Annotated in this window: 58 protein-coding genes and 1 pseudogene; 43 read left to right on the forward strand and 16 right to left on the reverse strand. The window is 67.1% G+C overall.

Features of this window, described 5'->3' with window-relative positions; translation table 11 throughout:
- From MK313_RS06825 to MK313_RS06845, 5 genes are all read left to right on the forward strand, one after another.
- Positions 1-445: creatininase family protein (locus tag MK313_RS06825; protein ID WP_287780587.1), on the forward strand; the 445-nt coding region annotated here is incomplete at its 5' end.
- 257 nt (positions 446-702) lie between these two features.
- Complete coding sequence (locus MK313_RS06830) at positions 703-1494, forward strand: LuxR family transcriptional regulator (RefSeq protein WP_287780588.1); 792 nt, start codon at positions 703-705, stop codon at positions 1492-1494.
- Between the two features lie 105 nt (positions 1495-1599).
- Complete coding sequence (locus tag MK313_RS06835; protein ID WP_287780589.1) at positions 1600-2277, forward strand: acyl-homoserine-lactone synthase; 678 nt, start codon at positions 1600-1602, stop codon at positions 2275-2277.
- A gap of 34 nt (positions 2278-2311) precedes the next feature.
- Entirely contained in the window at positions 2312-2524 is a 213-nt protein-coding gene (locus MK313_RS06840) for a hypothetical protein (RefSeq protein ID WP_008944959.1), read from the forward strand.
- A complete protein-coding gene (locus MK313_RS06845; RefSeq protein ID WP_287780590.1) occupies positions 2514-3965 on the forward strand; it encodes a cytochrome P450 in 1452 nt (483 codons plus the stop codon). Before MK313_RS06840 ends, MK313_RS06845 begins: the two co-directional genes overlap by 11 nt.
- 80 nt (positions 3966-4045) lie before the next feature.
- Here MK313_RS06845 and MK313_RS06850 read toward each other — a convergent pair whose 3' ends face one another.
- Positions 4046-4498, reverse strand: a complete 453-nt coding sequence (locus tag MK313_RS06850; RefSeq protein ID WP_287780591.1) for a helix-turn-helix domain-containing protein — start codon at positions 4496-4498, stop codon at positions 4046-4048.
- 154 nt (positions 4499-4652) lie between these two features.
- On the opposite strand from MK313_RS06850, the gene MK313_RS06855 reads away from it, so the two are divergent.
- Entirely contained in the window at positions 4653-4859 is a 207-nt protein-coding gene (locus tag MK313_RS06855) for a hypothetical protein (RefSeq protein ID WP_008944962.1), read from the forward strand.
- A gap of 57 nt (positions 4860-4916) precedes the next feature.
- On the opposite strand, the gene MK313_RS06860 is transcribed toward MK313_RS06855, so the two are convergent.
- Complete coding sequence (locus tag MK313_RS06860) at positions 4917-5585, reverse strand: tetratricopeptide repeat protein (protein WP_287780592.1); 669 nt, start codon at positions 5583-5585, stop codon at positions 4917-4919.
- Positions 5586-5638: 53 nt separating this feature from the next.
- Positions 5639-5896 carry a hypothetical protein gene (locus MK313_RS06865; RefSeq protein WP_121219930.1) on the reverse strand — a complete coding sequence of 86 codons (258 nt, stop codon included), beginning with the start codon at positions 5894-5896 and terminating at the stop codon, positions 5639-5641.
- A 183-nt stretch (positions 5897-6079) separates the two neighbouring features.
- Here MK313_RS06865 and MK313_RS06870 point away from each other — a divergent pair, with 183 nt between their 5' ends.
- Complete coding sequence (locus tag MK313_RS06870) at positions 6080-7327, forward strand: DUF4157 domain-containing protein (protein ID WP_287780593.1); 1248 nt, start codon at positions 6080-6082, stop codon at positions 7325-7327.
- A gap of 257 nt (positions 7328-7584) precedes the next feature.
- A complete protein-coding gene (gene argE, locus MK313_RS06875; protein WP_287780594.1) occupies positions 7585-8757 on the forward strand; it encodes an acetylornithine deacetylase in 1173 nt (390 codons plus the stop codon).
- Positions 8758-8906: 149 nt separating this feature from the next.
- Here the strand turns inward: argE and proC are convergent, their stop codons facing one another.
- A complete protein-coding gene (gene proC / locus MK313_RS06880) occupies positions 8907-9725 on the reverse strand; it encodes a pyrroline-5-carboxylate reductase (RefSeq protein WP_287780595.1) in 819 nt (272 codons plus the stop codon).
- A 179-nt stretch (positions 9726-9904) separates the two neighbouring features.
- Between proC and MK313_RS06885 the strand changes: the two genes are divergently transcribed.
- The 4 genes from MK313_RS06885 to MK313_RS06900 all read left to right on the forward strand — a co-directional run bounded on the left by MK313_RS06885 (position 9905) and on the right by MK313_RS06900 (position 14628).
- Positions 9905-10912, forward strand: coding sequence for an NADP-dependent oxidoreductase (locus MK313_RS06885; RefSeq protein ID WP_287780596.1), 1008 nt, complete (start codon positions 9905-9907; stop codon positions 10910-10912).
- Positions 10909-11556 carry a DNA-3-methyladenine glycosylase family protein gene (locus MK313_RS06890; RefSeq protein WP_287780597.1) on the forward strand — a complete coding sequence of 216 codons (648 nt, stop codon included), beginning with the start codon at positions 10909-10911 and terminating at the stop codon, positions 11554-11556. Before MK313_RS06885 ends, MK313_RS06890 begins: the two co-directional genes overlap by 4 nt.
- 164 nt (positions 11557-11720) lie before the next feature.
- Positions 11721-14216 (forward strand): EAL domain-containing protein, encoded by a 2496-nt coding sequence (locus MK313_RS06895; RefSeq protein ID WP_008944970.1) that lies wholly within the window; start codon positions 11721-11723, stop codon positions 14214-14216.
- Positions 14217-14253: 37 nt separating this feature from the next.
- Positions 14254-14628, forward strand: a complete 375-nt coding sequence (locus MK313_RS06900) for a hypothetical protein (protein WP_287780598.1) — start codon at positions 14254-14256, stop codon at positions 14626-14628.
- Positions 14629-14640: 12 nt separating this feature from the next.
- On the opposite strand, the gene MK313_RS06905 is transcribed toward MK313_RS06900, so the two are convergent.
- The 3 genes from MK313_RS06905 to MK313_RS06915 form a co-directional block, all read right to left on the reverse strand.
- Positions 14641-14961, reverse strand: a complete 321-nt coding sequence (locus MK313_RS06905; RefSeq protein WP_121219921.1) for a hypothetical protein — start codon at positions 14959-14961, stop codon at positions 14641-14643.
- A gap of 99 nt (positions 14962-15060) precedes the next feature.
- A complete protein-coding gene (gene mobA, locus MK313_RS06910; RefSeq protein WP_287780599.1) occupies positions 15061-15705 on the reverse strand; it encodes a molybdenum cofactor guanylyltransferase MobA in 645 nt (214 codons plus the stop codon).
- On the reverse strand, positions 15695-16576 hold the full coding sequence (locus MK313_RS06915) for a formate dehydrogenase accessory sulfurtransferase FdhD (RefSeq protein WP_287780633.1): 882 nt from the start codon (positions 16574-16576) through the stop codon (positions 15695-15697). Before MK313_RS06915 ends, mobA begins: the two co-directional genes overlap by 11 nt.
- A 217-nt stretch (positions 16577-16793) precedes the next feature.
- Here MK313_RS06915 and moaA point away from each other — a divergent pair, with 217 nt between their 5' ends.
- From moaA to MK313_RS06930, 3 genes are all read left to right on the forward strand, one after another.
- Positions 16794-17786 (forward strand): GTP 3',8-cyclase MoaA, encoded by a 993-nt coding sequence (gene moaA / locus MK313_RS06920; RefSeq protein WP_287780600.1) that lies wholly within the window; start codon positions 16794-16796, stop codon positions 17784-17786.
- A gap of 20 nt (positions 17787-17806) precedes the next feature.
- Entirely contained in the window at positions 17807-18679 is an 873-nt protein-coding gene (locus MK313_RS06925; RefSeq protein WP_287780601.1) for an AraC family transcriptional regulator, read from the forward strand.
- Between the two features lie 81 nt (positions 18680-18760).
- Entirely contained in the window at positions 18761-19177 is a 417-nt protein-coding gene (locus MK313_RS06930; protein ID WP_287780602.1) for a VOC family protein, read from the forward strand.
- Here MK313_RS06930 and MK313_RS06935 read toward each other — a convergent pair.
- Entirely contained in the window at positions 19174-20208 is a 1035-nt protein-coding gene (locus MK313_RS06935; protein WP_287780603.1) for an isopenicillin N synthase family dioxygenase, read from the reverse strand. The genes MK313_RS06930 and MK313_RS06935 overlap by 4 nt on opposite strands.
- 136 nt (positions 20209-20344) lie before the next feature.
- Here MK313_RS06935 and MK313_RS06940 point away from each other — a divergent pair, with 136 nt between their 5' ends.
- From MK313_RS06940 to MK313_RS06960, 5 genes are all read left to right on the forward strand, one after another.
- Positions 20345-21160, forward strand: a complete 816-nt coding sequence (locus MK313_RS06940) for an NAD kinase (RefSeq protein ID WP_244922253.1) — start codon at positions 20345-20347, stop codon at positions 21158-21160.
- Positions 21161-21174: 14 nt separating this feature from the next.
- A complete protein-coding gene (locus MK313_RS06945; RefSeq protein WP_287780604.1) occupies positions 21175-21543 on the forward strand; it encodes a VOC family protein in 369 nt (122 codons plus the stop codon).
- Between the two features lie 85 nt (positions 21544-21628).
- Positions 21629-22684: a hypothetical protein gene (locus MK313_RS06950; protein WP_287780605.1), complete on the forward strand. Its 1056-nt coding sequence runs from the start codon at positions 21629-21631 to the stop codon at positions 22682-22684.
- Positions 22685-22789: 105 nt separating this feature from the next.
- Positions 22790-24388, forward strand: coding sequence for a citramalate synthase (cimA, locus tag MK313_RS06955; RefSeq protein ID WP_287780606.1), 1599 nt, complete (start codon positions 22790-22792; stop codon positions 24386-24388).
- A gap of 185 nt (positions 24389-24573) precedes the next feature.
- Positions 24574-25323, forward strand: a complete 750-nt coding sequence (locus MK313_RS06960; RefSeq protein WP_287780607.1) for an RNA methyltransferase — start codon at positions 24574-24576, stop codon at positions 25321-25323.
- Between the two features lie 228 nt (positions 25324-25551).
- Here the strand turns inward: MK313_RS06960 and MK313_RS06965 are convergent, their stop codons facing one another.
- From MK313_RS06965 to MK313_RS06975, 3 genes are all read right to left on the reverse strand, one after another.
- Positions 25552-27321: a hydantoinase B/oxoprolinase family protein gene (locus MK313_RS06965; RefSeq protein ID WP_287780608.1), complete on the reverse strand. Its 1770-nt coding sequence runs from the start codon at positions 27319-27321 to the stop codon at positions 25552-25554.
- A 165-nt stretch (positions 27322-27486) separates the two neighbouring features.
- Positions 27487-27855 carry a hypothetical protein gene (locus MK313_RS06970; RefSeq protein ID WP_287780609.1) on the reverse strand — a complete coding sequence of 123 codons (369 nt, stop codon included), beginning with the start codon at positions 27853-27855 and terminating at the stop codon, positions 27487-27489.
- A complete protein-coding gene (locus tag MK313_RS06975; protein WP_287780610.1) occupies positions 27852-29960 on the reverse strand; it encodes a hydantoinase/oxoprolinase family protein in 2109 nt (702 codons plus the stop codon). Before MK313_RS06975 ends, MK313_RS06970 begins: the two co-directional genes overlap by 4 nt.
- Positions 29961-30119: 159 nt before the next feature.
- Here MK313_RS06975 and MK313_RS06980 point away from each other — a divergent pair, with 159 nt between their 5' ends.
- Complete coding sequence (locus MK313_RS06980) at positions 30120-30470, forward strand: endonuclease domain-containing protein (RefSeq protein ID WP_192813244.1); 351 nt, start codon at positions 30120-30122, stop codon at positions 30468-30470.
- A 286-nt stretch (positions 30471-30756) separates the two neighbouring features.
- Here the strand turns inward: MK313_RS06980 and MK313_RS06985 are convergent, their stop codons facing one another.
- Positions 30757-31455 (reverse strand): helix-turn-helix transcriptional regulator, encoded by a 699-nt coding sequence (locus tag MK313_RS06985; RefSeq protein WP_008944989.1) that lies wholly within the window; start codon positions 31453-31455, stop codon positions 30757-30759.
- Between the two features lie 120 nt (positions 31456-31575).
- Here MK313_RS06985 and MK313_RS06990 point away from each other — a divergent pair, with 120 nt between their 5' ends.
- From MK313_RS06990 to MK313_RS07025, 8 genes are all read left to right on the forward strand, one after another.
- The gene (locus tag MK313_RS06990; RefSeq protein WP_008944990.1) at positions 31576-32064 is read left to right on the forward strand and encodes a hypothetical protein; all 489 of its coding nucleotides are present in this window, start codon (positions 31576-31578) and stop codon (positions 32062-32064) included.
- 10 nt (positions 32065-32074) lie between these two features.
- On the forward strand, positions 32075-32473 hold the full coding sequence (locus MK313_RS06995) for a DUF6362 family protein (RefSeq protein ID WP_287780611.1): 399 nt from the start codon (positions 32075-32077) through the stop codon (positions 32471-32473).
- Positions 32474-32644: 171 nt separating this feature from the next.
- Positions 32645-33550 (forward strand): GNAT family N-acetyltransferase, encoded by a 906-nt coding sequence (locus MK313_RS07000; RefSeq protein ID WP_287780612.1) that lies wholly within the window; start codon positions 32645-32647, stop codon positions 33548-33550.
- Between the two features lie 319 nt (positions 33551-33869).
- Positions 33870-34370: a hypothetical protein gene (locus MK313_RS07005; RefSeq protein WP_287780613.1), complete on the forward strand. Its 501-nt coding sequence runs from the start codon at positions 33870-33872 to the stop codon at positions 34368-34370.
- The gene (locus MK313_RS07010) at positions 34300-35580 is read left to right on the forward strand and encodes a DNA-packaging protein (protein WP_287780634.1); all 1281 of its coding nucleotides are present in this window, start codon (positions 34300-34302) and stop codon (positions 35578-35580) included. Before MK313_RS07005 ends, MK313_RS07010 begins: the two co-directional genes overlap by 71 nt.
- A gap of 146 nt (positions 35581-35726) precedes the next feature.
- The gene (locus tag MK313_RS07015; protein WP_287780614.1) at positions 35727-37037 is read left to right on the forward strand and encodes a DUF4055 domain-containing protein; all 1311 of its coding nucleotides are present in this window, start codon (positions 35727-35729) and stop codon (positions 37035-37037) included.
- Between the two features lie 80 nt (positions 37038-37117).
- A complete protein-coding gene (locus MK313_RS07020) occupies positions 37118-38140 on the forward strand; it encodes a hypothetical protein (protein ID WP_287780615.1) in 1023 nt (340 codons plus the stop codon).
- A gap of 76 nt (positions 38141-38216) precedes the next feature.
- On the forward strand, positions 38217-38660 hold the full coding sequence (locus MK313_RS07025; RefSeq protein ID WP_287780616.1) for a hypothetical protein: 444 nt from the start codon (positions 38217-38219) through the stop codon (positions 38658-38660).
- Positions 38661-38723: 63 nt separating this feature from the next.
- Here MK313_RS07025 and MK313_RS07030 read toward each other — a convergent pair whose 3' ends face one another.
- Positions 38724-39011: a GIY-YIG nuclease family protein gene (locus MK313_RS07030; protein ID WP_287780617.1), complete on the reverse strand. Its 288-nt coding sequence runs from the start codon at positions 39009-39011 to the stop codon at positions 38724-38726.
- Positions 39012-39209: 198 nt separating this feature from the next.
- Here MK313_RS07030 and MK313_RS07035 point away from each other — a divergent pair, with 198 nt between their 5' ends.
- From MK313_RS07035 to MK313_RS07050, 4 genes are read left to right on the forward strand one after another with little or no spacing between them, the layout of a single operon-like run.
- Entirely contained in the window at positions 39210-40400 is a 1191-nt protein-coding gene (locus MK313_RS07035; RefSeq protein ID WP_287780618.1) for a P22 phage major capsid protein family protein, read from the forward strand.
- Between the two features lie 3 nt (positions 40401-40403).
- Entirely contained in the window at positions 40404-40892 is a 489-nt protein-coding gene (locus MK313_RS07040) for a DnaT-like ssDNA-binding protein (protein ID WP_287780619.1), read from the forward strand.
- A gap of 12 nt (positions 40893-40904) precedes the next feature.
- A complete protein-coding gene (locus MK313_RS07045; RefSeq protein ID WP_287780620.1) occupies positions 40905-41261 on the forward strand; it encodes a hypothetical protein in 357 nt (118 codons plus the stop codon).
- Positions 41258-41671 carry a phage tail terminator-like protein gene (locus MK313_RS07050; protein ID WP_287780621.1) on the forward strand — a complete coding sequence of 138 codons (414 nt, stop codon included), beginning with the start codon at positions 41258-41260 and terminating at the stop codon, positions 41669-41671. Before MK313_RS07045 ends, MK313_RS07050 begins: the two co-directional genes overlap by 4 nt.
- 274 nt (positions 41672-41945) lie before the next feature.
- Here MK313_RS07050 and MK313_RS07055 read toward each other — a convergent pair whose 3' ends face one another.
- On the reverse strand, positions 41946-42641 hold the full coding sequence (locus MK313_RS07055; RefSeq protein ID WP_287780622.1) for an aspartate/glutamate racemase family protein: 696 nt from the start codon (positions 42639-42641) through the stop codon (positions 41946-41948).
- A gap of 143 nt (positions 42642-42784) precedes the next feature.
- Here MK313_RS07055 and MK313_RS07060 point away from each other — a divergent pair, with 143 nt between their 5' ends.
- The 7 genes from MK313_RS07060 to MK313_RS07090 all read left to right on the forward strand — a co-directional run bounded on the left by MK313_RS07060 (position 42785) and on the right by MK313_RS07090 (position 52345).
- The gene (locus tag MK313_RS07060; RefSeq protein ID WP_287780623.1) at positions 42785-43948 is read left to right on the forward strand and encodes a phage tail tube protein; all 1164 of its coding nucleotides are present in this window, start codon (positions 42785-42787) and stop codon (positions 43946-43948) included.
- 158 nt (positions 43949-44106) lie between these two features.
- Positions 44107-44517, forward strand: a complete 411-nt coding sequence (locus MK313_RS07065; protein WP_287780624.1) for a hypothetical protein — start codon at positions 44107-44109, stop codon at positions 44515-44517.
- A gap of 92 nt (positions 44518-44609) precedes the next feature.
- The gene (locus MK313_RS07070; protein ID WP_287780625.1) at positions 44610-44843 is read left to right on the forward strand and encodes a hypothetical protein; all 234 of its coding nucleotides are present in this window, start codon (positions 44610-44612) and stop codon (positions 44841-44843) included.
- Positions 44840-45121, forward strand: a complete 282-nt coding sequence (locus MK313_RS07075; RefSeq protein ID WP_287780626.1) for a hypothetical protein — start codon at positions 44840-44842, stop codon at positions 45119-45121. The genes MK313_RS07070 and MK313_RS07075 overlap by 4 nt, the downstream gene beginning before the upstream one ends.
- A 2-nt stretch (positions 45122-45123) precedes the next feature.
- Complete coding sequence (locus MK313_RS07080) at positions 45124-47625, forward strand: hypothetical protein (RefSeq protein WP_287780627.1); 2502 nt, start codon at positions 45124-45126, stop codon at positions 47623-47625.
- Positions 47626-47842: 217 nt separating this feature from the next.
- The gene (locus MK313_RS07085; protein ID WP_287780628.1) at positions 47843-49813 is read left to right on the forward strand and encodes a phage head spike fiber domain-containing protein; all 1971 of its coding nucleotides are present in this window, start codon (positions 47843-47845) and stop codon (positions 49811-49813) included.
- Between the two features lie 261 nt (positions 49814-50074).
- Complete coding sequence (locus tag MK313_RS07090; RefSeq protein WP_287780629.1) at positions 50075-52345, forward strand: phage head spike fiber domain-containing protein; 2271 nt, start codon at positions 50075-50077, stop codon at positions 52343-52345.
- A gap of 205 nt (positions 52346-52550) precedes the next feature.
- Here MK313_RS07090 and MK313_RS07095 read toward each other — a convergent pair whose 3' ends face one another.
- Positions 52551-52844, reverse strand: a complete 294-nt coding sequence (locus tag MK313_RS07095; RefSeq protein ID WP_287780630.1) for a hypothetical protein — start codon at positions 52842-52844, stop codon at positions 52551-52553.
- Positions 52845-52922: 78 nt separating this feature from the next.
- Between MK313_RS07095 and MK313_RS07100 the strand changes: the two genes are divergently transcribed.
- Genes MK313_RS07100 through MK313_RS07110 form a run of 3 tightly spaced genes read left to right on the forward strand, consistent with a single transcriptional unit; the run spans position 52923 to position 53982 of the window.
- Positions 52923-53135 carry a hypothetical protein gene (locus tag MK313_RS07100; protein WP_008945376.1) on the forward strand — a complete coding sequence of 71 codons (213 nt, stop codon included), beginning with the start codon at positions 52923-52925 and terminating at the stop codon, positions 53133-53135.
- Positions 53132-53530 carry a D-Ala-D-Ala carboxypeptidase family metallohydrolase gene (locus MK313_RS07105; RefSeq protein WP_287780631.1) on the forward strand — a complete coding sequence of 133 codons (399 nt, stop codon included), beginning with the start codon at positions 53132-53134 and terminating at the stop codon, positions 53528-53530. Before MK313_RS07100 ends, MK313_RS07105 begins: the two co-directional genes overlap by 4 nt.
- Complete coding sequence (locus tag MK313_RS07110; RefSeq protein WP_287780632.1) at positions 53518-53982, forward strand: hypothetical protein; 465 nt, start codon at positions 53518-53520, stop codon at positions 53980-53982. Before MK313_RS07105 ends, MK313_RS07110 begins: the two co-directional genes overlap by 13 nt.
- 161 nt (positions 53983-54143) lie before the next feature.
- Here the strand turns inward: MK313_RS07110 and MK313_RS07115 are convergent.
- Positions 54144-55064, reverse strand: a pseudogene (locus tag MK313_RS07115) (TRAP transporter large permease); the annotation flags it as partial.
- Positions 55065-55158: the final 94 nt, after the last annotated feature.

Consider the following 55158-nt stretch of genomic DNA (forward strand, 5'->3'; position numbering starts at 1 on the left):
GCGTATATATTTCCTTATTGGCCATGGCGCAAATAGCGCCACGGTGGGGGCCGCCTTCGCGGAGATCTACGCCGATTACAGCATGGCCATGCCCGGCTCGAACCGGCCGCAGGTGCGCTGCGCGCTGAAGAACTGGTGGGACACGCCGGGCGTGCAGGCGCTGTCCAAGGAACTCTATGGCGACAAGGACGGCTCGCACGCCACCGCCAGCGAGGTTTCGGTGACGCAGGCCGCCTATCCCGAGGCGATCAAGCGCAAGGAGATGAAGCAGGCCGGCCGCGCGCCGCGCCCCTTCGCCGATGCCGACGATTACCGCAAGCTCTACCCCGACGGGCGCATCGGCTCCGACCCGACGCTGGCGACGCCGGAGCATGGCAAGCGGCTGATCGAGGCCTCGGCCAGCGACGTGATCGAGGATTACCGCCGCTTCCTGGCGCTCGACTGAGGGCACCCGCCGGACGTGCCCTAGGAACGTGCCCTGGGAAATCGCCTTATGGCATACCCCTCATGCAGTTGCATGTTAGGCATTTCCGGCGGAGCCGCCTATACTCGTTCCAAATAAAGGAACAATGAGCCGGTGCCGAAGAGGCGTCTCGCGGAATGCGAAATCGGGCGTTCCGCCAAGCCTCCAAAGCAAGCTGTCCTCGATGTCTCCAGGATCATTGAGGAAAGACTTGCATGGCCGGCCGGAAGGGGCGGCGCATGGACCATTTACTGCAGCAGCGGCTGATCGATCTGCATGGGTTGAGCGAGGCGGGGGAATTCAAGGCCCACCTCCAGAATATCGCGCGGACCATGGGGTTCGCCCGAATTTTCTATGTCAGTGCCCGGCTGGTGCCGGCCAGCCTGCCGGGACCGGGCGGTTTCGCCGAAATCCCGCTGATCCTCTGCGATTATCCCGAGGATTGGGTATCCCATTATCAGGGCCGCCAGCTGGCGCGCATCGACCCGGTGATCGCGGCCTGCAACGCGACGCGCCGGCCGCTGAGCTGGGACGTGCGCGGCTTTGCGCCCGAGGCGGATGAGCCGGTCCGCCGGCTGCTGGACGATGCCATCGATGCCGGCATCGACCGGGGCATCTCGGTGCCGATCTACGGCGTGGGCGGCGAGTACGGCATGGTCACCTTCGTCGCCGACCGCGCGGAGCCTGCCCGGCCGCTCGACGATACCGGCCTGCTCAGCGACTGCACGCTGGTCGCCAACCATTTCCACATGACGCTGCGCCAGCGCATCGGCAACGACCCGGCCCAGATCGAGGCGCTGCGGCTGACCGCCCGCGAGCTGGAGGTGATGAAATGGGCCGCCGCTGGCAAGACGCGGGAAGAGATCGCCGACATCCTGAAGGTCACGCCGCATACGGTGAAGTTCCACATCTACAACACCCACGCCAAGCTGGATGTCTTCTCCACCCCGCATGCCATCGCCAAGCTGGTCTATCTCGGCCTGCTGGAGCCGCCGGGCCTTTCCGGCAGCCGGGGCTACCGCATGGTCTAAACCACCGGTTTAGGGCCCTTCCCCACCACCCCTAGACAATTGTCCAGCTAGTCCGGACCGGTCCCGCGCCGCCACCTTTCCCACAACAGGGAAAGGGGAACGAACGTGCGGATTCTGGTCAACCAGCCGACAGGTGGCGAGCGTTTCGGGGACGGTCTTCTGGATGCCATGTTCCGGCTCCGCGCCCGTTATTTCAACGGCATGCGCGGCTGGAACCTGCCGCTGGAAAGCGGCTGCGAGATCGACCGCTTCGATGGCGCCGGCACGCTCTATGCCGCCGCGCTGGAGGATAATGGCACGCTGGTCGGCTGCTTCCGGTTGCTGCCGACCGAACGGCCGCATTTGCTGGACAGCTGCTTCCCCGACCTGATGGCGGCGGCGTCCGGGCGCACCCTTATGCGCGGCCCCGGCCTGTGGGAGATCAGCCGGCTGGCGGTCATCCCGACGGAACCCGACTCCCCTTTTCGCACCGAGACCGTGCGCATCACCGCGGCCCTGCTGGATTGCCTGTTCGCGCTGTGCGCGGAAGGCGGCATCCGCCGGGTGACCTGCGTGACCGACCTGCAGTTCGAGCGGCTGCTGCAGGTGCTGGGCTTCGACTGCCACCGCACCGCCGGGCCGGTGCGCATCGGCGTCGAGGATTGCGTCGCCGGCTATCTGGACACGCATGCGGAAAACCATGCCGCGGCGCGGCGGGCCGCCGCACGCTGGGCCCGCCCGGCAGTGGCGCTGCCGGCAGCACCCCAGCACCCCGCCGCCTCAGCCCGCAGCGCCGTCGGTTGAGTAGAGCAAAACCACCAAACCCAGGGAGACGATCATGCATATCAGCGACCAGCTTCTGACCCATTCCGCCGCCGACATCGACAGTCTGGGCGGCATCGCCAACTGCCTGCTGTTCCTGGCCGAGGAGGCCGAGGCCAACAAGGAGATCGTGCTGCGCGACCTGCTGAAGGCGGCGGCAATCTACGCCAAGGAGCGGTCCGACAGCATCTCCCCCTATGCCGTGCTGAGTGCGACCGATGGCGACTGATATCCAGTTCGCGCCGGCAGACGTTGCGGCGCGCCCGCGCAAGGCCGCGAGACGCATCCTCACCAGCCGGGAGGAGTTCCGGGCCGCGAAGCGCGTGCCGAAGGCGAAGCTGCTGCCCTTCGTCGGCGTGCTGTTCGCCTCGAAGCCGCATCCGCCCAGCTTCTTCGTGCGGATGGCGAACGAGTATGGCGAAATCGTCGGCTTCGACATCGCCGGCAAGCCGCTCTATCTGGTGAACCATCCGGACTACATCCAGCATGTGATGCAGACCAATGCCGGCAATTACCGCAAGAGCGATTTCTATTATCGGCTGAAGGCGATGTTCGGCGACGGCATGCTGGTCACCGAGAACGAGCTGTGGCGCTCCAAGCGCACGCTGGCGCAGCCTTCCTTCCGGCGCCACCGCTTCGACCATTACTGCAATGTGATGGCGGAATGCGGCACCAACCTGTGCGATGTGGTGGAAGCCGAGACGCGCGATGGCCAGCCGATCAACATCGTGCCCAAGGTCATGGCCGCCGCCCTGAACGTGGCGACCCGCACGCTGATGAACTGCGACCTCGCCGAGGATAAGGACCGCTTCACCGAGATCATCACCACCATCATGGTGCAGAGCGAGAAGCGCGTCTGGTCGCTGTTCGAACTGCTGCACGATCTGCCGACCAAGGCACGGGCCGAACGGCTGCAGGCGATCGCCGATTTCGACGCGCTGCTCTACAAGGTCATCAAGGACCGGATGGAGGGCCGCTCCACGCCCGATCCGGCCGGGCCCGACATGCTGCAGATGCTGCTCGAATCGGCCTGCCCGGTGACCGGGGAGCCCCTGTCCCTGTCCCGGCTGCGCGATGATTTCCTGACCATGGTGCTGGCCGGGCACGAGACCACGGCAGTCTCCATCGCCTGGTGCCTCTACATGCTGTGCCGCCATCCCGAACATATGGCGACCGCGCGGGAGGAGGTGGACCGCGTGCTGGGCGGCCGGCAGCCGACCTATGAGGATCTGTCCGAGCTGAAATTCGTGAAGATGGTGGCGCAGGAGACGATGCGGCTCTACCCGCCCTTCTGGACGATGAGCCGGGCGGCACTGGCGGATGACGAGGTGCGCGGCTACCGCATCCCGAAGGGGGCGACGATCATGCTGTGCCCCTATGTGATGCACCGGAACCCGGAATACTGGCCGGAGCCGGAGAAGTTCGACCCCTACCGCTTCACGCCGGAAGCCGGGGCCGACCGGCCGAAGCATGCCTACTTCCCGTTCGGCACCGGGCCGCGCCAGTGCATCGCCAACCATTTCGCGATGTTCGAGGCACAGATCATGGTGGCGCAGATGCTGCAGCGTTTCGATCTGTCACTGCTGACCAGCAAGGAAGTGGAGTCGGAGCCGATGATCTCGCTCCGGCCCAAGCAGGGCATCCATTTCACCGCTCGGCCCCGCCTCTAGTGCCCCCAGCCTCTACGCTGAGAGCCGATGCGTTGCGGGCCGGTACGCGGCGAGCCGGTAGGCTGGGCCGGTGCGGTGCCCTACTTCGCTGCCTTGGCCGACCTGGCCGACCGGCCACCGCTCGCGGCGCCCTTGGGGATGTCTGGCCCGCCGGTGCTGGTGCTGCTGAGATGCGCCACCATGGCCCGAAGCTGCTCGCGCAGGGTGCGATCCTCGATCCGCTGGAGCCAGTAGAGGAAGGCCATCGCCTCGGACAGCGCCTCCTTGGTGATGTCCGGGAAGGCCTCGCGGACCTCATCCTCCAGCGTGCGGGTGAAGAAGTAGTTGGGCGAGATGTTCAGCGCCTTGGAGATGCTGAACAGGATACTGGCCGGAATACGGTCCTGCCCGCTCTCGTATTTCTGCACCTGCTGGTAGGAAACGCCGACCTGGGCCGACAATTCCTGAAGGCTCTGCTTCAGAAATTTGCGGCGGTCACGCAGGCGCCGTCCGATCAGCAGATCCTGGGCGGTCCGTCTGGGTTTGCGTGGCATCGGCGAAGGCTTTGCGGTTCGGTCCATTTTCATCGGATTAAACTTGTATGATCCATACTACACGAGGTTGTCGAGAAGTGCATCAACCCTTCTCGGAAGTTGCATCCACCGCCTGCTGCCCCACCGCCTGTCTCTGGCGACCGGAAGCGTGCCGATGCTGACCCATCCCAGCGAACAGCTGCTGCAATGCGCCGAAAAACTGAGTGCGGCCATGCCCGGCCAGGCCGCCCATTTCGCCGTCGATCAGGCGCTTGCCATGCTGCGCCATCAAAACAGCGATCTGTATTTCTTCTGGATCGAGATACTCCGCGCCATTCTCGTCGTCGAGGAAACGGACGAACCGCCTCATTTGCTGCATTAGAGTTACAAATCTCAAATAAGCAATGGTCCATATGACGCCGCTGTCAAGTGCGGTCGGTCAGCGCCCCTGCGCGGCCCGCCAGCGCCTTGCGTCCGATTCGGCGGCCTCGCGATCCTCCGTGGCGATCTCCCCGGCCAGCTGGCGCAGCATGTCGGCGGTGCCGGGCTCTCCCGCTTCCGCGGCCAGAAACAGCCACTTATAGGCCTCACGCAGATTCTGTTGCCCCTCCTCCCCACGCGCATGCAGGCCGCCCAGCGCGGTCAGCGCCCGGGACACGCCACCGACCGCCGCCTTCTCGTACCAGTCGATCGCGCGGGAGCTGTCGCGCGGCCCGCCCAGACCGGCCTCCAGCAGATAGGCGAGGTTGTATTGCGCCCCGGCCAGCCCCTGCTCGGCGGCCTTGCCGTACCAGCGCCGCGCCTCCGCCGGATCGGCCGCGACGCCACGCCCGAACTGCAGGGCCAGCGCCAGCTTGGCCTGTGCCTCCGGCACCCCCTGCTCCGCCGCCTTGCGATACCAGCGCACCGCCTCCGCCGCATCGGGTTCGGCCCCCCGCAAGCCCTGCTCATACGACAGGCCCAGCAGGAACTGTGCACGGGCATTGCCTGCCCGCGCCTGCGCCTCGTACCAGCGCATCGCCTCCACATAGCCGGCCGGCGGCTCGGCAGCCCGCACCGGCGGCAGGGGCGACAGTGCGATGAGTCCGGCAACGAGAGCCGGCACCATTGGGCGAAACGGAAAGCGAAGGGACAAGGAAGACATTACCCGAAGCAGCTGGATCAAGGCCGGGCCGGGCCGCTGCCGGTGAGCGCGCGCGGCGGCGAGCCGTAATAGCCGATCAGCCGGCCGGCCTCGCTCGGCGGCAGCGGGGCCGGGTAGCATTCCGCCCGTCCCAGCGTCTGGTAGCAATAGACCGGCGTGTCGGGCGCGGCCACCTTCTCTTCCTTCTTGCCGGAGAGGCTGGCGGTGATCTCGTCGGTCAGCGCGCAGCCGCCCAGCAGCGTCAGGCAGGCAAGGATCGTCAGGCAGCGCGTCATGACCGGTTCCCCGATGCGGTATCACAATGCAGCAATCCCGCAACAATACGGCAAAAACCCCGCGCTATCCATCGTAACGCAAGAAAAGACCGGCGAGCCGGCATTGCCGGGCGCAAATCGCCTCGCACATCCGGCGTATAGGTTGTATAAGAATATTTATATGCACTCATTGAGAGAGCTGCGATGCGCCTTTCCGTCATCCAGGGACGCTTCCGGGCCGGCGCCTTGCCGGGTTCGGTGATCCAGCGCCATGGCGGCGGCGAGGCCTTTCAGGTGCCCGCCGCGATGGCGGCCCGGCTGGGCATGCCAACGGGCGGCCAGCCGCTGCCGCCGACGATCCAGCGCCATATGGAGGGCGTGCTGGGCGTGCCGTTGGGCGATGTGCGGGTGCGCGTCGGGCCGGAGGCCTCCGCACTGGGCGCGGTCGCCTTCACCATGGGCTCCACCATCCATTTCGCGCCCGGGCGCTACGATCCCGGCAGCCGGCAGGGGCTGCAACTGCTGGGCCACGAACTCGCCCATGTCGTGCAGCAGCGCCAGGGAAGGGTCGCCAACCCGTTCGGCAGCGGCATCGCGGTGGTCAGCGACCGCGCGCTGGAGGCGCAGGCCGACGCCATCGGCATCAAGGCGGCGATGGCAGCGGGCGCGGCCCCATCCATGCAGATGAAGCGGCAGATGCAGGCCGGGCCGATGCCGTTGCGGCCGGGTACTGCGGGTGGCGGGCAGGTCGCGCAGCCCTTCCTCGGCCTTGGCACGCTCGCGGGATATGCCAGTTCGGCAGTCGGGTATGTGGGATCAGCAGTCGCGGCACACCCCTATGTGGCTTTGATGGGTTTAGGCGCGGCAGCGCTCAGCTACTATTTCCTAAAGGGCGACACACCGGGCATGCAGCACAATTTGCGCATTGCCCGGCGTGGTCAGCGGCGGCCCAACAACATGCTGCAGGTTCCACCACAATACAGCATCACTCTGAACGCCTATAAGCATGGTCGCCTTGATGTCGGGCATGCTTTTATTACCATCCAAATGGATGGCTACATAACAATGGCGATGGGCTTGTCGCCGCGTGATTTACCGACCCACGACCTTTCCGGAACTCTGCAGTATCTGCTTGACACTTTTCGGGGGCAGCCTGGTCGAATCTATATGGAATTTGACAGTCTTCGTGATCCGAACCTGAAGCGCAGAACATGGAACATCACGGAAGACCAAGCCATAAAGGCAATGCGCAAAATGAACGAAGATCGCAGATTGAATTTGGATACTTCGCTCAATATGCAAGACGATTTCGGCTGGGGTGGGGGGCCTTCCTACAATGCGTTTTCTAACTGTGCCTCCTGGGCGTTGGACGTCTTGGCAGTAGCTGGAATATCAACTTGGGGTTTACGCGGTCTGATTGATCGGCCTGGCGCCTTCTACAACGCCATCTGATCCCCCGCTCCGTCCGTCACCCCCGCATTTATTGCGGGGGTCCAGGGTGCCACCCATGCTGGCGCAGCCGGAGCGGGCCGAAGCCTGGATTCCCGCAACAAGTGCGGGAATGACAATTGGAGGGGTGGCACAGCCGGCGTGCTCACGCGCACGCCCTCTGACCTGTTCCCCCGGTTGACAAGCCGATAGGGCGGGCGCACGATCCCATCGAAATTCGCCAACCGCCTATCGCAATCCGATAAAACCAGAGAGACATCATGGCCGAAGCCGACCGTATCCAGCCGATCAGCCTGGAGATGATCCGCACGCTGATCGGCATGCCCACCGTCAGCCGCGACAGCAATCTCGAGCTCATCGCCTATGTGCAGGACTATCTGAAGGGCTTCGGCGTCGAGTCCACGCTGGTTCATGACGAGACCGGCAAGAAGGCCAATCTCTACGCCACCATCGGCCCGAAGGACAAAGGCGGCATCTGCCTGTCCGGCCATACCGACGTGGTGCCGATCGACGGGCAGGACTGGCATACCGACCCGTTCCAGGTGGTGGAGAAGGACGGGCTGCTCTATGGTCGCGGCACCAGCGACATGAAGAGCTTCATCGCCATCGCGCTGGCTTTCGTGCCGGAATTCCTGGCAAAGCCGCTGAAGACGCCGATCCATTTCGCCTTCTCCTATGATGAGGAGGTCGGCTGCATCGGCGTGCGCCGCCTGCTCGACATTCTGGAAAAGCAGCCGGTGAAGCCGGCGGCCTGCATCGTCGGCGAGCCGACCTCGATGAAGCCGGTTGTCGCGCACAAGGGCAAGAAGAGCACGCGCTGCCATGTGCACGGGCTGGAATGCCATTCCTCGCTGGCGCCGACCGGCGTGAACGCGGTGGAATTTGCCGCCGAGATCGTCACCTATCTGCGCGGCATGGCGAAGCGCAAGCGGAATGAGGGCCCGTTCGACCCCGGCTTCGACCCGCCGCACACCACCGTCCATACCGGCCTGATGCATGGCGGCACGGCGCTGAACATCGTTCCGAAGGACTGCTATTTCGATTTCGAGTTCCGCCACCTGCCGGAGGATGACCCCGAGGAACTGCTGGGCGAGGTGCGGGATTTCGTGGAGACCAGGCTGTTGCCGGAGATGCACGCCATCGACCCGGCGACCGGCGTGCGCTTCGAGCAGATCTCGCAGATTCCCGGCCTCGACATGAAGGATGACGACCCGCTGACCCAGCTGGTCATGGCGCTCAGCGGCGCCAACTCCACCGGCAAGGTCGCTTTCGGCACCGAGGCCGGCCTGTTCCAGCAGACCGGCATCCCGACCATCGTGTGCGGCCCCGGCGACATCGCCCAGGCGCACAAGCCCAACGAGTTCATCGCCCTCAGCCAGGTTGCCAAGGGCGAGGCCTTCATGCGCCGCCTGCTGGACAAGGTTCGGGCGTAAGGCTGAGCTGGCTGCCCTAAGCGGATTTCATATTCCGTCATTCCCGCACTTGTTGCGGGAATCCAGCCCTCCGCTCGCTTCGGCCTCGCCTGAGCAGGCTGAACCCTGGCCCCCCGCAATAAATGGGGGGGTGACGAGGAGGAAAAACCTCAGTTCGACAGTTCGCGCGAGCGCTGCGTGGCGGCTTCGACGGTCTTTTCCATCAGCTGCGTCAGGCCGGACTTCTCGTCCATCAGCACCTGCAGGCCGGCATAGGTGGTGCCGTTCGGGCTGGTGACGTTCTGGCGCAGCACTGCCGCATCCTCGCCGGTCTGGCGCATCAGTTCGCCGGCGCCGGCGACGGTGGCGCGGGCCAGCTGCATGGCGATGTCCGCCGGCAGACCGACCTTCTCTCCGGCTGCCGCCATCGCCTCCACCATATGGAACACATAGGCCGGGCCGCTACCCGACAGGCCGGTGATGGAATCGATCAGCGCCTCGTCCTCGACCCACACCGCTTCGCCCACCGCGCGCAGCAGACGGTCGGCGAGATCGCGCTCGGCCTTGCCGACATTCGCGTTGGCGGTGCAGCCGGTGATGCCGCGCCCGATGGCAGCCGGCGTGTTCGGGATGGTGCGCACGATGGCGGCCTTGTCGCCCAGATGCTGCTCGAAATAGGCAATGGTCTTGCCCGCCGCGACCGACAGGAAACAGGTGCCGGGCTTCGCGAAGCGGCGATAGGCGCCGATCACGTCGCTCATCACCTGCGGCTTCACCGCCAGCACGATCATCTCCGGATGCAGGTCGGAGGGCAGCGCGTCGGCTGTGGCGACGACCGTGATGCCGGGCTTGCTGCCCAGCCCGTAAGGCAGGCTGCCCGACGGCTCCACCACATAGACACCGGCATCGGCGGTACCCTGCGCCAGCCAGCCTTCCAGCATGGCGCCGCCCATCTTCCCGCAGCCCACCAGCAGCAATGGCCGTTCCATCTTGCATCCCTCCCCGTCCAAAAGCATGAGCGGGCGTTATACGCGATGGTTTTCACGCAGCAAACCGGGGAAAGACAGAATTGCCCGGCGCGCGATTGCCGCCGCACCGTTCCGGCGATAGCCTGCCTGCCATGAAACGCTCCCTTCAGGGAGCGACCCCCAAACAGGAGAGGGACATCATGACGATGAACCGACAGATCACCCTGGCCTCCCGGCCGGTCGGCGCGCCGACGCCCGAGAATTTCAAGCTGGTGGAAACCGCCGTGCCGACGCCGGAGCGCGGTCAGGTGCTGGTGAAAGCCCTTTACCTCTCGCTCGATCCCTATATGCGCGGTCGGATGAGCGACGCGAAATCCTATGCCCCCAGCGTAAAGATCGGCGAGGTGATGACCGGCGGCGCGGTCGGCCGCGTCGTCGATTCCCGTCACCCCGGCTTCAAGGAAGGCGACATCGTCGAGGGCCGCATCGGCTGGCAGGATTACGGCCTGGTCGAGGGTGGCATGCTGCGCAAGGTCGATCCCGATGTCGCCCCCATCTCCACCGCGCTGGGCGTGCTGGGCATGCCGGGCCTGACCGCCTATTTCGGCCTGTTCGAGATCGGCAAGCCGCGCCCCGGCGAGACGCTGGTGGTCTCCGCCGCCTCGGGCGCTGTCGGCGCGGTGGTCTGCCAGCTGGGCAAGATGGCCGGTGCGCGGGTCGTCGGCATCGCCGGCGGGCCGGACAAATGCGCCTATGTGAAGGATGAGCTGGGGGTCGATGCGGTCATCGACTACAAGGCCGAGAAGGATTTGGCGAAGGCGCTGGCCGCCGCCTGCCCGGATGGCATCGATGTCTATTTCGACAATGTCGGCGGCCCGGTGACCGATGCCATCGCCAATCTGTTCAACCTGCGCGCCCGGATGATCGTCTGTGGCCTGATCTCGCACTACAACATGCCCGACGGCTATGTCGGCCCGTCCATCCTGCGCTCGGTGCTGACCAACCGCGTGCTGATCCAGGGCATGATCGTGTTCGACTGGCACGAGCGCTGGCCGGCGGGCATCGCCCAGCTCGGCAAGTTCGTGAAGGCCGGCAAGCTGAAATACAAGGAGGACGTGACCGAGGGGCTGGAGAACGCCCCGGCGACCTTCATCGGCATGCTGGAGGGCCGGAATTTCGGCAAGACGATCATCAAGATCGCCGAATGAGCCTTCTGGAGGAGCGGACGGCGCAGCTGGCCGAGGATTTGGCCGCGCTGTCCGCCCGCGATCCGGATATCGCGGCGGCACTGCGGGAGATCGGCGCGCCCGATCCCCGCATCGTCGAGCCGGGATTCGAAACGCTGCTGGGCATCATCCTGGAACAGCAGGTCTCCGTCGCCTCGGGCAAGGCGATTCGCCGCAAGCTGGAGGACGCGCTGGGCAGCGTCACCGCGGAAACCGTTGGCGCCGCCGAGGATGCGGTGCTGGTCGGCTGCGGCTTCAGCCGGCCAAAGCTGCGCTATGCCCGCATCCTGGCAGCGGAGGTGGCGGAAGGCCGGCTCGACCTCGCCGGGCTGGCGGCGTTGCCGGACGAGGACGCGATGGCACGGCTGACGGCGATCACCGGCATTGGCCGCTGGACGGCGGAAATCTACCTGATGTTCGCGCTTGGGCGGCGCGACATCTGGCCGGCGCCGGACCTTGCATTGCAGGTTGCGGCACAGCATCTGAAGGGCCTGCCGGCACGGCCCGATGTCCGCGCGATGGACGACATCGCCCGGGAATGGCGGCCGTTCCGCAGTGGCGCAGCGCTGTTGCTGTGGCGGTTTTACCGGCATGTCCGCAACCGCCCTTCGACGGATGCCGTCTAGATTCTGGAGGGCGCGTTAAAAACTGACGAAATCTGACAAAGCCATGGCGCTATTTTTATCGATTCGTTAGTATTTTTAAGCCAGTATGTATTTATTGAAAAAATGCATGGCTGGGATATCGGTGCAGAGATGCCCGCCCGAATGACAAGGAACACGGCTATCCTATGGTCAACCGTTCGCCCGCGGTTGTGACGCTGCCCGAGACGGGCGATCTGCTGCACATTGTGCTGGATGGCCTTGATGAAGGCGTCGCCTATTTCGATGCCGCCAATAACCTTTTGGTGGCCAACAGGCAGTATCGCGCCTTTTATCCGCATCTGGAATCGCTCTGCAATCCCGGCACGCCCTATCACGACATCCTGGCCGCCGATGCCGCCGAACGGCTGGAACATGGCCTGATCGACGATGCCGACTCCTGGGTCCGGCAACGCCTGCTGGCAGCAAAGGAAGGCCGTCACCTGTTCCTGCAGCGCCAGGGCGATGGCCGCTGGCTGCGCATCAGCGAACGGCGCACCGAGGATGGCGGCCTGATCAGCATGCAGACCGATGTGACCGACCAGCGCCACCGCGAGGACGAGCTGGAACGCTATGCCGGCATGCTGCAGAACACGCTGGAGAATATCAGCCAGGGTATCGTCGCCTATGACGACGAGATGCGCATGACCTTCTGGAACGAGCGCTATGCCCAGCTGGTGGATTTGCCGCCGCAGTTCCGCATGGTCGGCACGCCGCTGATCGACCAGCTGCGCTATGTTGCCCAGCGCGGCGATTACGGGCCGGGCGATCCGGAAGAGCTGGCGATGGCGACCTTCCGCCAGTCCACCAAGCGCAACGGCAATGTGTACGAGCGGACCACACCGCGCGGCCAGACCCTGGAAATCCGCACCACCCCCATCCCGGGCGGCGGCATCGTGGCGACCTTCACCGAGATCACCGAGCGCAAGGCGAGCGAGGAAGCCCTGCGGCGCAGCGAGGAGCGCTACGCGCTGGCGGCGGCGGGTGCCAATGACGGGCTGTGGGACTGGGATCTGAAGGAAAACCGCATCTTCTTCTCGCGGCGCTGGAAGGAGATGCTGGGCTATAACGACCAGGAGATCGGCGACGCGCCGGAGGAATGGTTCAGCCGCATCCATCCCAGCGACGTGCAGCAGGTGACGGCGCAGCTGGACGCCCATCTGGCCGGTGCCAGCAGCCATTTCGAGAGCGAGCACCGCATGCTGCACGCCGATGGCCGCTATCACTGGATGCTGATTCGCGGTCAGGCGGTGCGCGACATGGCGGAGAAGACCCAGCGTATCGCCGGCTCGCAGACCGACATCACCTCGCGCAAGATCGCCGAGGAACGGGTGCAGCATGACGCGCTGCACGACACGCTGACCGGCCTGCCGAACCGTACCCTGCTGACCGACCGGCTGCGCCAGGCGCTGGCGCGCAGCCGCCGGTCCGGCCAGGACATGCGGTTTGCCGTGCTGCTGATCGACCTCGACCGCTTCAAGGTGGTGAACGAGAGCATGGGCCATCTGCGCGGCGACGAGCTGCTGGTCTCGCTCGCCCTGCGGCTGGGCGAGAAGGTCCGCGCCGGCGACACGCTGGCCCGGCTGGGCGGCGACGAGTTCGCCATCCTGCTGGAGGATGTGACCAGCCCGGACGAGGCGCTGGCCTTCGCACGCGACGTGCTGGACACGGTCAGCCAGCCCTTCCAGCTGGACGGTAAGGAGATCGTCAGCACCGCCTCCATCGGCGTGGCGATGTGGGACCCGTCCTACGGCAAGGCCGAGGACATCTTGCGCGACGCCGACCTTGCCATGTACAGCGCGAAGAGCGACGGCAAGGCGCAGGTCGCCCTGTTCCACGCCAACATGCACAAGCGCGCGGTCGCCATGCTGGACCTGGAGAACGATCTGCGCCGGGCGCTGGACCGCGACGAGATGCTGCTGCACTACCAGCCCATCATATCGCTGGATTCGGGCAAGATCGTCGGGGTCGAGGCGCTGGTGCGCTGGCACCATACCGACCGCGGCGTGCTGTCGCCGCTGGACTTCATCCCACTGGCCGAGGAAACCGGCCTGATCGTGCCGATCGGCGAATGGGTGCTGCGCCGCGCCTGCGAGCAGATGGCGCACTGGCACCGGGAATTCCCGGACCGCCCGCCGCTGCAGGTGAATGTGAACCTGTCCAGCCGCCAGTTCGCCAAGACCGACCTGGTGGACAGCGTGACCCAGGTGCTGGCGGAAACCGCGCTCGACCCGGCGCGCCTCAAGCTGGAGATCACCGAAAGCGCGCTGATGGAGAATGCGCAGCGTTCGGCCCATATCCTCGAACAGTTCAAGCGGCGGGATATCCAGCTGTCGATCGACGATTTCGGCATCGGCTATTCGTCGCTCGCCTATCTGCGCACCTTCCCCATCGATACGATCAAGATCGACAAGTCCTTCATCATTGACATGGTGACCAACCGGGACAATCTGGAGATCGTACGGACCATCGCGGCGCTGGCGCAGAACCTGAACCTCGACGTGATCGCCGAGGGGGTGGAGGCGCCCGACCAGCTGGCCCAGCTGCGCGCGCTCGGCATCGAATATGCGCAGGGCTATCTGTTCTCGCGGCCGCTGGACACCGCCGCCATCACCGCGTTGCTGCGCCAGAATCCCGCCTGGTAGCCGGAACCGGCCTGAGGCGGGCATGAAGGGAAGCGAGATGAAACGGCCTGTCGGCCTTGCTCTTGGTGCGATCGCCCTGGTCTTCCTGCTGGCTGTGCCGGCGGGCGTCCAGGCGCAACAGATTCCGCCGGGCCAGTCGGAGGTCCAGCAGGATATCGACAAGCGCACCAAGCGGGTGACCCTGCCGGGTGAGCGCGAGCATGCGCGCTGCTATTCCAACATCCTGATCGATGCCTTCCGGCGCTATGGCGTGTTCGGAACCATCGACACCATGCCGGCAGAGCTGATCAATGTGATGCCGGCCGGCATCAATGCGGTGCTGTATTACTGCAACGGGAACTTCCCCGCCTGCGAGAAAGCCGCCAAAATCTATCGCGAGCGGCTGGGCATGGCGCCCGGCACCTGTAACTAAGCAGCTTCAGGCTTATCGCGGCCGGCAGACGATCTGCTGGTTGCCATCGACGATGGCCAGCGTGCCGCCGACCTGCACATTGCTCCAGCAATTGTCGCCCTGCTTGCGGCTCTTCGCCTCGACCTGCACGGTCTGGTACTGGCTCGGCACCTCGAACTGCTGGCTACGGCCAACCGAAATGCGCGTGAAATCGCGCTGCCACAGCTTCATGCGGACCTGAACCTCGGTCGAAGATTCATTATTCACCGTCACCATCCGCTTTTCGCTGGCCGTGGCATCCCCTGCCGGCACGGCAAGGAAAATGGCCGCCGCGGCAATTGCCGTCAGGCGCAAGGAAACTTTCCGAAAGCCGCTCTGCATGGCGACGCTCTCCCCATCACGTCCAAAGAGACATTAAATCCTGCGTGCGGGAATAATTGCGCAAATCCTTGCTCACGCCAAGTGAAGATGGTTAAGCAGCCCGCTGGCTTTCTCCATATCTTCCGGCGTATTGGCATTGAAGAAAGGATCGATATTGTCATCAATGCCGAACTCGACGCGGGCCACCCGATAGTTCGCCGTCCAGGCATCGACCTTGCGGATGCCGCGCACCACCACCGCATCGCGCAGATCGTCCAGCAGCCGGACCGGCCACAGGCCGAACACCGGATGCGCCCGCCCGCCCGAGGCGGCGCAGGCCATGTCCGCCTTGCCGCCGGCAACCGCATCCAGCATGCGCGGCACCAGATCGGTGGGCAGGAACGGCGTATCGGCGGCGAAGCTGGCCACCCACTGGGCCTGCGGCGCATTGCGCGCCGCCCAGTCCAGCCCGGTCAGCACGCCAGCCAGCGGCCCGGCGAAGCCATCCACGATATCCGGCACCACCGGCAGGCCATAGGCAGCGAAGCGCGCCGGGTCCCCATTGGCGTTCAGCACCGCGCGGGACACTTGCGGGCGGACCCTGTCCAGCACATGCGCCAGCACGGTACGGTCGCCCAGCGGCAGCAGGCACTTGTCGCCGCCGCCCATGCGCCGCGACAGGCCGCCGGCCAGAACGAGCCCGACAACTGAGTCTTCAGCCCCGGTTTCAGGCGGCATCGTCTTCCACGCTCCCCTTGCGGCGCATACGCTTCGGCTCCTCCTCGACTGCGGACAGATCGGCATCGAAGATCAGCCGGTTCTCGCCGGACACCGCGACGAAGCGCTTGCCCTTGGCGCGGCCGATCAGCGTCAGCCCCGCCTGCCGGGCCAGCTGCACGCCCCAGGCGGTGAAGCCGGAGCGCGAGATCAGCACCGGGATTTCCATATGCACCGTCTTGATGACCATCTCGCTGGTCAGCCGCCCGGTGGTGTAGAACAGCTTGCCCTTGGGCTGGACGCCGTTCAGGAACATGTAGCCGGCGATCTTGTCCACCGCATTGTGGCGGCCGACATCCTCCATATAGACCAGCGGCCTGTCGCCCTCGCACAGCACGCAGCCATGGATGGCGCCAGCGGCGAGATAGAGGCTGGGCGTCATGTTGATCTTGCGCGACAGGGCGTAGATCCAGCTGGTGCGGATGGTGGCATCCGGGTCCAGTTCGATTTCCTCGAACCGCTCCATCAGGTCGCCGAATACGGTGCCCTGCGCGCAGCCGGAGGTCTGGGTGCGCCTTGTCAGCTTCTGCTCGTAATCGGTCTTGCGCGCGGTGCGCACCACCACCGTCTCGATATCCTCGTCATAATCGATGCCGGTGACCTCATCGTCGGCGCGCAGCATGTGCTGGTTCAGCAGATAGCCGACCGCCAGGTAATCCGGGTGGTCGCCGATGGTCATGGCGGTGACGATCTCCTGATTGTTCAGATAGATCGTCAGCGGCCGCTCCATCGGCACACGGATATCGACCTTGTTGCCCTCATGGTCGAGGCCGCTGACCGGCTCGGTCAGCCGGGGATCGTCGGGGTTCGGCTTGATGGCGAATTCCTGCATGCCCTGACTATGGGGCAGCACCCCGTTCCGGGCAAGGGAGGGGGCTTCTGAATGCCCGCTCAAAAGCTGTGGATGAAATTCCGGGCAAGGCACCCTATAGTCTAGGGTGGAATTGGTAGCACCAAGGCGTCCGGCCCGAACCGGCGCGCCGCGACAGTGAAAACGACACCTGAAACGAAGGACGGCCCGGCAAGGGCCGCCGGGAGTAAACCGCCAGATGCTCGACCCGTTCGGCCGTACCGTCTCTTATCTCCGGGTTTCCGTGACCGACCGTTGCGACCTGCGCTGCGTCTATTGCATGGCGGAGGACATGACCTTCCTGCCGAAGAAGGACGTGCTGTCGCTGGAGGAGCTGGATCGGCTGTGCAGCTCCTTCGTTGATCTGGGCGTGCGCAAGCTGCGCCTGACCGGCGGCGAGCCGCTGGTCCGCCGCAACATCATGAGCCTGATCCGCAATCTGGGCCGGCATCTGGACAGCGGCAAGCTGGACGAGCTGACGCTGACCACCAATGGCACCCAGCTCGGCAAATACGCGACCGAACTGTATGACGCGGGCGTGCGCCGGCTGAACGTCTCGCTGGATACGCTGGACCCGCAGAAATTCACCGCCATCACCCGCTGGGGCGATCTTGCCAAGGTGCTGGACGGCATCGCGGCGGCCAAGGCGGCCGGGCTGGAGATCAAGATCAACGCCGTGGCGCTGAAGGGCGTGAACGAGGACGAGCTGGCCGACATGCTGGCCTGGTGTGGCAGCCTCGGCTACGACATGACCATCATCGAGGTCATGCCGATGGGCGATATCGGCAATGAGGACCGGGTGGACCAGTACCTGCCGCTGTCGCTGGTGCGCCAGCAGCTGGCCCAGCGTTTCACCCTGACCGACATCGACTACAAGACCGGCGGCCCCGCGCGCTATGTCCGGGTCGAGGAGACCGGCCGCAAGCTGGGCTTCATCACGCCGCTGACGCATAATTTCTGCGAAAGCTGCAACCGCGTGCGGCTGACCTGCACCGGCACGCTGTATATGTGCCTGGGGCAGGAGGATGCCGCCGACCTGCGCGCGCCGCTCCGCGCCAGCGAGAGCGACGAGCCGCTGCGCGAGGCGATCCTGGAAGCCATCGGCCGCAAGCCCAAGGGCCATGATTTCATCATCGACCGCCGCAGCAGCAATGTCGCCGTACCGCGCCATATGAGCGTGACCGGCGGGTAATTCTCCCGAAACGGACCTTCATGCCGCTGGCGATCCGCACCCTCTCCCATCAGGATGGCAACCATCGCTGGGAGATGGCGTCGCGCGATCCCGACCCGCGGCTCGCCGCCTGTATTTCCGGCTATCAGGGCTATGCCGAGCTGGCAGCGCTGCCAATGCGGCGCATGGAGCTGCCCTTCGCCGGCCTGCCGATGATCGTCAGCCTGGGGCCGCGAATCGGCGTGAAGCTGCTGGACGAGGCGGCGGGCTGGACCGAATACCGCAGCTTCATCGCCGGGCTGCATGACCGGCCAGCACTGACCGAATATACCGGCGCGCAGGAAGGCGTGCAGGTGAACTTCACGCCGATCGGCGCCTGCCTGATCCTGGGCCGGCCGCTGGCCGAGCTGTTCAATGAGGTCGTGGCGCTGGAGGATATCTTCGGCGAGGCCGACGCCCGCCGGCTGGTCGCACAGCTGCAGGAGGCGCCCGGCTGGGCCGCGCGCTTCCAGATCATGGATGGGTTCCTGCTCGACCGCCTCGCCGCCGCCCCGTCCCTGCCATCGGAACTGACCTGGGCCTGGCGGATGCTGGAGCAGAGCGGCGGACAGTACGAGGTCGCCAGCCTCGCGGAGGAGATCGGCTGGAGCCGCAAGCACCTCTCCGTGCAGTTCCGCCAGCGGTTCGGCCTGCCGCCCAAGACCGTGGCGCGCATCCTGCGCTTCCACCGCACGGCGGCGCTGCTGGGCGAAGCCGCCAGTGAAGGCCGGGCCGATATAGCGCTGGCCGGCGGCTATTACGACCAGCCGCATTTCAATCGCGATTTCCGCCAGTTCGCCGGCTGCACGCCGGGCGACTATCTGGCCCGCCTGCTGCCCGAGGGCGGCGGCATTGCCGCTGTCGAGACCAGGTAACATCCGTCCAAGATCGCGCTCCTGAGTCCGGGCATCCTCCGCCGCGTCACGTTACGCAACGCCATCACGGAGGATCAGACCATGGCGCTTTCCCCGACCATCTTCCCCGTCTTCACCTATCGCGACGCCCCGGCGGCGCTGGACTGGCTGGCAAAGGCCTTCGGCTTTTCCCAGCATGTCGTCTATCCGAACGAGGAGGGCGACATCGCCCATGCCGAACTTAAGCATCAGGATGGCTTCCTGCTGATGGCGGCGCGGGCGAAGAAAGCCGACCCGGCCAACCCGTTCCCCTCCACGCCGATCAGCCTCTATGTCTATGTCGAGGATGTGGACGGCCATTTCGCCAGGGCCACAGCGGCCGGAGCGGAAGTCGTGAGGGCGCCGCACGACACGCATTACGGCTCGCGCGAATACTGGGTACGCGACCTGGAAGGCAATCTCTGGAGCTTCGGCAGCTATCACCCGGTGGTCGGCGTGCCGGCCGGCTATGCGGGCTAGGCTGCCCTGACGCCCCTCTTTACGCCCCTGGGCGGGCGCTTGTCCTCCAGCCCCTGGAACTCGATGAATTTGCTCATCCAGCTCCAGACATGGTCACCATAGGCGAAGGGCTCGAAGGCGGGCGCCCCCGCGACGGGTAGCGGGCGGATCACCGCATCGACGGCGGGTTCGTAGAAGAAGGGGACGGAGACGCGCTCCCGGTTCGGGCTGGCGACGCGGTGCTCCGTCGCCTTCACCCTGCCGCCGGTCCAGCGTTCCAGAAGCTGGCCGAAATTCACCGCCAGCCCGTCCTCGCGCGCCGGCACATCCAGCCAGTCTCCGTTTCTGGCCCCATTGCGCGCACGCGCATGCAGCCCGCCCAGCGCATCCTGGTTCAGCAGGGTGACGAAGCCGGAATCGCAATGCGCGGTGCCGACGATATAGCGCTTCTCCTGTCCCTCCAGCACCAGCTCCGGCGCCAGTGCCGCCAGCGCCTCGGGCGAGCGCGCCGGATAGCGGATGATGCGCAGGGTGGAAACGCCATCGCGAAACGGCGCCTCGAAGAAATCCTCATCGAGGCCAAGGCCGCGCGCGATGGCGCGCATCAGCGCCGCCCCGACGCCGGCCATCGCCCGGTGATAGGCAGCGGCCTCGGCCCGCCAGCCGGGCAGATCGCGCTCGTCCGGCAGCGGTGATGCCTCGCGCAGCGGATCGTCCGGAGCGATGGCCGTTGGGTCGGCGATGTCCGGCCCCAGATCGATGCCTTCCTTGTAGGTCGGGTCGCCTTCCTTCAGCGGGAAATAGCCGCGATAGACATTGGCATTGCCGGGCGCGTATTTCTGCCGCGCAAGGCGCATCCGGGCATCCCGGTCCAGCGTGAAGAAGCGCATCATGCTTGCCCGCGCCTCCTCCCCCAGCGGCACCCCTTCGGGCAGGCCGGTCACCGTCATGAAGCCGTGCACCGTCGCCGCCTCGATGATAGCGGCATCCGCCCTGTCGCGGGCCGGGCTGGCAGGACCGAAGATCGGTGCGATATCGATGACCGGGATCATGCGGGCTTCCCCTCCGTGCTGCGCATCCACCCCCGCCACCTAGGAAGCCCGCCTTGAAATCGCAAGCAAAAGCGGCGGCGACAGCCTGTTTTCATCGGTATATCCTGTCGCCCTACCGTGACCCGGAAGAACCGCAATGCCGAACGACCTGCCGAAGCCCAACCCCGATCTGCCGTCCAGCGGACTGGCCGCGCGCAAGCTGTGCTTCGTCGCCGCCGAGGGGGCGGAGGCGCAGACCGCCCTGCGCGCGCTGACCGACCGCTATGGCCAGCAGCCGGCGGAGCAGGCCGATATCGTCGTGGCGCTGGGCGGCGATGGCTTCATGCTGGAAACCCTGCACCGCTTCCGCGACCGCGGCATTCCGATCTACGGCATGAACCGGGGCAGCGTCGGCTTCCTGATGAACGAATATGCCGAGGAGGATCTGGCCGACCGCATCGCCCGCGCGCAGGAAGTGACACTGCATCCGCTGCGCATGAGTGCCGCCACCGCCGATGGCCAGGTGCATGAGGCGCTGGCGATCAACGAGGTCTCGCTGCTGCGCCAGACCCGGCAGGCGGCGAAGATCAGGGTCGATGTCGATGGCGTCACCCGCGTGGCCGAGCTGATGTGCGACGGCGTGCTGCTGGCCACCCCGGCGGGCAGCACCGCCTATAACCTGTCGGCGCACGGGCCGATCATCCCGATCGGCGCCAACCTGCTGGCGCTGACGCCGATCAGTGCCTTCCGGCCCCGACGCTGGCGCGGCGCGCTGCTGCCGCAGGGCGCCACTGTTACCTTCACCGTGCTGGAGGCCGACAAGCGGCCGGTCAGCGCGGTGGCCGACCATACTGAGGTGCGCCGGGTGGTGCATGTCACCGTCCGCGAGGACCGCTCGGTCGGCGTGCGGCTGCTGTTCGACCCGGAGCATAATCTGGAAGAACGCATCCTGAAGGAACAGTTCGAACCCTGAGCGGAGGCGCCGTCATGCTGGGCCATCTCTCCTTCGGCGTCACCGACCTCGACCGCGCCATCACCTTCTACGATCCGGTGCTGGCGGCGCTCGGCCATGTGCGGCTGTGGCAGAATGAGCGCGGTGCGGGCTATGGCCCGCCCGGCGACAATGACCGGCTGGCGCTGTTCCTGCGGCCCGGCGCGCATCCGCCCGGCGAGGGCTTCCACCTGGCCTTCAGGGCGGAGAGCCGCGATGCGGTGGACGCCTTCCACAAGGCGGCCCTGGCGCATGGCGGCACCGACCTTGGCGCGCCCGGCCTGCGCCCGCACTACAGTCCGACCTACTACGCCGCCTTCGTCACCGACCCCGAGGGCTGGAAGCTGGAAGCGGTGTTTCAGTAACGCTACAATCAAAAGATAAACAACACTTTGAAATAACACTTATAAGTTGTATTCTGCTGTTCTGCATAGCAGCGAGGAGGTCGCCATGCGGGGTAACGTAAGGCTGGGATATATTCCAGGAATGGCGCCTCGCGCCGATGCCCCCGCACTCTTAAGCCGCAATGGCTTCCCTTCTACCATCCTGCAGCGCCAAGCGATCCGGTCCGGCGGAACGGTTGTGCAGCGCAAAGTGATTGTGAATGGCGGCACCTTGTGGAGCTACGCGAACGCCTGGCGGCAGGTACAGGCGGATATTCCCCGTGAGTATCATGCAGCTGCCTATTCACTGCTCCGCAGCTGGGTGCTCAAGCCTGGCGAAATCTCGGTCTGGGGTTTGGGACGGGTCTGGAGCGGCACGGAGCATACCTATGCAGACTATAACGAACTTGCACGGGCGCTGGTCGGCGAGGTGCGTGCGGCCGGAAATCTGCAGCGCGAAACCCGTGTCGCAAGCCGCCTGTACAACAGCAATTGGGTGATACAGCGGCTGCAAAGCCTAATGGGCAAGATTTACAATCACTTCCGGGGCCGGGATCAAAACTGGTGGAGCGCGGTACAGGGCAACTGGCGCGGCGCCTGGGGCTATTGGGGGCCGACAAGTTTGGTCGGCGGCGTTCTGGCGACCCTCCAGCGCCCCTATAATGACATCAAGAATAACTTCGCAGCCATTCGGATGGTTTCCCTGCAAGTTTTCCGAGCTGCACGAGGCATGCAGGTCAACCAACGAAGAGGGGGCCGCGATGGCGGTTACCAGCAGATCGTAGCGCCGCGCATTGATGCCATGCGAAGAAATGCGCAAAGCCCGCGCGAGGACTGGTTCTGGACCCGCGAAGCGCGCGAGGCGGGCGTGCCACTGGGAGCCGGCCCGTCCACGACCCTGAATCATATGTTCTCACTCGCCCAGACAGTCGGCGCCACCGCCGACGAGATCAGGGCGTTGGGGTTGGCCGGCTTCGTTTTCTTCAACCAGAATTATTCCTGGCTAGCCGCCGATCCGCACCGCCTGCACGAGATATTCGATATCGCCCGGCAATACGGAATCGACTACGACGTCTCACAATATGGCGACTTCCTGACAGACATCGAACGCCGCTACGCCTAACACTCCCTGCGCCATCCCGCCGCTTGCGCTGCATCTGCTTGCGCTGGGATGCGGCATCCGGCATGCTCGCGCCCCTCATTATTACCGGATAAGACTGGACGGATCATGACCAAGGAGCGGGTCTATCTCTACGACTCCACGCTCCGCGATGGCGGACAGACGCAAGGCGTGGATTTCTCCGTGCCGGACAAGATTGCGATTGCCCGCGCGCTTGACCGTCTGGGCATCGATTATGTCGAGGGCGGCTGGCCCGGCGCCAACCCGACCGACGACGCCTTCTTCGCCGCGCCGCCGAAGCTTTCCCGCGCGCGCCTGTCCGCCTTCGGCATGACCCGCCGGCCCGGCCGCTCGGCAGCCAACGATCCCGGCCTGATGGCAGTGCTGAACAGCGGCGCCAAGTCGGTCTGCCTGGTCGGCAAGACCTGGGACTTCCACGTCACCACGGCGCTGAGCTGCACGCTGGAGGAAAATCTGGAGATGATCGCCGACAGCCTGAAGCTGGCGGCGGAGCGTACCGAGGAAGTCATGTTCGACTGCGAGCATTTCTTCGATGGCTACAAGGCGAACCCGGAGTTCGCGCTGGCCTGCGCCAAGACGGCCTATGAGGCCGGGGCGCGCTGGATCGTGCTGTGCGATACCAATGGTGGCACCCTGCCGCACGAGATCGAGGCCATCGTCGCCGAGGTGGCGAAGCATGTGCCGGGCGACCGGCTGGGCATCCACTGCCATAACGACACCGAGAATGCGGTGGCCAACAGCCTGGCCGCCGTGCGTGCCGGCGCGCGGCAGGTGCAGGGCACGCTGAATGGGCTGGGAGAGCGCTGCGGCAACGCCAATCTGGTCTCGCTGATCCCCAGCCTGACGGTGAAGATGGGCTTCGATGTCGGCATTGGCGAGGACGGGCTGAAGCACCTGCGCGAGGTCTCGCGCATGCTGGACGAGCGGCTGAACCGCCAGCCCAACCGGCAGCAGCCCTATGTCGGCGAATCGGCCTTCGCGCACAAGGGCGGGCTGCATGTCTCGGCCATCGAGAAGGACCCGCGCTCCTACGAGCATATCGACCCGTCACTGGTCGGCAATGCCCGCCATGTCGTGGTGTCGGATCAGGCCGGCCGCTCCAACATCCTGGCGCGCTTCCGCGAGATCGGCTTCGAGGTCGATCCCAAGGACCCGAAGGTGAACCGGCTGGTCGAGATCGTGAAGGAGCGCGAGTTCGAGGGCTATGCCTATGACGGCGCGGAAGCCAGCTTCGAGCTGCTGGCCCGGCGCACGCTGGAGCATGTGCCGGACTTCTTCGACCTTCAGCGCTTCCGCGTGATGGATGAGCGCCGCTTCAACGCGCGCGGCAAGCTGGTGACGGAGGCGGAGGCGACCGTGTCCGTGCTGATCGGCAATGAGACGCGGCATGAGGTGGCGCTGGGCAACGGCCCGGTGAACGCCTTCGACAATGCGCTGCGCAAGGCGCTGGTGACGGCCTATCCGGGCCTGGAGAGGCTGCAGCTGGTGGACTACAAGGTCCGCATCCTGACGCCGAACGACGGCACCCGCGCAATCACCCGCGTGATGATCGAATCGGAGGATGAGGACGGCACGCGCTGGACCACGGTCGGCGTCTCGCCGAACATCCTCGACGCCTCGGTCGATGCGCTGTCCGACAGCATCACCTACAAGCTGATGCGCGACGGCATCCGCCCGGCGGCGTGAGAACCCAATATAATCGTCATGGTCGGACTTGATCTATGGCGATTGCAAATTCTCTTCGTCATTGCCGGGCTTGACCCGGCAATCCAGAGCCACAAACACGAACGCCTCAGGCAAAGCACCGCCCCTGGATCCTCGGGTCAAGCCCGAGGATGACGATGGAGAAAACTTCGGAGCATCGCCATCCCATGACAACCGCCTCTCCCGCCCCTGGTCCCATCGTCATCCTGGTGCGCCCGCAGCTGGGCGAGAATATCGGCATGGCCGCGCGCGCCATGCTGAATGGCGGGCTGACCGAGATGCGCCTCGTGCGCCCCCGCGACGGCTGGCCGAACGAGGCCGCCTGGGCCGCCGCCTCCGGCGCCGACCGGGTGCTCGACGAGGCGAAGCTCTATGCCACCGTCGCCGATGCCATCGCCGATCTGAACCATGTCTATGCCACCACGGCACGCAGCCGGGCGCAGGCCAAGCCCATCGTCACCGCCCGTCAGGCCGGCGCCGAGCTGCGCGACCTTATCGCGGATACCCGGCGCTGCGGCGTGTTGTTCGGGCCGGAGCGCGCGGGCCTGGAAAATGACGAGGTCGCCGCCGCCGACACCGTGCTGACGGTGCCGCTGAACCCCGACTTCACCTCGCTGAACCTGGCGCAGGCGGTCTTGCTGCTGGCCTATGAATGGTATCAGGCCGGCGACCAGACGCCGGGCCGCTATCTGGCCGGTGGCGCCGATGTGCCCGCACCGAAGGCGGAGTTCGAGAATTTCATGGACCGGCTGGTCGCCCATCTGGAGCGCGGCGGCTTCATGACCGAGCCGCAGCTGCGCCACACGGTGACGCGCAATCTGCGCAACCTGTTCCAGCGCGCCGCGCCGACAGAGCAGGAACTGCGCACGCTGCATGGCGCCGTGAAGGCGCTGACCAAGGCGGACCCGCTGGAGTAGGGGGTATCCAAGAAATACCCTCTCCCGCGAGGGGAGAGGGTAATATCTCCCCGGACATGCCCTTCGAGACGCCTGCTGCGCAGGCTCCTCAGGGCGAGGTCATGGTTGGATTACCGGCGGTAACCAAAGGTTCCTTATACGCGGACCGTGCTCCCTGGTGACCTCATGCTGAGGAGCGCCGGGACGGCGCGTCTCGAAGCATAGGGCGGCGCGATGAAACCCTGCCCCCTACCGTCCCGCACGCAGGGCCGCCGTGGCGGCCTCGTCCACCGCACCATCAGCGGCCAGCGCCACGGCGAAGCGGCGCTCCGCCTCGGCGGGGGTGTAATAGCCGCGCTGCACGTCATGGGCGACATCGGCGGGATCGCGCTGCATCGGGTCGCCATAGCCGCCACCGCCCGGCGTCGTCACCTCGACGCTGTCGCCTTCCGCGATGCGGATATCCTGATCCTTGCTGAGATGCGGCGGATCATAGACACGGCCATCGGCATAGCGGATGCGCACGGCGTTGCGCCCGCCTTCCTCGCCGCCGCGCGCGCCGTTCGGGCCGGTGCGGCCATGATCCATGACGAAGCTGGCCCGCGCCTGCCCGCGCGCGATGCGGACCTTGTAGTTCACGCCGAAGCCGCCGCGATGCGTCCCCGCCCCGCCGGAGCCCTCGGCCAGCGAATATTCCTCGAACAGGATGGGGTAACGCTGCTCCACCACCTCCAGCGGCGTGGTCTTGGAGATGCCGATGGTCGAGCAGCCGTTCGACAGCCCGTCGATCTCAAGCGATCCGCCATAGCCGCCGCCGGAAATCAGGTAGAGCACGTAATTCTTGCCGGTCGCCGGATCGTGGCCGCCGAGCGCGAAATTGCCGCTGGTGCCGGCCGGCGCGCCGAACAGCCGGTCGGGGATCGCCTGCGCGATGGCGTCGAACACCGCTTCCGCAATGCGCTGCGAGACCTCCGCCGCGCAGCCGGAGACGGGCCGCGGGTATTTCGCATAGAGGAAGGTGCCATCCGGGTCGGCGATGTGCAGCGGCGCGAAGGTGCCGGCATTGATCGGCACATCGGGGAAGATGTGCTTCATGGCCAGATAGATCGAGGATTTGGTGGTCGCCAGCACGCTGTTCATCGGCCCCTGGCAGGGCGGGGAGGAACCCGCCATGTCAAAATGCAGGTCGGTGCCTTCCTTGCGCACCTTCATGGCGATCTTCAGCGGCTCGTCCACGACCCCGTCGCTATCGACATAGGCCGTGCCTTCATAGGTGCCGTCCGGGATGGTGGCGATCTTGGCGCGCATCTGCTGCTCGGCGCGGGATTTCAGCTCGACGATGGCGGCGTCCACCGTGTCCGCCCCATAGCGGTCGAGCAGCGCGCTCAAGCGCCGGTCGCCCACCGCCAAGGCAGCGGCCTGCGCCTTCACATCGCCGATGCGCTGGTCAGCGATACGGATGTTGGAGAAGATGATGGAGAGGATTTCCTCGTCGATCTCGCCCTGCTTGAAGAGCTTCACCGGCGGCAGGCGCAGCCCCTCCTGCTCCACCTCGGTTGCCTTGGCGGAAAAGCCGCCCGGCACCATGCCGCCGAAATCCGGCCAGTGCCCGGTATTGGCCAGCCACGCCCAGAGCTGCCCTTTGTAGAAGAAGGGGCGCACGAACTTCACATCCATCAGATGCGTGCCGCCCAGATAGGGGTCGTTCACGATATAGACGTCGCCCGGCTGCGGGTTGCGGGCGCGCTGGATGACGGCCTGGGTGGAGAACTGCATGGTGCCGACGAAGACCGGCAGGCCGGTATCGCCCTGCGCGATCAGCTCCCCGGTCTCCCGCCGATAAATGCCGTCGGAACGGTCCAGCGTTTCCGAGATCACCGGCGAGAAGGCGGCGCGCTGGAAGGCCAGGTCCATTTCGTTGCAAACCTGCTGCAGCCCGGCCTGGATGACGGTCAGCGTGACCGGGTCGAGAGCGCCGGCATCGGTTGCTGCGGTCGGTGTCGCGATTTGCGTGCTCATGCCTGTTGCTCCTGTGCCCCTGCCATTTCCTCCGTTGTCATGCCCGGACTTGATCCGGGCATCCAGGGGCGGTGCTCAGCCTGTGAAGTCTCGGCCTGCTGCCCCTGGATTGCCGGGTCAAGCCCGGCAATGACAGATAAGAAAATCCTGTACTCGTCATCCACCCTACTCCAGCGCCGGTTTCAACTCGGCGTCGAACTGCGCCAGCGCGTCGCGGGCCAGCGCCGAATCACAGCCAGCCGCCGCCAGCGTGGCGCGCGCGTCGGAGATCAGCACCAACCGGGTGGCGGTGCCCATCGCGCCGCCGATCTCCGCATCGATGGCGGCACCGACCTTGTTCGCCACCGAGGGGCTCATCTCCAGCCCGCCGCACAGCTTCGCCGCCTCGAAGGACAGGTGCAGTTCTGTAAAGCGCGGCGCCAGCGGATGGTCCGCCGGGTCCGGCGGCGGCGAGATCAGCGTCGCCGCCAGCGCCCCGCAGGCCAGCAGGATGAAGGCGATCGCCGCCCAGCTGACCGGGCTTAAACTCCTCATGCCCCGGAGCCTGTGGGCGGAACCTTCACCAGCAGATTGCCGAGATCGTCCACCCTGACGGTGCAGCCCGGCTCGATGACGATGGTGGTGTCCAGCTGCTCGACGATGGCCGGGCCGGCAAATTCCCCGCCGAGCGGCAGGGCGGCGCGGCGATAGACCGGCGTGTCCTGCCAGCCGCCCGCCTCGAACCAGACGGAGCGCCGGTCCTCGATAGCGGCCTGAACGGTCGCTTCCTGCCGCTCCGGCTCCACCAGCGCGGTGAGCGAAACCGCCGGACGGCGGCCGATCACGGCGGTGTGCAGGTTCACCAGCACCGGGCGGATTTCCGGCAGCTCGACCTCGAACCGCTCCCAGTAGGCCTTCGCGAAGGCCTCGGCGAGATAGTCCCGGCTGACATCGGGGCCGGGCACCTGAATGGTCAGGATATGGGTCTGCCCCTGGAACTGCATGTCGGCATCGTGCAGCACGGTGATCTCCTCGACCTCCGTGCCCTCGCGGGCGATGATCTCGCGGCCCGCCGCCACCTGCTCCTCCAGGATCGCCTTCACCTGATCCATGTCGACCGCTTCCAGCGGCGTGTTCACCGTGTTCACATAATCATGGCGCAGATCGGCCACCACACAGCCCAGCGCGTTGGTGATGCCGGGCCGTGCCGGGATCAGCACGGTCGGGATCGCCAGCTCGCGCGCCAGCGCCACCGCGTGCAGCGGACCGGCGCCGCCGAAGGCGAACAGCGCGAAGTCACGCGGATCGTGGCCGCGCGCCAGCGAGACCATGCGGATGGCATTCGCCATCTTCATATTGCCGATGGCGAGGATGGCGGCCGCTGCCGCGTCGGTTTCGAGCCCCAGCGGCGCGCCGACATCGCGGGCAATCGCGTTCTTCACATCGTCAACGGAGACCGGTGAGTCGACCGCCAGCAGCCCCTTGGGGTTCAGCCGGCCCAGCGCCAGATTGGCGTCGGTGATGGTCGGGCGGGTGCCGCCGCGGCCATAGCAGATCGGCCCCGGATTGGCGCCGGCACTCTCCGGCCCGACCTGCAAGAGGCCGGCCTCGTCGATGCGGGCCAGCGAGCCGCCGCCGGCGCCGATGGTGTGGACATCGACCATCGGCACATGGATCGGGATGGCGTATTCCAGCTCCAGCTCGGCGCTGACTGCCGGCACGCCGTCGAGGATCAGCCCGACATCGGAGCTGGTGCCGCCCATATCGTAGGTGATGAGGTTGGGATGGCCGGAGGCGCGCGCCGTATAGGCCGCCGCCATGACGCCGGAGGCCGGGCCGGACATCACCGTGTTTACCGCCGCCTCCGCCACGATACGGGCCGAGACGGTGCCGCCATTGCCCTGCATGACCAGCAGGTCGCGGCCATAGCCCTGCGCCGCCAGCTCGTCGGTCAGCCGGCGGATATAGCGGTCCAGCACCGGCTGGATGGCAGCATTCACCGAGGCGGTGGTGCCGCGCTCATACTCGCGGAACTCGGACAGGATATCGCTGCCGACGGTGATGTAGGGATTCGGCCAGATCTCGCGCAATATTTCCGCCGCGCGGCGCTCATGCGCCGGGTTGGCGTAGGCGTGCAGGAAATGCACCACGACCGCCTCCACGCCGTGGTCGAGCAGCGTCTTGGCCGCCGCGCGCACGCCCGCCTCGTCCAGCGGTGTCAGCTCATTGCCCTGCGCATCGATCCTCTCCGCCACTTCGAGGCGATTCTCGCGGGCGATCAGCGGCTCGAAACTGCCGATCAACCCATAGGGCTTCGGGCGGGTGCGGCGGCCCAGCTCCAGCACGTCGCGGAAGCCCTTCGTGGTGATCAGGCCGCATTTGGCGATCTTGCGTTCCAGCAGCGCGTTGGTCGTCGTCGTCGTGCCATGCACGATGGAGGCAAGGCTGGCGAGGTCCGCCCCGCCTTTCTCCAGCGCCGCCATCACACCGAAGGCCTGATTGTGCACCGTGGTCGGCACCTTGGCGATGCGCAGCCCCTTCTCCGGGTCGATCAGGATCAGGTCGGTGAAGGTGCCGCCGACATCGATGCCGACGAGTGCGCCCTTGAGCGCAGCGGCGTCAGGCCTGGCGGGCACGGAATGAGGGGCGGAATCGGGCATGCGGTCTTCCTGTCCAGATCGCGCCGGAGACGAGAGCCGGCGGCGAAACGCTACATCCTTTCGCCAGCGAACGGCGAGACGAAAGTTTGTTCGTGTACATATGAAATCGTCAAGAGGGATTGCGATCTCACCTTCCGGGGCGATGGAAGGTTTTATACGATGACAATCATGCCCACCCGTAACGCACGTCGGTTTCGCGTAAAGCAAACCGAGGCAGAGACAGCCTTGTGGAAGCGGCTACGCAATGGCCAGCTGTGCGGGGTCAAGTTCCGGCGCCAGCATCCGGTCGGCCCCTATACGGTAGATTTCGTCGCCATCGCCGAAATGCTGATCATCGAACTGGATGGTGGTCAGCATGCGCTGCAACAGGCACGTGACGACCAGCGTACCGCCTATCTAAGCCAGCAGGGCTACAGGATCATCCGCTTCTGGAACAATGAGGTTCTGGAAAATCCGGATGGAGTAATGCTCCGTATCCGGGCGCTTCTTGAAGTTGGCAGAAACAAATAAAGAAGTCCCTCGCCACCCGCTGATGACGACCCATCGTCATCAGCTATCGTTGGCCAAAGGGGGGAGAGGGTTGCGCAGCCTTGGCGAGGCAAAGCCGAGGCTAGGCGAAGCTGGGTGAGGGGGACTTGCACGAACATCGCCGATCTCCCCTCACCCAGCTCCGGCTAAGGGCTACGCCCTAAGCCTTCGCATCCCTCTCCCCTTCCGGGGCGAGGGATGATTAAGAGAACTCCCCTGGCATCTCCCCTTCTGGGGCGAGGGAATTATTTGAAATATCTCTTCGCCCCTACAGCCGCCTTGCGAACCAGACGACGCGGCCGATGATGGTGACTTCCTCGGCCGGGCGCTCGTAGGAATCGTAGCGCGGATTGGCGGAGCGGATCGACAGGCGCTCGGTATTCGGCAGCCGCTCCAGTTGCTTGGCCAGCAGGCCCATGCCATCATGCAGCACGAAGATGCCGGGCGGCGAGGGCACAATGCGCGACAGATCGATCAGCACCTTGTCGCCGCTCATCAGCACCGGCTCCATCGAATCGCCGTCGATGGTGACGATGCGCAGATCGGCGGGCCGTGCCTTCAGCTCGTGGCGTAGCCAGGCCAGCGGGAAGTGCCAGCGCGCGCCATCCTCCTCCGCCTCGACCAGCGCGCCGGCCCCGGCGGCGGCGCGGACATTCACCTCCGGGATTGCCGCCACGCCCGGCAGCTCAAAGCGGGAAAGATCGAAGGCGGGCATCTGCGAAGTCTCCGCCTCCCCCTCCTCCGGGTCGCGCAGCGCGGATTCGGCAACCCCTAGATAGGCAGCCAGCGCGTGGCGCACCTCCTCCGGCAGGCGGCGCGGCGTGCCGCGCTGGATGAATTGCTGCAGATAGGCGTGGTTGCGGCCAATCGCCAGCGATGCCTTCTTCAGGTCGGTCGGCGGATCGCGCAGCGCGATCAGCTGGATAAGGGTTCGGCGCACCGGGTCGAGCTTCATGCCGGCCAGCATACCAGACGGATTTTTCCTATCAAGTAAGAAACCGCCTCTTGAATCGGATCGGCGACTCGGCTTAGCCTGACTCCAATAGTCGAACCGACAGACGCTTTACACCCGTAAAGAGAACAAATCATGAATATGAAAGCCTATACGATCCACCCGCCCGGTCAAGCGCACCGCGTCACCGTGGTCGTGCGGCGTTCCGGGGGGAGCGGCAAAGGCAAGGCCCTGCTCGCCCCCGCCACGCGCGACCGGCTGCTGGCCGAGGCCGCCGAGGGCGAGAGCGACGCCGATCTCGCCGCCGACTATGGCCTCACCGAAGCGCAGGTGCGCCGGCTGCGCCACAATCACCGGGTGAAGCTGCAGGCGCTGCGCCGGGACATCGCCGCCCGCGCCGAGCCGGAGGATGAAGCCACCGAGGTGCCGGAGCCGCTGAAGCTGGCCTTCCGCACGCTGGACGGGCGCACCGCCATCCTGCGCCGGGGCGCCTTCCTGCTCGATGGGCGGCCCGCCGACCTGCGCCGGATCGTTGCCGCCGCCAATCTGGTGCGTGCGGCAACCGGGGAAGCGCTGATCCGCTATCCCGGCGTCGCCCCGCTGATCGAGCGCGCCTGCCGGTAGGAGCCCCCCCATGACCAACACACCCTACACGCCCGATCTGGTGAAGGCCCGGCTGGTGGAGGCCGCCGACACGCTGCGCCGGCTGCCCTCGGCCCGGATCAGGGCGAAGCTCACCGCCTGGCCGGATGTGGTGCAATCCGCCGCCACCGCCTATGGCTACGAGGCGGCGCAAACCCGCCCCGCAGCACCCTCGCCCGAGGCGATCAGCCGGATGGATGAGACGCTGGGCTGGCTCTTCTGGGTCGAGAATGACGGGCGCCGGCTGCTCTGGGCGCGGGCGCTGGGCGTGCCCTGGCGCAAGCTGGAGGATCTCGACGGGCGCAGCCATGTGACGCTGAAAAAGCAGCATGACCGGCTGCTGGGCGAAATCGCGCAGCGGCTGGCGGGCTTGCCAGCGGCGATGCATTAACGTAATAACCCGATACTCCCTAAGGATAAATCGGCGGCGTTGCGCTGGCGGAATACCAGCCTCCTGTAAGGAAGCGCGTGTCCATGCTGGCCCTCGCGGGCTTAGATTGCCAATTATTGCGGCCTCGAATTGTCCCCAGGACAAAACGCAAGCAGCCAACGGACGAACCCTATGGTCATAGAGATCGACACCTACGCAGCTTCGGAAAAGACGGATGCGTCGGCCGCCACGGCGGCGGCCATCGATACATTCCTGGCTCGGCATGGCGACTCCTCAATGTTCCTGCGCTCCAACCTCGCGCGCTCCGGCCTGGTGAATGGCGACCAGCCCTTCCAGGGCGCCTATGCCGTGGCGCGGAACGAGGCCGGCGAGATTCGCGGCGTGGTGGCGCAGTACTGGAGCGGCCTTGTCGTGCTGCAGGTGCCCTCGACCGACCCCGAGCTGGATTCCGCCCGGCTGGCGCAGGCCGCCGTGGATGCTGGCGGCAGGCCGGTGCGCGGCTTCGCCGGGCCGCGTGCCCAGGTGCTGGCCGCCCGCGCGGCGCTGGGCATGGAGGAGCGCAAGACGCGCCTCGACAGCGCGGAGGAGCTCTATGCCGTCGATCTCGACGAGCTGCAGGTGCCGGACCCGCTGAAGCGCGGCGTCGTGACCTGCCGTCAGCCGCTGGAAAGCGAGCTGAATTTGCTGATCGAATGGCGCGTCGCCTATGCCATCGACCAGCTGGGTGCGGAGGATACGCCGGCGCTGCGCCGCCAGGCGAAGGAGGAAATCCAGCGCTACTGCGCCGATGGCCATAACTGGGTGCTGCTGCGCGAGGACAAGCCGGTCGCCTATGCTGCCTTCAATGCGGTGACCGACGACATGGTGCAGATCGGTGGCGTGTGGACCCCGCCGCTGCTGCGCTCCAACGGCTTTGCGCGCTATTGCGTGGCCGGCGCGCTGCAGGCCGCGCATGAGAAGGGCGTGCGCCGCGCCGTGCTGTTCACCGGCCGCTCCAACTGGCCGGCCCTGCGCGCCTATGTCTCGCTGGGCTTCAAGAAGGTCGGCGATTATTCGCTGGTCCTGTTCGCCGATTAGATATCCCGCCGCCGGTCCCGTAAGCTGGCGATTTTTTTTGCGCAAGCCCCGTTTTTTTCACGAAGTAAGTACGGACGGGTTTCCGGCCTTTCGAAAATCCGGCATAAATCGTAACACGCTGAGAGTTGAAGCGCCCGCCCGACTGGTTCATCCCACTGGGCGGGCGTTTTTGCGTTTGTTCTCTCGTTTGTCATTGCCGGGCTTGACCCGGCAATCCAGGGGCCACGGTCTGAGACGTTTCAGGCTAAGCACCGCCCCTGGACCCCCGGGTCAAGCCCAGGGGTGACATGTTCCTTATATTCATACCCGCGAGAGCCCCATGCCTGAACCGAGCCCGACCGCGCGGCGCCGGATGCGGCGCTTTCTCGATCATCTGGCCGATACCGGCAATGTGTCGGCGGCCTGCCGGCTGGCCCGGCTCGACCGCCGCACCGCCTATCAGTGGCGCGGCGCCGATGCCGATTTCCGCCGTCTCTGGCAGGAGGCGCTGGACGCCGCCGTCGATGCGCTTGAGGCTGAGGCCCGCCGCCGCGCCGTCGAGGGGGTGGAGCATCCGCATTTCCACCAGGGCCAGGTCGCCGGCACGGTGAAGCGCTATTCCGACGCGCTGCTGATGTTCCTGTTGCGCGCGCACCGGCCCGAACGCTTCCGTGAACGCACCACCGAAACCCCGACCGCCGCCGAGGGAGATTCCGACGATGCCGAGCAGGCCGCCCGCGCCGCGCTGGAACGCCGCCTCGATCGCCTCGCTGCCGGCCGAGACCCGGAAGGTGATCCTGACGGGGCTGAGCGGGGAGGAGGCGGTTCGCCTGCTGCATGACTGGCGCTTCTGGGCGCGCGCGGCGCAGCTGCCGCCCGCCGGGCGCTGGCGCATCTGGCTGATCCTCGCCGGGCGCGGTTTCGGCAAGACCCGCGCTGGGGCGGAATGGGTGCGCGCCCGCATCGAATCCGGCCGGGCAAAGCGCGTCGCTCTGGTCGGCGAGACGCTGGCCGATGCCAGGCAGGTGATGGTGGAGGGCGAAAGCGGGTTGCTGGCGATCTCCCCGCCCTGGAACCGGCCGCTCTGGCAGCCCTCGCTGCGCCGCCTCAGCTGGCCGAACGGGGCCATCGCCACCGCCTTCAGCGCCGACGATCCGGAACAGCTGCGCGGCCCGCAATTCGATGCCGCCTGGGCCGACGAGCTGGCGAAATGGCGGCACCCGGCGGCCTGGGACAATCTGATGTTCGCGCTGCGGCTGGGGGCCGATCCGCGCTGCGTCGCCACCACCACGCCGCGCCCGCGCCCCTGGCTGAAGCCGATCCTGGCCGACCCGGCGACCGTGGTGACGCGCGGCAGCACCCGCGACAACGAAGCCAACCTCGCCCCCGGCTTCCTGGCCGAAGTGCTGCGCCGCTATGACGGCACGCGGCTGGGACGGCAGGAAATCGATGGCGTGCTGCTGGAGGATGTGCCGGGCACGCTATGGCCGGCCTCCCTGCTGGAAGCGGCACAGGAGGACAAGGCGCCGGAGCTGGTGCGCATCGTCGTCGCGGTCGATCCATCCGGCGGCACCGGCAAGGGCGACAGCTCCGACGAGACCGGCATCCTCGTCGCCGGGCGCGATGCGGACGGCATCGCGCATGTGCTGGCCGACCGCTCCGGCCGGATGAGCCCCGCCGAGTGGGGCCGCGCCGCCATCGCGGCCTACCGCGAGTTCCGCGCCGACCGGCTGATCGCCGAGCGCAATTTCGGCGGCGCCATGGTCGGCCATGTCATATCGACCGTCGATCCCGGCGTGCCGGTCGCGCTGGTGACCGCCAGCCACGGCAAGCGAATCCGCGCCGAACCGGTGGCAGCCTTGTACGAGCAGGGCCGGGTGCGGCACCTGCCCGGCCTCTCGCTGCTGGAGACGCAGATGGCCGCCTTTTCCCGCGAGGGGTATCAGGGTGAAGGATCGCCCGACCGGCTCGACGCGCTGGTCTGGGCGCTGTCCGACCTGATGCTCCGCCCCGGCCTCGCCGGCTCCGCGGAACTGGAAGGGTTTTATTGAGGGGGATGCGCCATAGCGCCCCCACTCCTCCCTCGTCACCCTCGGGCTTGACCCGAGGGTCCAGAGAGGCGGTTCCGTTCGCTGGATGGTCGGATCAAGTCCGACCATGACGAGTTTTTGAGTCGCCCCCACCCGAAAGGACGTCCATGCCGATCACCGATCCGCATCCCGAGCATCTGGCCGCCTCGCCGATCTGGGCCCGGATGCGCGACTGCGCCGCCGGCGAGGACGCGGTGAAGGCCAGGCGGCTGGAATATCTGCCGCGCCCCGGCGGGCAGAGTGAGCGCGCCTACCGCGCCTATCTCGCCCGCGCCGTCTGGTATGGCGCGACCGAGCGCACGCTGAACGGGCTGGCCGGCGCCATCTTCCGGCATCCGCCGGTGGTCGAGGCGCCCGACGCGCTGGCACGGCAGCTCGACAGCATCGCCGCCGATGGCGGGCCGTTCGAGGGGCTGGCGCAATCGGTCACGCGCGAGGCACTGCTGACCGGCCGCGCCGGGCTGCTGGCCGACCGTCCTGCGGAGGCAGAGGGCGATCCCTATCTGGCGCTCTATCCGGCGGAATCGATCCTGAACTGGGAGAGTGCGCCGCTGGCCGGCCGCCAGCGCCTGACAAGGCTGGTGCTGCGCGAGGATATAGAGTGCTGCCGCGAGCTGCTGCTGGACGCCACCGGCCAGTACCGGGTGCGGCTGTGGCGGCGCAAATCGCGGCAGGCGGGCGCCTACGAGATCGCGCAAGAACACCGCCCGACCCGCGCCGGCCAGCCGCTCGATGCCATCCCCTTTACCTTTGTGGGCGCGCGCAGCCTGTCGCCCGCTGTCGAGAAGCCGCCACTGGCCGACCTCGCCGGCATGAACCTCGCGCATTACCGCAATTCCGCCGATTACGAGCAGTCGCTGTTCCTGACCGGCCAGCCCACCCCCTGGATCGCCGGCCGGCTGGAGGCGCGCGAGCGGCCGACATCCATCGGCAGCGGCACGATCTGGCACCTGCCGGAGGGCTGCAGCGTCGGCATGCTGGAATTCACCGGCGCCGGGCTGGAGGCGCTGCGCCAGGCGATGCTGGACAAGGAGGCGCGCATGGTGCAGCTCGGCGCCCGGCTGCTGGAAGCGCCGAAACGCGCCGCCGAGACGGCGGAGGCGGTCAGGCTGCGCGGCGAGGCGGAGGCGTCCTCCCTGTCGATCCTGGCCGAAACGGTCGGGCGCGGCCTGACCCAGGCGCTGCGCCGCCTCGCCTGGTGGCAGGGGCTGGAGCCGGAGTCAGTGACGGTGCGGCTGAACCGCGATTTCATCGAGGCCCGCCTGACCGCACCCGACATCCTGGCGCTGGTCGAGAGCTGGCAGAAGGGCGCGATCAGCCGCCGCACGCTCTACGACAATCTGCGCGACGGCGAGGTACTGCCGCCCGGCCGCGACTTCGCCGAAGAGGAATCGCTGATCGCCGCCGAAACCGCATAGACGCAACCCTTAAAAGCATTTTCTAATGTCCATACCACTGCTACCATATTCGCAATAACGAATATGCGGTGGGGGATAAAATGAGAATTGGTGCAGTGCTGCTTGCGGCCTTTCTGCTGACCGGCTGCCAGAGCATGATGGAACGGGCGGGCCTCGCCATCTCCGGCCCGGGTGTCGAGATCGATAATGAGACGCTGACAGGCTTCATCGACCGGCAGGACAAGGCCATCGAGCTGCTGGGTGCCCTCGCCTATGGCAAGGACAACAACGTTACGGCGAAGCTGAAGGCCGGCACTGCCAGCGAACAGGAATGGACGCGGACAGTCTATGCTGGCATCCATTTCGCCGATGTGCGGTGCGAGCACTACATGGAGGCGCTGTTCAAATACAACCGCACCATCCGCACCACCAGTACCCAGCTTTCCATCCTGGGCGGTGCCACCGCCGCCACGCTGGCCGCCGTGGAGGCCGCCGCGAAGGAGGTGGCGCTGACTGCCGTCGCCTTCGGCCTCGCCGTTGCCTCGCTGGATAATGTCGGCGGCAGCGTCCTGTACCAGATCGACCCCAGCACGGTGCGCAATCTGGTGGAGGAACAGCAGAAGACGTTCATGGATGACCTCAAGACAAAAGAAGACCGTATTGATAACCGCGTCGATGCGCTGCGCACGGTGCAGGCCTATGTCTCGCTCTGCCTGCCGGCAGTGATCGAGAATAACGTCGCCAATGCGATCAAGGCCGGTACCCACGCGAGTACGCGCGGCACCGACCGCTGGGGCGATATGCTGCGAACCATCGAATTGGTGGACAAGGACCTCGCCGAGCGCCTGCGCGCCGCGCTGACTCCGCCGGCTGCGACGCCACCCGCGCCGCCGTCTCCACCGGGAGATACGCAAGGCACGGAGGACACCCCAGCACCGAATCCGATACCGGGTGCTGCACCAGCGCCGGCCCCCACGCCGGGAACTGCGCCAACATCGGAGGTTTCGCCAGCATCAGGTGTTTCCCCCACACCGGCGCCGGCACAAGTACCGCTGCCCAGATCGGGCGGGCCTGCCACCCGCCAGGATGTCGTACCCAATATCTGGATCAATCCTACACGCTGACCTGTTCCTGTTCGTCTGCCCCCTCGCCCGCCGGTTCTCCGGCGGGCTTTTTCTTGCCCGCTTTCAGGAGAACCGCATGACCGAAACCGACGACACCGAGGCGCTGCAGACCGCACTCGCCGAGACCCGTGCCGCGCTCGTGGAGGCGGAAAGCCGCATCGTCACGCTGGCGCTGGAGGCTGCCTTCCGCGCCGCAGCACACGCTGCCGGGCTGAAGCCGGATGCCGTGGCGGAAGCGCTGGCGCTGGCCGCCGCCAGCCACGCCGTCGATGGCGAGGGAAGGCCGGTCGATCTGGCCAGCGGGGAGGCTGCCGATCTGGCCGCCTGGCTGGATGGCCAGCGCGCCGACCATTCCGGCTGGTGGCCCGATTCCTCCGGCGGCGGAGCGGCCGGCGTGGTCGCCACATCGCTGTCCGGCGGCATCACGCTCACCCGCGACCAGGCGCGCGACCCGGCGCGCTACCGCGCCGCCCGCGAGGCCGCCTCCCGCACCGGCCTGCCGCTGGCGATATTGGGGTAGAAACAGAGGCAGGGCACCGCCCCTGGACCCCCGGGTCAAGCCCGGGGGTGACAAGAGAAGTGATTACGAGGCGGTGATGTCAATCAGATCACGCCAACCGGGATTGTCCGTCTCGATCAGCGTCAGTTTCCAGGCACGCGGCCAGTGCTTCAGATTCTTCTCGCGCTGCAGGGCGATACGGACATCCTCGTGCGCCTCGGCATAGACCAGCCGCTTCACGCCATACTGTTTGGTGAAGCCCGGCACCAGTTCCTCGCGATGCTCGTAAATCCGTCGTGGAAGATTGCCCGTCACGCCGACATAGAGCGTGCCGTTGCGCCCGCTGGCAAGAATATAGACGTAATAGGCCATCGTCCCGCCAGCATCATCCGAACTTCTTTGTTTGTCATGCCCGGGCTTGACCCGGGCATCCAGGGGCGGCGCCTGGCCTGAAGCCTCACCGCCCTATCGCAATCACACAGTTAGCCATGGCGCCGCCCAGAGCCGCGCCACGATTCCGCATGCCCGAAACGCCCAAACCACACCGCCTTCAACAGGAGATGAAAGCCCATGGCCAACACGCTTGGCGCCTACAACGCCACCTTCTTCGCGCAGGAAGCGCTGATCCAGCTGGAAAAGGCGCTGGGTCTCGCCAGCCGCGTCTATCGCGGCTATGAGGCGGAGCGCGCCAGTTACGGAATCGGCGACACGGTGAACGTGCCGGTGCCGTCCAGCTTCGCCGCGCAGGACCATGCGCCGGGCAGCGGCAGCAGCGCGCAGGATATCGACGCCGGCACGGTGCCGATCCGCCTCGACCGCCACAAGGAGGTGAAGTTCGCCGTCTCCGACCGCGACCTCGCCTATGCCTCGGAGCGCATCATCGACGATCATCTGCGCCCGGCCGCCTATGCGCTGGCCGACGCCATCGACCAGGATCTGTGCGGCCTGTACCGCTTCGTGCCCTGGGCGGTGGACGTGACCGGCAGCGCCGGGGCCGGCTGGGTCACCTCCCCGCGCCGCCGCCTGCGCGAGCTGCTGGTACCGGTCGATGACGGCAACCTGCATTTGATGGTCGATCCCGCCATCGAGCAGGATTTCCTCGGCCTCGACATCTTCCACGCGGCGCTGGTCACAGGCGGCACGGCGAACCAGGATGCGCTGCTGCGCGGCAGCCTGGGCACCCGTTTCGGCGCGGAGATCTTCGTGAACCAGAATGTCCGCCCGCATGCGTCCGGCACGCTGATCTCCGCCGGCAGCGACACCGATGGCGTGCTGGACGGTGCGGTGGCGCAGGGGGCGACCAGCCTCGCCGTTGACGGCTTCGCCAGCGGCGCCACGGTGACGGCGGGCGACAGCTTCGTCATCGAGGGCCATCCGCAGCGCTATGTGGTGACGGCGGATGCCACGCTGGCCGACGGCGCCGGCACGCTTGCCATCCATCCCGCCGCCGTGACGGACTATGCCAATGGCGCGGTCGTCAGCTTCGAGGATGGCACCGGCAGCGCCGCCGGCAGCTTCAGCGCGAACCTGATGTTCCACCGCAATTTCGCGGCCCTGGTGCTGGCCCCGCTGCCGGCCACCGGCGACGGGCGCGGCGCGCAGATCGAGAGCGTCACCGACCCGGTGACCGGCCTCAGCCTGCGCGCCCGCATGTGGTATGACGGCGACACCGCGACCAACTATGTCGCCCTCGACGTGCTGTACGGCCTCACCGTGCTGGACGGCAACCTCGCGGTGCGGCTGCGCCGGCCGCTGGCCTAAATCATGAGCCTCATCGTGGAGCTGGGCGGCGGGGACAATCCCGCCGCCAACGCCTATGTCGATCTCGGTTTCGCCGACGCGCATCACGCGCTGCGCGACCGGCCGGCCTGGGCCGCAGCGAGCGAGGCCGCGCGCATCGCCGCCCTCCTCGTTGCAACCGAGCATCTGGACACCGGCTTCCGCTGGAAGGGCCAGCGCAGGCACCCCGCCCAGCCGCTGGCCTGGCCGCGCCGCGACGCCCGCGACGAGGAGGGCGCGTTGCACAATCTTGTGCCCGATGTGGTGCGCCGCGCCTGTGCCGAGCTGGCGCTGCGCGCGCTGGACGGGCCGCTCACCCCCGATATCGCGCCCGGCGGACAGCCGCTGCGCGAGAAGGCGGGGGAAGTGGAGATCGCCTATGCTCCCGGCACCTCTCCGCTTCCCCGCCACCCCGCCATCGAGCGCATGCTGGCCGGCCTCGTGCGCCCGCCAGCGCCGCTGGAGCGTGCCTAGGAGGATCATCCCATGGGCTTCTATGACCGGATGGCGCAAAGCGCGCTACGGCTGATCGCGGAGAAGGGGGCCAGCCTCACCTACCGCCGGCTGGTGCAGGGCTTCGATCCGCTGACCGGCGCGACCGTGACCGCCAGCACCGATTACGCCGTCACCGGCGTGGTGCAGGAAGCCAGCCCCGGCCCGCTGGACAACAGCCTCATCCGGCGCGGCGACCGGATCGTGCTGGTTGCCGCAAGCGCCCTGCCGGTGGTGCCGGAGGCGGGCTCCGTCCTGCTGCTGGAGGGTTGCGAATGGTCCATCGTGCATGTCGGGGCGATCAAGCCCGGCGACACCGCCATCGCCTGGCGGCTGCAGGTGCGGCGATGAGCCTGGAAGCGATCCGCCGCACCGTCGAGGCCCATGCCGCCGCGCACTGGGCAGAGACTCCGCTGGCCTGGGACAACCTCACCTACGACGCCGCCGCGCGCGGCCCCTGGCTGCGCATCTCGGTCAGCGGCTCGACCGGCCGGCAGATGACACTGGGCGCGCCGGAGGGCCGTATCTTCCGGCGGCGCGGGCAGGTGCTGCTGCAGCTCTTCGTGCCGGCGAACAGCGGCCCGTCCGAGGCCGCCGGCCTCGCCGACCGCGCAGCGGCATTGTTCGAGGGACGCAGTTTGGAGAGCACGATCGGCCCCGTGACCTTCGCCGCCGCCGCCATCACCGAGACCGGCGCCGACGGCCATGGCTGGCGCCTCACCCTCATCACCGTGCCGTTCCAGGCGGATGAACGGGTGTGAGAAACCAGCGGCTTTCTCTCCTTCTCACCCCTCACCCGGTTCGCTGACGCTCACCACCCTCTCCCGCAAGGGGAGAGGGTTACAACGCCGCCTCTTTCCTTCCCTCTCCCCTGGAGGGAGAGGGTTGCGGAGCCTTGTGAGCGAAAGCGAGCTAGGCGGCGCTGGGTGAGGGGGAACGGCACCGACAGCGCCCCTTGATGACCTCATGCTGAGGAGCCCGCGCCAAACCCCTTGGAAGCGGGCGTCTCGAAGCATAGGGCAGCGTGAAGAACCCCTACCCCTTAACCGCCCGCTTCAGCGCGGCGCGGGCGAGCAGGCGGGTGGAATCGAGCGTCGGCAGCGGCGAATTGCCGTCATGCATGATGAGCGGGATTTCGGTGCAGCCGAGGATGACGGCGTCGCAGCCTTCCTCCTCCTTCAGCCGGCCAGTGATGCGCTGGAAGGTGGCCACGCCCGCCTCGTTGAAGCGGCCATAGACCAGATCGTCCATGATCACGCGCATGATTTCGTCGCGCTCCGCCACGCTCGGCTTCACGCAGTCGAGGCCGCGTTTGCCCAGGGCGTCGGGATAGACGGCGCTGTCGGTCAGCCAGCGCGTACCGGTGAGAGCCAGCTTCTTGTAGCCGCGCGCGGCGGCCTCCTCGGCCACCGTCTCGGCGATGTGCAGCCAGGGCAGCGGCGAGCGGGGGGCCACCAGATCGAAGGCCTGATGGATCGTATTGTCCGGGGTCAGCAGGAAATCCGCGCCGATCCGCGCCAGCTTCTCCGCCGAGGCGAGCATCAGGTCAGCCACGCCCTGCATATTGCCGCGTTCCAGATGCACGACATAGTCGGAAAGCGGCGGCATGTGCATGCTGACCTCCGGGTGGGCGTGCGGGCCGATCAGTGCCGCGCCCTCGGCGCAGATGGTGCGGTAGCACAGGGCCGCCCCCTCCGCCGAGCAGCCGACGATTCCGATATGCAGGGTCATAAGGCGATATCCCGTTTCTCCGGTTCCGAAGGGCGAGCCTAACCGCCTGACGCGCATCGGGAAAGGTGCGGCAACCTCTCAATTGAAACCCGACCGGGCCGCCTTCGCGCGGCCCTTTTCTTATCCCTGAAGGAGGGCCAGCGATGGCGGATTCCAACCGCGTTTCCCTGCGCAGCGTGCGCGAAAGCGTATGGGGCGAAACCCCGGCAAGCCCGGCGATGACCGCGCTGCGCATCACCGGCGAGAGCCTGAAATACCAGGTCCGCACCGCGCGCTCGAACGAGATCCGTCCCGACCGCATGGTCGCCGACATCCCGCAGGTCGGCGCCTCGGTCAGCGGCGATATCGGCATGGAACTGAGCTATGGCGCCGCCGACGATTTCCTGCTGGCCGCGCTGTTCGCCGATGACTGGCAGGCGGTCGCGATTTCCGCCGACGATATCGCCGCCGATGCCGGCGGTGGGCGTTTCACTTCCAGCCTGACCGACTTCGTCGCCGAAGGCATTACGCCCGGTCAGTGGGTGCGCGTGACGGGCTTCGCCACTGCCGGCAATAACGGCTTCTTCCGCGTGATTGCGGTAGAGACCGATGAGATCGCGGTCAGCCCGGCCCCTGCCGCCGACGAATCCGCCGGGGCGACCATCGCCATCGACGCCGCCACCATCCGCAACGGCGTGACGCCGCACAGCTTCACGCTGGAACGTGGCCTCACCGATGTCGGCGAATATTTCGCCTATCGCGGCTGCCTGCTGACCGGCGCCCGGCTGACCATCCAGGCCGGGCAGATCGCCACCGCCAGCTTCGGCGTGATCGGCCGCGACGCCGCCGTCGCCGGGGCCAGCATCGCCGCCAGCGTGACCGAATCGCTAGCGTCATCCGTGCTGAACGCGACCCGCAATGTCGCCTCGATCCGCGAGGGTGGGGCGGAGCTGGCGGGGCCGAATTTCGCGCGCTCACTCTCGCTGAACCTCGCCAACAATCTGCGCGAGCAGATGGCGGTCGGCAGCTTCGGCGCGGCCGGCATCGGCCTTGGCCAGTTCCAGGCGACCGGCCAGATCGAGACCTATTTCGGCAGCCGCGCGCTCTACCAGAAATTCCTCGATGGCAGCGATTCGGCGCTGTCCGTGCGGGTGACCGACAGTGCCGGCAATGCGCTGATCCTCGATCTGCCGCGGCTGCGCTTCACCGATGCCGATGTCATGGCGTCCGGCCCGAACGAGGATGTGATGGCACGCCTGTCCTTCGAGGCGATCCGCCACTCCTCGGAAGGTTTCGCCGCCGCCTTCCACCGGTTTGCGGCCGGGTGAGGCAGGGAAGTCCCCCTCTTTTGTCATGCCCGGGCTTGACCCGGGCATCCAGGGCCACAAACCGAAACGCCGCAGGCTAGGCACCGCCCCTGGCCCCCCGGGTCAAGCCCGGGGGTGACAAAGAAGAAAGCAGTAACATCACTCCCAAAGGAACCTCCATGCAGTCGATCTACGATCTGTTTGCCACCAACCCGAAGGCCGAGACCGAGGAGGGGCTGGTGCTGGATTATGGCGCGTTCGGGCGCATCACCATCCGCCGCGCCGGCGGCGCCAACAAGGCGTTCGCCCGCGCGCTGGAGGCGAAGCTGCGTCCCTACCGCCGGCAGATGCAGGCCGGCACGCTGGACGAGGCGGTGGCGGAAAGGCTGCTGGCCGAGGTCTATGCCGAAACCGTGTTGCTGGGCTGGGACGGCATCCGGGACCGCGACGGGCAGGACATCGCCTTCACCCCCGGCGCCGCCGCGCAGCTGCTGACCGACCTGCCGGAGCTGTTCCGCGACATTCAGGAACAGGCGCAGAAGGCGGCCAATTTCCGCGCCGCCGAACTGGCGGAGACGGCAAAAAACTGACCGCCGCGCTGCGCTGGCGGCTGGACTGGGGCAGCCGGGCGGACTGGCTGGCCGAAGCCGCCGCCGAGCGTAGCGCGGATCTGCCGGCAGCGGTGCTGGACGAACCGGACCTCGCCCCCGGCCTCGGCTGGTATCTCGATGCCTTCGCGGAGCTGGCGAGCTGCCGGTCGCTGGCGATGTCAGCTATCGGGCCGATCCCCTGGACGGCACTGGATTCTTACGCGCGGCGGCATGGCATCGCGGGCGAGGCTTTCGAGACCTTCGTCCTCCTGATCGCGGCGCTGGACGCCGCCTGGCTCGCCCATATCGAGGAAGGCCGCTCATGAGGCTCACCGTCACCGGCATCGCTGAAACCGATGCCGCACTGGAAGCGGAAATCGCGGAAACCCGCGACCGCCTCGCCGCCAACCTGCTGACCGAGCTGCGCGCCGCCACGCCGGTCGAGACCGGCCGCGCGCGCGACGGCTGGCGGATCACCGAAACCGGTATCCGCAACGACGTGCCCTATGTCGGGCGGCTGAATGCGGGATCATCGCGGCAGGCGCAGGCGGGATTCGTCGAGGCCGCCATCGACCGCGCGCTGGACCGTGATCTGGAGGAATAGCGATGCAGAAAACCATCGAGATCGCGCTCGACACGCTGCCCGCCGAACGCGGCTTGCGCACGCTGTCGCGGTCGCTGGCGGAGATCGGCGAGAGCGCCGACCGGCAGCAGCCTTCCCTGCAACGGCTGAGCGGCCAGATCGGCGGCATCTCCGGCCAGCTGGCCGAGCTGGAGCGCCGGAGCCGGCCGATGACGGACGCCCTGCGCACCGCCGCCGAGGGCATCCAGCGCGGCTTTTCCGACGCCTTCACGACCATCTTCCGCGAAGGGCGGCTGCGCTTCGACGATCTGGCCGGCCATCTGAAGAATGCCTTCGCCCGGCTGCTGGGGGAACTGGCGGCACTCGCCATCGCCCGCCCCGTCATGGTGCCGGTGGTGGCGGGGCTCGGCTCGCTCATGGGCCTGTCCGGCAGCGCCATCGCCGGTGTCACGGACAGGCTGGGCGGGTCTGGCCCCGGCCTGACCGACCTGCTCGGGCTGGGCCGCTCGCTGATCGGCGGCGATATCCTGTCCCCATTACTCGCTTCGGGCCTGCCCTCTTTGTTCGGCGCGACGGCGGTAGGGCTGGGCGGTGGAGCGACCGCCGCCAGCCTGGGCGTCTCCGCCGTCGCCGGCGGCATGAGCAATGCCGGCATCGCCACGGCGGGTTCGCTGGCTGGATTCGGTTCCGCCCTGTCGCTGGCGCTGCCGGTGGCGGGCATCGCCCTGCCCTTCCTGCTAGGTGGCCTGTTCGGCGGCAAGCCGAGCGACCACACCGCCTCGCTCCAGGGCATGCTCTCCGGCACGCTGCGCCCGACCGAGGATGGCGCCAATGCCGAGACGCGGCAGGCGCGCGACGCGCTGCAGGGGCTAGTGATGGGGGCGCTGGCCGAGGTGACGCGCGGCCTGAAGCTGCCGCTGCCGGACGATCTCTATCTTGACCTTGCCACCGGCGGGCGCGACGGCAACCGCTTCTGGCTCTACCGCACGCAGGACGATCTCTACGGCCAGCCGGCCTCCGCCCGGCCCGATCCGCTGGCCAGCGGCAGCTTCGCCGATGCGGAAGGGCTGGTGGCCGCGCTGGTCGAGTCGCTCAGCGAAGCGATGACCGGCAGCGCCGTGACGCTGGAACAGCTGACCGCGCGCAATTTCGCCGATGCGGCGCGGCGCGCGGCGGACGGCATTCCCGACGCGCTGGACCAGGTGATCGCCCGCTTCCGCGAGCTGCGCGGCACTGCCGAGGATCTGGCGGCGAAGGGGCTGATCGACCTGGATGCCGTACTGGCCGATCTGCGCCATGTCCGCGATGACGGGCTGACGCAGGCGCTGTCCGGCCTCGATGCCACGGCCCTGCGCGCGGTCATCGATTATTACTCGACGGTCGAGAGCAACATTCCGGTGCTGCGCGCCGCCGAATCGGCGCTGGCGGCCCTCGGCCAGACGGCGGAGGGCACGGCGCTGCGGCTAACCGCGGCGCAGCGCGCCTATGCCGATGCGCAGCTTGCCGCGGCGGAAGACTATCTGCGCGCGATGGAGGATCAGGCGGCGGACTGGCGGCGCATGGCCGACACGCTCGCCCGCACGCGCCTGTCGCTGCTGACCGATGCCGATCTGTCGCCGCTGTCGCCCGCCGACCGGCTGACCGAGGCGCGCCGCCAGTTCGACGAAGTGTCTGCCCGCGCGCAGCTGGGCGACAGCGCCGCCATCGGCGAGCTGCCGGACCTCAGCCGCCGGCTGCTGGAGGCGAGCCGCGCCTACCATGCCAGCTCCGCCGATTACTTCGCCGATTTCGAGCGGGTGAGCGGCGTGCTGCAGGCGACCGAGAGTCTCGCCAGCCGACAACTCGCCATTGCCGAAAGCCAGCTTGTCAGCCTGCGCAGCCAGACCGACACGCTGCGCCAGATGCTGACCGGCCAGCAGGCCATCGCCACCAGCCTGGCGCAGCTGCCCGCCATCCTGCAGGGGCTGATCGCCGGGCTTGGCGCGAGCGGCGGCGGCTCCGGCGGCGGGAGTTCGGGCGGGGGTGGGTCGGGTGGTGTTGCTTACGTTCCCGGCAGCTATGGCGAAACCGCCTCGGCCAGCGAGTATATGGCGGAGATCGGCCTGACGCGCTCGACCCGCGACGCCATCCTCGCCGGCCTTGGCCAGACCATGTCGGGCGGCGGCACGGTGCGCGACCGCATCGATTCCGACGCGGCCTTCGCCGACTCCTACCGCGCCGCCATCATCGCGGCCGGCGGCACGCCGAACTTCGCGGCGGGCGGCTGGCATGCCGGCGGCCTGCGCCTCGTCGGCGAGCAGGGCCCGGAGCTGGAGGCGACCGGCCCGGCCCGGCTGTTCACCGCCGGGGAGACGCGCCGGCTGCTGGCGCCCGACAGCAGCAGCGACGAAGCCGCCGGGGAGGTTGCGGCGCTGCGCCGCCAGCAGGCCCGCGAGGCGGAACAGGCCCGCGCTGACCTTGCGTCCTTGCGCGCCGAAATGAGCGCCATCCGCCAGTCCCTCGGCCGCGTCATCGCGGCGGGGTAAAGACACGCGCCTTCCATCTCTATCCGTCACCCCCGCACTTGTTGCGGGGGTCCAGGCTTCCGCTTGCTGGATCATCGGTCGAGTAGGCTGAACCCTGGATTCCCGGGACAAGCCCGGGAATGACGGTCAGAGAAACGGCACCGCACGGTGAATCCATTCCCCCTATCCCTCGCCCCCTTGAGGGAGAGGGTTCAAACCCCCTCACAGGAACCATCCCATGCCGATCCTGTATCTGGCCGAGATCGCGCTGTTCCAGGACGGCGCGGTGGAGACACTGCGCCTGTCCACCGGCCCGTACCGCACCGCGCCCGACGATCCGGCGCTGCCCGATACCGAGTTCCTGCCGCTGATCGTCAGCCCGCCCGGCTTTTCCGCCCATGCCTTCGGGGCGGGCCGGACCGGCGGGCGCTCCGTCACCGGGGCGGGCGAGATCGTGCTGAACAATGCCGACCGCTTCTTCGACCGCTATGCCGGGGCGGGCTGGGACGGGCGGCCCTTCCGCCTCTATCGCGGGCCAAATGGCGGTCAAGCTGGCGGGCGCTTCGGCGATTTCGAGATGATCTTCGCCGGCACGGCGGAACAGGCGGAGTGGCGCGATTTGCACCTGCATCTGTTCCTGCGCGACAGGCAGGCGCAGTTCGAGGTGCCGATCCAGCGCGAGACCTACGAAGGCAGCAACAGCGGCGCGACCGGCAATGAGGGCACGGCGGACGATATCAGGGGCCGGCCGAAGCTCCTGTGCTACGGCCTGTGCCACAATGTGCCGCTGGCGCCGCTGAACACGGCGGCGCTGCGCTATGGCGCGCATGACGGTTCGATCTTCTCGGTCGATGAACTGTACGACCGGGGCGCGCCGCTGTCGAAAGTGACGGGCACGCCTGCCGCCGGCCAGTACCGCGAGACTGTGACCGAGGGCTTCGTGACGCTGGGCGGCAGCCCGGCCGGCACCATCACCGCCAAGGTTTCGGGCGAGCGGCTGGAAAACCTGTTCCTGTGGTCGGAGCAGTTCATGAACCCGGCCTGGGCGAAGGACGAAGGCGTGGCAGTCGAGAACGATGTGATCACCGGCCCGAATGGCGGCCCCACCGCCGAACGCATCGACATCCCCGCCAATGAGGGCGCGGGCTTCCGCCAGAGCGTCAGCGTGACAGCCGGCCAGCCCTACAGTTTCTCGATCTATCTGCGCAGCGTCATCGGCAGCGTGACGCTGGGCATGGGCATCGAGACCGAGCAGGAGATCACGCTGGACGAAGGCTGGCGGCGCTTCACCGTGACCGAGACCATCTCCGGCGCAACCGTCTCGCCCGGTATCTTCAGCCTGGGTGGGGCGGCGGCGATTTACGCCTGGGGCGCGCAGATCGAGCTGGGCAGCGTGGCGAAGAATTGCATCGTCACCGGCGGCGCGCCGCACCCGTCGAGCTACACCGCGCAGCCCGCCGACATGCTGCGGACGATTGCTGTCACCCGCTCCGATCTGGTCGATTTCCTCGATCTCGACCATGCCAGCTTCCAGGCGCTGAACGAAGCGACTTCGGGCATCGGCCTCGGCCTGTTCATCGACCGCGAGATGAGTATCGCCGAGGCCTTCGACCTGATCTGCGAGAGCATCGGCGGCTTCTGGCACTTCACCCGCGCCGGCAGGCTGGCGGTCCGGCGGCTGGAAGCGCCCGCCGGCAAGCCGGTGGCCATGTTCGACCGGTCGATGGTCGCCAACCCGCGCCGCCTTGCCACCAACGATGCCGGGCGCGGCCTGCCGGCCCACCGCGTGGTGCTGGGCTGGCGCCGCAACTGGCTGGTGCAGCAGGGCGACCAGCTGGCCGGAAGCGTCCCCGCCGAACGCCGCGCCTTCCTGTCCGAGGAATACCGCACCGTGGCATCCGCCGATCCGGCGGTGCTGACCGCGCACCCCCTGTCGGAGGAGCTGCGCCGCATGACGCTGCTGGAAGACCCGGACGACGCGGCGCTGGAGGCCGACCGGCTGCTGGCGCTGCATGGCGTGCGCCGCGACCTGATCGAATTCGAGCTGCCGGTCGCCGCCTATTTCGAGGCCGGCGCGCCCTGGCTGGGCGACGAGATCGCCTACCGCGACGACCGCTTCCTCGATTATGCGACAGGTCGAGCGCTGATCCTGCTCGGCGTCGAGGAGGACTACACCGCCGACCGCATCACCCTGCAGGCCTGGGGATAGGGGGAGGCCAGTGCTGGTCTCCCCTCACCCGGACGCCGCGCATACACTCTCTCCCGCCGCCATCCATTCTCCAGCCGTCACCCCCGCACTTGTTGCGGGGGTCCAGGCCTCCGCTAGCTGGATGGTGGCCCGAGCAGGCTGAACCCTGGATTCCCGGGACAAGCCCGGGAATGACGGCTGAAGGAAGCGGCACAACCGCGTGTACCAATCCTTTCTCCTCCCCCCACTCCCCCCTTTTCTTGCAACCGGAACGGACCGACCATGGCGAACATGATTCTCGGCTGGGTGAACGAGGCTGACCGCGCGGACCTAAGCGGCGGGCGCTGGGCGGCGGCACTGCCGCAAACGGCGCTGGCGGATGACCGGCTGTCGAAGGCCGCGCGCACGCTGGGCAACCGGACCGCCGATACGGCGATCCTGGCTGATCTGGGCGAGGCGAAACCCATTGGCCTGGCCGCGCTGTTTGGCGCGGTTGCCGCCCCCGCTGCCGGCTGCCCCGGCCCCACGTCGCGTTACCGCCTGCGGGCCAGCGACGATGCGCGCCTCGCGGGGCCGTGGCTCGATCTCGACTTCACCGGCTATGGGCCGGAAGACCCGCGCATCGCCTTCACCCGCACCAGCCTCGCCACCCGCTTCGACCGCAATGGCGTGATCCAGGGCTATGGCCTGACCGAGCCGCTGACCATCAACCTCGACGGGTTCGATCCGCCCGGCACGCTGGAGATCGTGCTGCAGCAAAAGGACCGTGCCTTCTGGGTCGGCGAGGCGGTGCGGCTGGCCGATCCGGAGGATGCCGCCCGCTATCTCGACGGCACGCTGATGGCCTTCGAGAAGCAGAGCGGCCATGCCCGCCTCGCCATCGCCAGCGTCGCCGGGACCGGCAGCCCGACCATCGCCTGGCGGCTGGAAAGCCTGGCCCCGCGCTATGGGCGGCGGCAGGATCATCAGCCGGCCAGCGGCGCGCCGCGCGGCTTCCTGATCGAGGGCGCGCGCACGAACCTGCTGGCGCGTTCCGCCCAGTTCGACGATGCCGCCTGGACCCGGCAGAATGCGACCATTACCGCCGACGCCGCGATGGCGCCGGATGGAACTATCGCCGCCGATGCGCTGGTCGAATCCGCGGCGACCGGCATCCACCAGATCACCCAAGCCGCCAGCGTGGCGGAGGGTGCCATAGTCACGCTCAGTCTGTTCGTGAAGCCGGCCGGGCGGACGCGCCTCGCGCTCCTGCTGTCCAGCGGCGGGGATTTTGCGCAGGGAACCTTCGACCTTACCGCCGGCACCGCGACAACGGCGCAGGGCGGGACCGGCACGGCGCTCTCGGCGCGGCTGGTCCCGCTGGCCAATGGCTGGGCGCGTTGCGTGCTGACCGGCTCCATCGCCGGGGAGGCCTCCTATCTCACTGCCTGCCGCCTGCTGAATCCCGGCGGCACTTACGAGGGCGACGGCAGCGGCGGACTGCTGCTCTGGGGCGCACAGGCCGAGGAAGGACCGGACGCCAGCAGCTATATCCCGACAGAAGGCGGCCCGGCGACTCGCGCCGCCGACAGCGCCAGGATGACATTGGACTTTATGGCGGAAGGCACGCTGCTGGCCGCCTACCGCAGCCGGCGCACCGGGTCTGTCGCCATCGCCGGACTGACTGACGGTACGGCGGACAACGCCATCGAGTTGCGCCACGGACCGGACGGCGCAAGGCTGGGCTCGATCACCACCGGCGGCATCGAGCAGGCAACGCTGTCCGTCGGCAGCGCCCTTGCCGATACCGCCTATGTTGCCGGCCTTGCCTTCGCAGCAGGCGATATCGCGGCGGCGGGTGATGGCGGCGACGCGGTCACGCAGGCGTCGGGGACTATCCCCGCAATCACCGGCCTCGATCTCGGAAGCCGGCCGGACGGCGAACGGCTGGACGGGCATCTCGCCCGTGTGCAGCTCTATGGCCGGCGGCTGAGCGATACCGAGCTGTCGGCGGCCAGCGCGGCGCTGGCGCTGCAGCTTGGCCCCGTCACCTACGATTCCGGCTGGCTGGATGTCTGGCCGGGCGGCGGACGGCGCGACGGCTATGCTGCCGTGATGATGGCCACGCCGCCGGATGTCGCCGCGCGCTACTGGCGTTTCGACCTGGATGACGGCGCCAGCACCGATGGCTTCCTCGACCTTGCCCGGCTGTGGCTGGGGCCGGCGGTCAGCCTGTCGGTGAATTACGAGTATGGCGCCTCACTGGGGCTGGAGGCGGAAGCCCGCATCGCCCGCGCGCAGGACGGCACGGCCCGCTTCGGGGACAGTGCGCGGCGGCGCGTCGCGACCTACCCGATCGAGCATCAGTCGGCGCAGGAGGCCTACCGCGTGCATCTGGAGCTGCAGCGCGCGGCCGGCCCCATCGGCGAGGTACTGGCGGTCGCCGACCCCGAGGATGCCGAGTTCCGCGCCGAGCGGGTGTTCATCGCCCGGCTGCGGTCCCTGCGGCCGGTCACCCACCGCGCCTTCCAGCTGTTCGCCACCGAACTGGAGCTGGAGGAACGGCTGAGTTAGGCGGGGTGCCCGCCATCCTTGCCCTTGGGGTGCCCTTTCAACTCCACCCGTCACCCCCGCATTTATTGCGGGGGTCCAGGCTTCCGCTCGCTGGATCGCCGGTCGAGTAAGCTGAACCCTGGATTCCCGGGACAAGCCCGGGAATGACATCTGAAGGAAGCGGTAGCGAACTAGGCGAAGCTGGGTGAGGGGGAACAAAAATCCCCTACTCCGCCTTATCGAGCCAGGCGGCGGAGAGGAAGACGCCATCCCGGAAATCGCAGCGCCAGGCGCGGCGCCAGCTGCCGTCCGGCGAGACCGCCTCGGCGAGGATCGTCCAGTCGCCGCCGCGATGCGTCAGTTCCGACGGGTCGAAGCGGGCATCCCGCGCCTCCGGCAGGGCGGCGCGCAGCGCGGCGAGGCAGGGTTCCATCTCGTAGCGCACCCGCTGTTCCGGCGGTGTCGCAGCACAGGCGCCAAGCATCAGCAGGCAGATCAGGATCGGCAGGATTCTCGGCACGGGCACGGCTCCGGGGAACGTTCTCCGGGGGATGGGCTGTCACCCCTAGCACATTTCGACGAGACAAGGAGGGTTCGCATGACCCGCGACGAACGAGAGCGTCTGGCAACGCTGGAACAGCAGATGCGCGACAGCCGCGACGATATGGCGGAGCTGAAGCAGGATGTGAAGGCGATCCGCGGCACGCTGGCCGAGGCGCGCGGCGGCTGGAAGCTGCTGATGCTGCTGGGCGGCGCGGCGGCGGCGCTGGGGGCCGCCTTCGGCAAGCTGCTGGGCGGTGCCTTACCGTGAGCCTGTTCTTCCGGCACTGGTCGCTTGTGCCCAATGCGCTGTGGCGCTGGCCGGACTTCACGCCACGGGAAATCGCCAGCCGGGGCGATGGCTCGCTGCTAATCGCGCCCACAGCGCTGGACCGGTTGCAGGCCCTGCGCAATGCGCTGCGCCGGCCGGTGATCGTGACCAGCGCCTACCGCGACCCGGTGCACAATGCCCGCGTCGGCGGCGCGCCGCTGTCGCGCCACAAGGCGGGCGACGCCTTCGATCTGGCGCTGCGCGGCCAGAACCGGGCGGAGATGCTGGACGCCGCCCGCGCGGCGGGCTTCACCGGCTTTGGCTTCTATTCAACCTTCCTGCATGTCGATTGCGGGCCGGCAAGAGAGTGGGGAGACAAACGATGGACGTCCTGAGCTTCTTCGCCTCGATCCTGACCGGCGGGGCGACCGGCCTGCTGGGCCTCGTGGCGTCCGCCGGCATCCGCATCCTGGAGGCGCGCGAGAAACGCCGCACGCTGGAGCTGGAACTGGCCCATGCCGAGCGGCTGCACCTGTTGCAGATGGAGGCGAAGAATGCGGAGTGGGAGAACGAACGGCTGATCGCGGAGCTGACCACGGCGCGCGACCTGCGCACCGCCTCCTACGATCACGACCGCTCCTATGGCCGGTGCAGCCAGTGGGTGACGAACATATTGCGCCTCGTGCGCCCCATGCTGACGCTGCTGCTGATCGGCCTGACCGGCTTCGTGTTCTTCGCGCTGTACAGCGACGAGGACCGCCGCCGCATCGTCGAGATGCTGGTCTATGCCACCACCGCCGCCATCATCTGGTGGTTCGGCAGCCGCGACCTGGAAAAGGGGAAATGAGGGGCGATGTGAACCAGTCATCATCTTGTCCCCCCCGGGCTTGACCCGGGGGTCCAGGGGCGGTGCTTAGCCTGTAACGTTACAGAACGTGGCCCCTGGATTGCCGGGTCAAGCCCGGCAATGACATCGAGAGGAAAACAAATACACGATCAAACTCGCCCCTAATCCAGCAGCGTCGTGGGCAGCCAGAGGGCCAGCTCCGGGAACAGGATGACGAGGCCGAGGCCAATCACCTGCAGGATCACGAAGGGGATGATGCCGCGATAGATCGACTGGATCTTCATTTCGCGCGGTGCCACGCCCTTCAGGTAGAACAGCGCGAAGCCGAAGGGTGGCGTGAGGAAGCTGGTCTGCAGATTGACCGCCACAAGGATGGCGAACCACAGCACCACGCTCTGCGACGGCACATGCCCCTCGAAATCCAGCAGGCCGACGATGGGCGCGAAGACCGGCAGCACGATCAGCGTGATCTCGATCCAGTCGAAGAAGAAGCCCAGGAAGAACACCACCCCCATCAGCACGAACAGGATGCCCCAGGGGCCGAAGCCCAGGCCCTCGATGAAGTCGATCACCAGATCGTCGCCGCCAAGCGAGCGGAAGACGTAGGAAAAGGCGGTCGCGCCGACAAAGATGAAGAACAGCATGCCGCCGGTCAGGGCCGAGCGCTCGCACACTTCCTTCAGCACCGCGAAGCTGAGCCGCCGGTTGAAGATCGCCAGCAGCGTGGCGCCGAAGGCACCGACGCCCGACGCCTCGGTCGGCGTCGCCCAGCCGGCGAAGATCGACCCCAGCACCAGCGTGATGAGCAGGATCGGCGGGATGAAGCTGCGCGCCACCATGATCAGCAGCTCGGCCGTGTTCTCCGGCCCCTCCGCGTCGGGCATCGGCGGCGCCATCTTCGGGTTCAGCGTGCGGGTGGTGGCAATATAGAGGAGATAGATCGCCGAGAGCAGGAAGCCCGGAATGATCGCCGCCAGGAACAGGCTGCCGACCGAGATCGCCAGCAGGTCGCCCATGATGACCAGCATGATCGAGGGCGGGATCAGGATGCCCAACGTGCCCGAGGCGCAGATCGTGCCGGCCGTGAAGCGTGATGGCGCGGTTGGTCATGGGATACCTCAGTCGAACAGGATGCCAGGCAGCCAAGTGGCCAGCGCAGGCACATAGGAGACCAGC

It is taken from the genome of Oceanibaculum sp., from assembly GCF_022449305.1.
In the GTDB taxonomy this organism is placed as follows: Bacteria; Pseudomonadota; Alphaproteobacteria; order Oceanibaculales; family Oceanibaculaceae; genus Oceanibaculum; species Oceanibaculum indicum.

Coding starts and splice junctions, on each gene's coding strand:
- MK313_RS06830 (WP_287780588.1), top strand. CDS start 703: ATGGACCATTTACTGCAGCAGCGGCTGATCGATCTGCATGGGTTGAGC.
- MK313_RS06840 (WP_008944959.1), top strand. CDS start 2,312: ATGCATATCAGCGACCAGCTTCTGACCCATTCCGCCGCCGACATCGAC.
- MK313_RS06845 (WP_287780590.1), top strand. CDS start 2,514: ATGGCGACTGATATCCAGTTCGCGCCGGCAGACGTTGCGGCGCGCCCG.
- MK313_RS06850 (WP_287780591.1), bottom strand. CDS start 4,498: ATGCCACGCAAACCCAGACGGACCGCCCAGGATCTGCTGATCGGACGG.
- MK313_RS06855 (WP_008944962.1), top strand. CDS start 4,653: ATGCTGACCCATCCCAGCGAACAGCTGCTGCAATGCGCCGAAAAACTG.
- MK313_RS06860 (WP_287780592.1), bottom strand. CDS start 5,585: ATGGTGCCGGCTCTCGTTGCCGGACTCATCGCACTGTCGCCCCTGCCG.
- MK313_RS06865 (WP_121219930.1), bottom strand. CDS start 5,896: ATGACGCGCTGCCTGACGATCCTTGCCTGCCTGACGCTGCTGGGCGGC.
- MK313_RS06870 (WP_287780593.1), top strand. CDS start 6,080: ATGCGCCTTTCCGTCATCCAGGGACGCTTCCGGGCCGGCGCCTTGCCG.
- argE (WP_287780594.1), top strand. CDS start 7,585: ATGGCCGAAGCCGACCGTATCCAGCCGATCAGCCTGGAGATGATCCGC.
- proC (WP_287780595.1), bottom strand. CDS start 9,725: ATGGAACGGCCATTGCTGCTGGTGGGCTGCGGGAAGATGGGCGGCGCC.
- MK313_RS06885 (WP_287780596.1), top strand. CDS start 9,905: ATGACGATGAACCGACAGATCACCCTGGCCTCCCGGCCGGTCGGCGCG.
- MK313_RS06890 (WP_287780597.1), top strand. CDS start 10,909: ATGAGCCTTCTGGAGGAGCGGACGGCGCAGCTGGCCGAGGATTTGGCC.
- MK313_RS06895 (WP_008944970.1), top strand. CDS start 11,721: ATGGTCAACCGTTCGCCCGCGGTTGTGACGCTGCCCGAGACGGGCGAT.
- MK313_RS06900 (WP_287780598.1), top strand. CDS start 14,254: ATGAAACGGCCTGTCGGCCTTGCTCTTGGTGCGATCGCCCTGGTCTTC.
- mobA (WP_287780599.1), bottom strand. CDS start 15,705: ATGCCGCCTGAAACCGGGGCTGAAGACTCAGTTGTCGGGCTCGTTCTG.
- MK313_RS06915 (WP_287780633.1), bottom strand. CDS start 16,576: ATGCAGGAATTCGCCATCAAGCCGAACCCCGACGATCCCCGGCTGACC.
- moaA (WP_287780600.1), top strand. CDS start 16,794: ATGCTCGACCCGTTCGGCCGTACCGTCTCTTATCTCCGGGTTTCCGTG.
- MK313_RS06925 (WP_287780601.1), top strand. CDS start 17,807: ATGCCGCTGGCGATCCGCACCCTCTCCCATCAGGATGGCAACCATCGC.
- MK313_RS06930 (WP_287780602.1), top strand. CDS start 18,761: ATGGCGCTTTCCCCGACCATCTTCCCCGTCTTCACCTATCGCGACGCC.
- MK313_RS06935 (WP_287780603.1), bottom strand. CDS start 20,208: ATGATCCCGGTCATCGATATCGCACCGATCTTCGGTCCTGCCAGCCCG.
- MK313_RS06940 (WP_244922253.1), top strand. CDS start 20,345: ATGCCGAACGACCTGCCGAAGCCCAACCCCGATCTGCCGTCCAGCGGA.
- MK313_RS06945 (WP_287780604.1), top strand. CDS start 21,175: ATGCTGGGCCATCTCTCCTTCGGCGTCACCGACCTCGACCGCGCCATC.
- MK313_RS06950 (WP_287780605.1), top strand. CDS start 21,629: ATGCGGGGTAACGTAAGGCTGGGATATATTCCAGGAATGGCGCCTCGC.
- cimA (WP_287780606.1), top strand. CDS start 22,790: ATGACCAAGGAGCGGGTCTATCTCTACGACTCCACGCTCCGCGATGGC.
- MK313_RS06960 (WP_287780607.1), top strand. CDS start 24,574: ATGACAACCGCCTCTCCCGCCCCTGGTCCCATCGTCATCCTGGTGCGC.
- MK313_RS06965 (WP_287780608.1), bottom strand. CDS start 27,321: ATGAGCACGCAAATCGCGACACCGACCGCAGCAACCGATGCCGGCGCT.
- MK313_RS06970 (WP_287780609.1), bottom strand. CDS start 27,855: ATGAGGAGTTTAAGCCCGGTCAGCTGGGCGGCGATCGCCTTCATCCTG.
- MK313_RS06975 (WP_287780610.1), bottom strand. CDS start 29,960: ATGCCCGATTCCGCCCCTCATTCCGTGCCCGCCAGGCCTGACGCCGCT.
- MK313_RS06980 (WP_192813244.1), top strand. CDS start 30,120: ATGACAATCATGCCCACCCGTAACGCACGTCGGTTTCGCGTAAAGCAA.
- MK313_RS06985 (WP_008944989.1), bottom strand. CDS start 31,455: ATGCTGGCCGGCATGAAGCTCGACCCGGTGCGCCGAACCCTTATCCAG.
- MK313_RS06990 (WP_008944990.1), top strand. CDS start 31,576: ATGAATATGAAAGCCTATACGATCCACCCGCCCGGTCAAGCGCACCGC.
- MK313_RS06995 (WP_287780611.1), top strand. CDS start 32,075: ATGACCAACACACCCTACACGCCCGATCTGGTGAAGGCCCGGCTGGTG.
- MK313_RS07000 (WP_287780612.1), top strand. CDS start 32,645: ATGGTCATAGAGATCGACACCTACGCAGCTTCGGAAAAGACGGATGCG.
- MK313_RS07005 (WP_287780613.1), top strand. CDS start 33,870: ATGCCTGAACCGAGCCCGACCGCGCGGCGCCGGATGCGGCGCTTTCTC.
- MK313_RS07015 (WP_287780614.1), top strand. CDS start 35,727: ATGCCGATCACCGATCCGCATCCCGAGCATCTGGCCGCCTCGCCGATC.
- MK313_RS07020 (WP_287780615.1), top strand. CDS start 37,118: ATGAGAATTGGTGCAGTGCTGCTTGCGGCCTTTCTGCTGACCGGCTGC.
- MK313_RS07025 (WP_287780616.1), top strand. CDS start 38,217: ATGACCGAAACCGACGACACCGAGGCGCTGCAGACCGCACTCGCCGAG.
- MK313_RS07030 (WP_287780617.1), bottom strand. CDS start 39,011: ATGGCCTATTACGTCTATATTCTTGCCAGCGGGCGCAACGGCACGCTC.
- MK313_RS07035 (WP_287780618.1), top strand. CDS start 39,210: ATGGCCAACACGCTTGGCGCCTACAACGCCACCTTCTTCGCGCAGGAA.
- MK313_RS07040 (WP_287780619.1), top strand. CDS start 40,404: ATGAGCCTCATCGTGGAGCTGGGCGGCGGGGACAATCCCGCCGCCAAC.
- MK313_RS07045 (WP_287780620.1), top strand. CDS start 40,905: ATGGGCTTCTATGACCGGATGGCGCAAAGCGCGCTACGGCTGATCGCG.
- MK313_RS07050 (WP_287780621.1), top strand. CDS start 41,258: ATGAGCCTGGAAGCGATCCGCCGCACCGTCGAGGCCCATGCCGCCGCG.
- MK313_RS07055 (WP_287780622.1), bottom strand. CDS start 42,641: ATGACCCTGCATATCGGAATCGTCGGCTGCTCGGCGGAGGGGGCGGCC.
- MK313_RS07060 (WP_287780623.1), top strand. CDS start 42,785: ATGGCGGATTCCAACCGCGTTTCCCTGCGCAGCGTGCGCGAAAGCGTA.
- MK313_RS07065 (WP_287780624.1), top strand. CDS start 44,107: ATGCAGTCGATCTACGATCTGTTTGCCACCAACCCGAAGGCCGAGACC.
- MK313_RS07075 (WP_287780626.1), top strand. CDS start 44,840: ATGAGGCTCACCGTCACCGGCATCGCTGAAACCGATGCCGCACTGGAA.
- MK313_RS07080 (WP_287780627.1), top strand. CDS start 45,124: ATGCAGAAAACCATCGAGATCGCGCTCGACACGCTGCCCGCCGAACGC.
- MK313_RS07085 (WP_287780628.1), top strand. CDS start 47,843: ATGCCGATCCTGTATCTGGCCGAGATCGCGCTGTTCCAGGACGGCGCG.
- MK313_RS07090 (WP_287780629.1), top strand. CDS start 50,075: ATGGCGAACATGATTCTCGGCTGGGTGAACGAGGCTGACCGCGCGGAC.
- MK313_RS07100 (WP_008945376.1), top strand. CDS start 52,923: ATGACCCGCGACGAACGAGAGCGTCTGGCAACGCTGGAACAGCAGATG.
- MK313_RS07110 (WP_287780632.1), top strand. CDS start 53,518: ATGGACGTCCTGAGCTTCTTCGCCTCGATCCTGACCGGCGGGGCGACC.